We start from the raw sequence: 56008 nt of genomic DNA, 5'->3' as shown, positions 1-56008 counted from the left end.
TATTAGTAAATGTCCATTCTCATCATAGCATTTAAGGTGTGCGTGTCAATCTTGTTCCCTGTTTGCTGATGAGGCTTGTATGGGCGGATACTTTATACAGAAAAGGCCCTGCACTTATCGAATGCAGGGCCTTTGGCATTGAGTTTTGAGAACCTTTTACTTGTGATAACCGAGCCGGGTCGAAAGCTCTTCGGAAGCCTCCAGCACCAGTGGTACCAACTCCTTCTTGATGCGTTCTTCACCGAGGCGCATGTTCGGCCCGGAGATGCTGATCGAGCCGACGATCCGCCGGGTGTAGTCACGAATTGGTGCAGCAACACAGTGTACGCCGAGGTCGAGTTCTTCATTGTCGATAGCGTAGCCCTGCTCAGCAACCTCAACTAGTTCTTTTTTGAGTTGCGTACGGTTCTTGATGGTTGTGTCGGTATAGACCTGAAAGTCTTCCGTTGGCAGGATCTCGTTGATCTCATCATCGGACATGTGGGACAGATAGACTTTGCCTGCTGCGGTACAGTAGGCCGGCAGGCGCGATCCGACCCGGGAGACGACGCGAACCGTCATGTCTGTTTCTACCATGTCGAGGTAGACGACATGGCCTTCCTTGAAAATAGCGACATAGCAGGTTTCGTTACATTCGGACACCATTTTCTCAAGGATCGGTTTAGCCTGACGTAACAGACCCATCTGCTTGATGAAAGTTTGCCCGAGCTCCAGAGCCTTGAGCCCGAGGCGGTAATTTTCGGTCGCCTTGTTCTGCTCAATGTAACCGCGGGACTCGAGTGTGGCCAAGAGGCGGAAAACGTTATTTTTGTGCAGCTTTAAACGTTTGCTGAGCTCGGTAACGCCAAGCTCATCGACTTCGTCATGAAACTGCTCCAGTAAGTCCAGGGCATGGGAAACTGCCTGGATGATATATTCGGACTTTTCTTTCCTGGCCATTTTTTGAAAATCCTTGATGGGTGATGAGTTAGATGGTGCAAATTTTATGCAAACATATTTTCTAACGAAACAGCCTTAAGCTGTCAAGGTAGAATGGAAATTATTGTGATAAATGGTTGAGAAAAAAAACACTTAGGGGCCATGGTTTTTTACCTCTTAGATGATTTTAAAATAGTGTTTTATAGAAGTCAAACAGATAAGTCTTTTTTGTCAAATCTGTGTGACAGTTGACACAGTATAGGCCGACAGGTAAATTCAGCTTAATGAAATCGTGGGAGGGCTCGGCATGTTGAAACTCAGCAAGAAAATTATCGTTGCAATTGATGGTTCCCCGCAGTCGGACAAGGCCGCTGAAGAAGCTGTACGGCTGGCTTCTATCTCGGGGGCAAAGATTAAAAGCAACCTTTATGCTGTGCTGGTTCTTCCAAACATGAAAACACCATCATTTACCGATTTTTTCCCTGATAAACCCGCAACCGAAATGCCCGGCTGGCAGGAAAAGCGCGACCGTCTCTTCTATGTTGTTGAAAAGGTGGCTGCAGAAGCAGGCGTCGACCTTGAATCGATGGTTATGTATGGAGACCCCGCCGAAGAATTGATGATGCTGGCCGAGGAGAAGAACTGCGATGTAATCGTGGTGGGTTCATCCGGCAAAGGCCGCATGAAACGGACACTTCTTGGCAGTGTTTCAACGAAAATATCACTTCACGCACACTGTTCAGTGTATATCGTTCGCTAAATTTGACGGCGGGCGGAAGCCTGGTTGTCTAACTTGGTCCTGCAACCTTCCCCAGTCTGGTGGATGAGTGCCTGGTTTCCTGGCACAAGTAATCAAAAACTTCAATCAGGGTTTCCTTGATGAGCTCAAGGTCTTTCGGGAATTCGTGGGGGGAGAGCTCCAGCACCAGCGCGTGATCGTAGCGGGTTTCTCTCAAGTGATTGAGGAAACGGGTCAAGGGCAGGGCTCCGTGTCCTGGTATAAGGTGCTCACGACCATTGCCGTAGTCGGAGAAATGTATGTTGCGCATACGACCAGAATCATAGAATTGATGGAAATCGCCGAGAAAATCGGTATGCATGGAACCGCAGTGGGCAGTGTCAAATGTCAGGTACAGGTTCCTGTCTTCCATAAAACGGACCATGTTGTCTATTTTTGAAAGCAGGTACGGGTTGATCTTGAATTGTGGCAGGCAGGGCATGTTCTCTATGGTTACAAGAACACCGTCCTGGCCGATTTCAGACTGAAAATTCTTGATTTTTTTCAGCCATCTCCAGAATTTAAATTCGAAAAACAGCCAGTTGGGCGGGTGAAAATTGATCAGAGGGACACCGGCATTCAACGCCAGGTCCGCACATATTTTTAACTGGTCAATCTTGTTCCCCCAACCATCAATCTCAAAAAAGGGGGCGTGGATGGAAAGAACGGGAAGAATGCTTTGCAGGTCACGCAGGTGGTCGAGGTGTTTTGATCCTGAGAAGTCGTGGTTTACGATGACTTCCATACCATCAAAACCGACATCCCTGGCCATTTCAAAGACCTGGGTCGGTGGTAAAGTGTAGAGGCTTCCTGCGGATAAGATCAACTTCATTTTATAGAATCGTTGGCGTCACAATAAAACGACATTTTAGTTTTTCGGCACATTACAGCAAGCTTGGTGCTGAGGTCAATGCTGCACGATGTTGTTGCAGGGGCCTCTTCTAGGGGCTGTGAACCTTTTCTACCAGGAACCGTCTCAAGTGTTCAGGTGGTGGCGGAGTCAGGCGTGAGACGATAATCATTGTCAGAATAACGACAGGTGCGCCAACGAGGGCCGATGAGGTTGGCGGCAGAATTGTGCGGAGCATCGGTATCAGGTTGCCAAGCAGAATCGGTGCAAAGGTTATAATCGTACCAACCGTCATGCCGGCAATAGCTCCGTACTTGTTGGCTCTGTCCCACCAGATACCAAGCAGGAAAACAGGAAAGAGGGTGTTCCCGGCCAGGGCAAAAGCCACGGCGGTAATCTGGGCGATCAGGCCGGGAGGATTGACGGCAATCACCAACACCAGGAGTGCCAGAGCCAGGGTTGCTCCTTTGGCGACAATCAGCAGGTGACTTTCGGTGGCTTTGGGGTTGATCAGTCGATAATAGATATCGTAAGAGATTGCGCCGGCGCCGGTAACCAGCAGCCCGGTTATGGTGCTGATGGCTGCAAGGACGCCACCGATTGCCAGTACGCTGACGAAAATTTCATTCAGGCCAACCCACTCTGCGGTCTTGATGACAATAATGTCGGCAAGAGCCTGAGATTCAGCTGGAGTCAGAATCGTTCCCGAGTTGGTCAACCAGGTTCTTGCAAAGGCGCCAAATGCCGGTGCACTCCAGTAGAGAAGACCGATAAAGAAGAGCCCCCAGACGACACCCCAGCGGGCATCCCGGTTGTTTGGAACCGTGTAGAAGCGTGACAGGACATGGGGTAGCCCGGCAGTGCCGACCATCAGTGTGAAACAGAGGGCAATCCACTCGTAAGGTGATCCGAAGGTCCAGGGGAACAGGTAGGCATTGGAAGCCTGCTCAGGCAGATCACGCAGGGCTCTGCCGTAACTGAACTGTGGTACCAGCCAATTGTAGCCAAGCTTTTTAGCGATCAGCATCAGAGGTACGACGAAAGAGATGATTAACACCAGATAGTGCATCTGTGGATTGCGAGCGGCTTTCAACCCTCCAGCAACCACCAGGTAGACAAAGGTTATGAGGGTGCCGAAAACCAGAGCCTGAGTATAGTCAATGCCGAACATCCAGGCGAAAACCATGCCGATTCCCTTGTATTGGGCAACGCAGTAAATCAGGGAAATGACGATGGCAATGACTGCAGAAAAGACACGGGCTACTGAAGAATCATAACGGGCTTCGACAAAGTCAGGCGCAGTATATTTGCCGAAACGACGAATCTGGCTGCCCATCAGAACCAGCAGCAGGACGTAGCCGCCAGTCCAGCCCAGGATGTAGGCGAAGGCAAAATAGCCGTTGAGGAAAAAAACGCCCGCAATGCCGAGGAAAGATGCGGCACTCATCCAGTTAGAGGCGATGGCTGCGCCGATGCTGGCATGGCCAATTGATCTCACCTGCACGCCGTAGCCACCCCTGTCATGGCGTCGGCTCAAAAGGCCCACGATAAGAGAAACGATGAGCACCCCGCAAAGCAGGAAAAAAGGAGTATATTTAATCGATTGTTCCATAATCGCCATTCCCCTAACGCCGTCTTCGGTAGCTTGAACTCAGCCAGTCAATCAGAACATTGAAGATAAAACAGAGAAAGATAAACCAGAGGATCAGAAATTGACCGCTGAACCAGAAGTACGCGGGGATGCCGAAGATATAGGGAGCCTCGGCAAGAGTACTGGTTGGGTCTGTGTGAACGAACGCCAGGTGAATCGGCATGCCGAAGGTCATAATGGCCCAGGCGGCCAGGGTGACCCAGATAATCGTCACCTCTTTACGCATGAAGCCGGGTCGAGGGCGGAAAAAGTTAATGCGGAGATCTTCCCTTTTAGGGGAGTCTTGTTCGTTCGTTTGCGACATGCCTTGAGCTCCTCTACGAATTAAGCGGCAAATGAGCAACTGCAACGAAAAATCGAAGTGTTGTTTAAACTGTTTTTAATGCAAAGGGTTTGCCAATTCAAGGCAAAACCTCATGTTTTCATAATCTCACTGAGGACGGTCGTCGCGAAGCTGCCTTTCGGTAATGAAAAGGTCACCAGCAGCGAGTCTTTTTCACGAATACATTCCGGGGCCTGAATCGGTACCCGCAACGGCCGCCGTTCCCCTTCCATTGCCAGACCACCCGATAGACGGAACGCCTCAAGGTTGAGCTGCTCTTTGTCGAGCAGGCCTTGCTCAAGCAGGCCGGCCTGGCCTTTGGCAAGCTTGCTCTTGTAGCCGAATAGGGGGGCTGTGGGGCTGATCTCGAAGCTGTCAGCGCGCGGTTGCTCCAACTCAGGGTCAGTGACCAGAAAACAGGCGCCGTTAACATGTTTGTAGGCCAGATCTCCGGGCCAGAGGCGCTCCAGGGAAGCCATGCGCATGTCGACCAAGCGATCAAAGAGGCAAGATTGGTACGCAGAAAGGTAGAGTCGGAGCAGCTTTCTTGGCATAGCAAGGACCGCCTTGCGAGCACTCTTGCCTTCCTGAAGCATCTCCAGCAGACGGCGCTCCGGTCTGCAATGGCGAGGTAATTTCTCTACGGCAGTCTTCAAGTCACCTGCGTGAAAGGCTTCAACCGCTTGCTTCCAACCCTCATGGTTAATCTCTTTCGTGTCGCCGATGATTTCTCGAAGAGCGGCTTTAAAGTCGTTGCGCAGGATGGCCTTGCCAATACGGTGGGAGTTGCCCAGAGAGCCATAGCGTTGTTCGCCAAAACGATTGGGTACACCGATATCCTGCAGGACGCCAAGAATCGTCTCCGCGCGAGACAAACCTTCCTGGTCGGGTTGGTGAATGCGGATCTGGAAGCGATTCCCCGCCAGGTGGCCGGGACGCAGCTTATTGCCATGCAGGCGCGCTGAGAGGATCGTTACCCCCGGGATCTCCAGTTCTTTGACGTCTTCCGGTTTGCGTAATGGCACGGAGACCGTTTGCCGGGTAATCGCCCTGGCATCTTTGAGCCCGGCATAGCCGAGATCGCGTTCATTGCACTTAAGGGCGCTCGCAAGTTCCCGGAGCAAATCGTAGGTGGTCAATCCGCTCTTTTCTACACGGATGAAAAGATGGTCGCCTTCTCCACAGGGTTCGTAAAGGGGGATCTCCTCAACCTGGAAGTCTTCTGGCCTTTGGCGGATGATCCCTCCCGTTCCTGGCAGTTGAGTCGTAAGATACTCAGTCATTTCCGACCTTTTGCCAGTCAAAACGAAAACCTCGCCGTACCGGAGGGGATGACAGGAGATGGCGAGGCACGCCTGCATCACGTTTGTAGTGCAGGTAGTAGATCTGTTGACCTTTATCGAGGAACCTCTGCATGTATTTGGAGATCGGGTAGTCGGCCAAGCAGTGCGTCCACTCGTCTTGCAGCATATTGCGATAGCCGTTCAGGTCACGAATCTGCTCTGCGACGCTCTCCGCATAGTTGTCGAAATCGGTGCTGAAAAAGAAATCTCCTCCCGGTTCCAGATGCTGAGCCAGGTTGAGGAGAAAATCACGGTTGACCAGTCGTCTGCTCCAGTGGCGTTTTTTGGGCCAGGGATCCGGGCAGTTGATATAGACCGCAGAGAGGCTCTCAGGTTGCAGACCTTTGTCCAGCAGCCAGCGGGCTTCAACGCGCATGACACGAACGTTCTGCACGCCGGCTTCGTCAATCTTCTTACAGGTTTTAAGGCACCCTTTATTGTAGATATCAATAGCGAGGAAGTTTGTCCCGGGCTGTTTGCGAGCACGCTCAAGCACGAAATGGCCTGTGCCGCAGCCTATTTCCAGTGCCAAAGGATGATCGTTGCCGAAAATGGACGGCAGGTCCAGTGGCTGGTCGGGGGTTCTGCCGGCAATAAAGTTTGCTGAGGTGATCGGGATGATACGTTGCGTCATTTATCTTTTCCAGTTAGCGAAATGTTGACCGCCTTAAAGCTTTAAGGCTTTGGTTGTATGAAATTGACCAGAACGTCAATCTCATGTTCTGAGAGGTGACTGAAATCCGGAATCTTGTCATTGCCGTGTTTTCGCTCCGGGTTGACAAGTTGGGAGCGTACTTGAGCACGTGTCAGTTTGTCGCGCATTGCTTCGAAGCTGCCTGCGGTGACACCGCCATTGCCGTCCAATGTATGACAGGCCTTGCAGCCCTGGGCGTTGATCAGTTTATGAGCCTCTGTCTCGCTATCTGCGTAGGCAAAAGGAGATAATATAGCGTTCAGAATGATAGCGATTGCGACGACCGGGAGCTTAGGGGGCATGATGACCTCTTGAATTTCGTCCAACATAATATTAACGGCCGCGGGTGGGCATGAGTGCCCTTGGACAGCATAACGAAAATTGTGCGCTGCGCCAAGCGGTGATAACACAGGAGGGGAAAACTTGAAATCCTTATCGCGGAAATATTTGTGCCCTGGCGCGATGAGTCTTTGACAGTATTGGGCCGAGGCTTTGTCAAGACACTGAGGTGCCTTTACTCGAAGTAACCTCAGGTTCCATGATCTCCTTGAACCATAAGATCAGGTCCAGAATGGCAAAGGTCGTCATCTGCACAGTGTACCTGGTGGGCGCGTACAGGGGGGGCTTGCTCGGAACATGGGTTCCGTGGTCGCTGCCAATGGAATGAACCAGTCCCGAAGCGACTTCAATGATCTTGCCATGCTCGATCAGGTGCATGACCTTGAAGTGGCGGATAACATGTTTGAACAGTGACCCGCCTCCGATTCCAGCGCCGGGGGGGATATATTTCGGATCCTTTCGGTATAGAGCCAGGTAGATCCCTTCCTGCAACCTCCGTAGGCGGGCCAGGTTGTCTGCAATAACCACGGGGTCAGAACTGTCCATGAGCTTCAGGCAGGCAATCAACTCCTGCTCTTCACTGCTACCCAGAAACTGCTTTTCGAAAACCTCAAAAACTTCCGGGTACTGAGACGCCATACGGACATTCTCGAGTTTTTCACTTTCCTTGCAGAAGAAGGCAAACATCCGGTCCTGATCCTCGCCACCTTTGAGGTAGACCGAAAGGGTTCCTTCGTAGAGAGGTTTCAGCGTTTTGAAGTGGCCGGGCTCTGCGGTCAGGATGGCTTTAGGCAGGCTCGGGGCTTTTCGGTCGAAAACTTCCTTGGCTCTGACAAGGAAACTTTCATCGGCAACTTTTTGCTCTTTCTTTTTCAGGCAGATGACGTCGAGAATAATTCCGGCAAAGGCTTTTCCCCCCCTTTCATCCATAATCTCGATCGCTTCTTCCAGACTCATGGCATGATCCAGGATGATGCGATAAGGGTTTGCATCTCGCTGCAACTCCTCAACGAAGCTCTTGTCATCATCGATAATCAGCACCCTCAAAGGTCTGGGAAGTTTCTTGTTCAATGCACGCCTCCTTTTGGCAGGATGATCCGGAAGTGAACGTTGTAGTCAGGATTGTCGAGAATCTCAAAGGTTCCGTGATGAGCCTTGATCATTTTTCCAACATAGGCCATACCAAGCCCTCCGCCGGGGCTGTCCACGCTTTTTACCCCATATGAAAGCAGGTTGTTCTGGTTCATCTCCTCTGGCAATGGATCACCATTGTTTAAATAATCGACAATGATCCCGCCTCTTTTTTTTCTGATGACAAACTTGATGATATGCTGAAAACTCGGGTTGGTAAAGCCGTGCACTAGCGCATTGCGGATCAGGTTGTTCATAGACTCGACAAAGGAGTGTTTGTGGAGGACTGCCTTACATGTGGATTCCGTCTCTAACTCGATATGAAGATTTCCTTTTTCCTTGGCGAACAGGGGGATGATCTGTTCACGAAAAAGCTCCTCAAGATCAACTTTCTGGAAGTCATCTGTATTGATCTCTTCGGTAATAAGATCTCTGATGTTGATGATCTCTTCGTTGACCTGATTTAAAGCTCCCTGGGCTTTCTGAATAGCATCTGTAACAGTTTCGTCGGTCTGGCCCTCGTAGAATTGTTTCTGTAGCGGCGATTGATCAAGATTTTCCCTGTGAATAAAATCCTTAAGGTGACTCAAGACCGATTGGGCGGAGCTGAGCTTGGGCTTGATATTGTGAGCCATGTGGCTGACAACTTGAAATTCGGCATCCTTCTTTTCGGCGTCTATTTTGAGAATGCTCTTGCGCTCTGTGCAATAAAGATCGATGACACTTGCAACGAAAAACGGGATGCCGAAAGCTATCAGATAGTGGACCAGTCGTAATGCAAAAAGAAGAGACTTGTCATTGATATCAGCGCCTTGATTTACTGTGACAAAGGAGCGAAACCACTTGGAAACGAACAGGGACGTATCGAGTGCGTTTTCGGTGAAATACCGGGCAGAAATATTGATGAACAGGATAAGGAAGAAATAGAAGATAAGCTTTGGCGAAGGCATTCTGAACAGGCTGATCCCCCTGATCACACCGATCGCCATGACCATGAGCAACTGCACAAGACCAAGAATAATTATTTGATAAGTGCCCAGAGACTTCTGAAGGCCAACTACTGAAAAAACCAGACAGAAAAGCAAGGTGACAATCAGGACCTTGCTGTCCTCGTCGAAATTTCTTCTGCGGCGGCTTCTGTTCCGTTTGATTAATGACATGGTGATTGGATTGAAGAGTCAATCCCCCCGAGAATGAACAGTGAATCAATAAAGAGACAAAACTATCTAATTTGACTATATATTACCCTATTCCTGACAGCATTCAACAATCGTCCGAGGCTCTTTGTGCTCACGCTGACCGGGAAAGGGCAGGCTGACAGGCTCTTGATTTTCTCTGACCGTCTTATAGACTCCGTTGTGCACTGGGAGATTGCCGACTCATTGACGGTGAATAAGCTGAACGCTCCTCTTTGCAAGCAGAGGGAAAGAGCTTGAAATCCTGCCCTCGGCAAAGTACCCTGCGCTTTAGCATTAATCAGCTTTACCATGTTTATTCCTCCAACCGTTTAAGGAGCTTTTCTCATGTTGATCGTCATGCATCATTCTGCCACCGATGAACAGGTCCAGGCCGTTACAGACGCTGTTGCAGCTATGGGCCTGACCGCGGAGCCCATCCCCGGCAGCCTGCGTACCGCTATCGGTGTCCTCGGCAACCAGGGTTATGTGGATGATACGACGATTCGTGAACTCCCCGGTGTCCGCGAAGTTATTCATGTCAGTAAGCCCTATAAGCTGGTCTCCCGGGATTTTCATCCAGACGCCTCCATTGTTGAAGCCGGCGGCGTCAAGTTTGGTGACAACCAGCCACCCGTAATCATCGCCGGCCCCTGTACGGTGGAGAGCGAGGAACAGATGCTCGCTGCTGCCAGGCTTGTCAAAGAACATGGTGCACATATGCTACGTGGTGGTGCGTACAAACCGCGTACAGGACCTCACAGTTTTCAGGGCCTGGGTATTGAAGGGTTGAAGTACCTGCGCCAGGCGGGTGATGCTGAAGGTCTGCCGGTGATTACTGAGGTCATGCGCATTGAGCAGCTTGAAAACATCTGCCGCTATTCTGATGTTCTGCAGATCGGCGCCCGTAATATGCAGAATTTTGACCTGCTTAAGGAAGCGGGCAAGACCGGTCATCCGATCCTCCTTAAAAGAGGTATGAGTGCGACCATCGAGGAGTTTCTCTCCGCTGCCGAGTATATCCTCTCCGAAGGGAATCCGAACGTGATCCTCTGTGAGCGGGGTATTCGGACCTTTGAAAAAACCACACGTAACACGCTCGACTTAAGTGTCGTTCCTCTGATCCGTGAAATGAGTCATCTGCCGATCGTGGTTGATCCCAGCCATGCGACCGGGCGACGTGCTCTGGTTGGTCCGATGGCCAAAGCTGCAATAGTAGTCGGAGCTCACGGTATTATGGTCGAAGTTCATCCCGATCCGGACAAGGCCCTCTGTGATGGCGCCCAGAGCCTCGATGGTGATGGCTTTGGCGAATTGGTCGCAGAGCTCAACCGTCTGATGCATCTTCTGGAAGAGGTGTAGGTTTTATTCTTTTATGTCCACTTCAGCTCCGCAACTTTCTAACTACAAGTTGACCCTCGCCTACGACGGCCGAGCTTTCTTCGGCTGGCAGAGGCATGGTGACAAGCCAACTGTGCAGTTCGCCCTTGAACAGGCGGTGACGAAAGCTTTTGGTGTTCGTGTCGCGGTACAAGGGTCCGGTCGTACCGACCGCGGGACTCATGCTCACGGCCAGGTGGCGAGTCTCTCGCTTCCGGAAGACCTGCCGCCTGCACTTGTCCAGGAGAAGCTCAACCAGCTTTTGGCGCCCGAAGTTCGCATTCTTGATGTTCGGTGTGCTGTGAAAGATTTTCACGCCTGTGACTCAGCTATTGCCAAGCGCTATCGATATCTCATCTGGAATGATCGAAAACTGCCTGAACAGCACGATGGCAGGGTCTGGCACGTTAAAGAACCTCTTGATGTGCAGGCCATGATTGACGTCTGTTCCGTCTTTATCGGTGAACAGGATTTTGCCTCGTTCGCGACGCGGACAAACTTCAAGCAGAAGTCGACGCGGCGCACAGTTTTCGAGGCGGTGCTCAGCAACGATCTGCCCCTGCTCACTTTCGATATCTGTGCGGATGGATTTTTGTACAAGATGGTGCGCAACATTGTCCGTGCCGTCGTCAAGGTCGGCGAGGGACGCTACACGCGTGAGGATTTGTGTCGGATTCTCGATGCAGGCGATCGCCAGGCCGCTCCCGGGACAGCTCCGGCTTCTGGTCTTTACCTGGAACAGGTCTTTTATTCGCAGGATGAATTATCCGGTAACGTCAGTAAAAGAGTGCTTCTATGAACCAATTCGAACATCTGCGTCATAAGGAGGGCTCAGTTCTTAGCCGTCCTCGTGAACTGATCGTCGCCTGCGCCCCCATGCGCAGCAACGTCAACATCTCAAGCGTTGCCAGAACGGCAAGCGCCTGCGCCGTGGAGCGACTCGTCCTGACCGGCAATGCCAGCCTGATCTCAAAGATCGCCCGCGACGGCGCCGAAGAACTCGAGGTCTCGATTCATAGAAGCCTGGCCCCTGTACTGCAAAAATTGCGCAGCGACAGATACCGCCTGGTGGGCCTTGAACAGACCACCAACTCAACGAGCATACATAGCTATAACTTTTCGAGGCGTACTGTTCTGGTGGTTGGTAACGAGCGTACCGGCTTAACGCCGGAAATCCTGGAACTTCTGGATGATGTTGTCGAGATTCCGGTCTATGGCCTGCCTCACAGTTTTAATGCTGCTACCGCTGCCAGCATGGCTCTCTATGAGTACTGCCGTCAGTATCCCTCCGGATGATTTTCCTCGTTGCAACGCTGCCTGGACGTTGCCGGGTCTGAATCGAAACCTTAGCCGGTTAATTCAAAAAGCCCGATCTCCGGACGGCAGAAAAATCTTATCGGCAGGACGCTGGTGCCAACGCCGCGACTGACGTAGAGCGGTATGCGGTGCTGGCTGACCTGGTAGAATCCGGCGACAAAGCGGCCGGCGTAGCGTGGCAGGTAGAATGGTGGTAGGTAAGGCAGGCGAACCTGGCCGCCGTGAGTGTGACCACTTAGGATCAGGTTGATCTCCTTGTTGAGCTGTTCGTGGGCAAAGGCTGGCACATGGGACATGAGTAGATTAAAGCGTTTCGGGTCGACCTCTTTCTGAAGTTGTTCCAGATGATCCGTGGAAGACGGGTAGTCGAGGCCGAAGATCGACAGGGCATGGTCATTGATCTCCAGGTCCACTCGCTCATTGATCAATAATTTCACGCCGACCCCGGCAAAGTGCCTGCGCAGGTTCTCTCCTTCAAGCCGTGACCAGTATTCCCAGTTCCCTTGTACGGCGTAAATGCCATGGGTCGCTTTCAGACTTTTCATGAAACTGAGAACACCCCTGATGTTACGCTGTTCTTCAAGATAGTCTCCGGTGAGCACGATTACGTCAGGCTTCAGATCAGCCACCTGTTTGGTGACCTCTTCAAAGTAGCTGTTGAAATCGCTCAGGTGCAGATCGCTGATCTGCACGATGCGCACTTTTTCCCCCTGAGAAGAGGACTGCAGCAGGTGCCGTTCAATTTTCAGGGCTTGTGGCTCATACCAGAGGGAATCTGCCAGCAAAGCACCGCTGGCTCCGGCGAGCCCGAGGGAGAGGAACCGGCGCCTGCTCACTCCTTTTCGTTGGCGGGAAGAAAAGCTCATAAAAACCTGCCAGAAGTGCTTGGGCTATGGTTGCCAGAATAGCGCAGTTGTATTATCTTTAGAGTTCGCATTATTCAACATATCCCTATGATGGGTTTAGTTAATAATAAGGGATCATTTTTTAAAAAGAAAGGCGATAGACGTTATGGAGCATTACCAGGAGGTCACCAACAATGTTTTCTGGGTTGGTGTCAGGCACGCAGAGCTGCAGATTTTTGATGAGCTTTTCCCGACGCATAATGGCACGACCTACAATTCTTATGTTGTAAAAGGGAATGAGAAAACAGCCTTGATCGATACCGTCAAGGCCCCCTTTACGGAAGAATTTTTTGCCAAGATCGATGAGTGTGTCGGCCTCGACAATATCGACCTGGTGGTTGTCAACCATACAGAACCCGACCATTCCGGTGCCTTGACCAAGCTCCTTGAAAGGCGTCCGGATCTACCGGTTTACTGTTCGCGTCCTGCGCAGAATTTTCTCTCCCAATTGCTGAATGGGCCGTTCAACGCCCAGGTTGTCAGTGATGGCGATGAAATTGACCTTGGTGGGCGTACCCTGCGTTTTGTTCTGGCTCCTAATCTGCATTGGCCGGATACCATGTTCACCTACCTGGTTGAGGACGCCGTTCTGTTTCCTTGTGATGCCTTTGGTGCTCATTACTGCGCCAGCAAACTCTTTGATGATGAGATTCCGGACTTCTCCCAGGACTTTCATTTCTATTTCGACTGCATCATGCGCCCTTTCAAAGACAAGGTCCGGGCTGCCGTCAGCAAAGTCGACGAGCTGGAACTGAAAATGATCTGCCCCTCTCACGGCCCAATTCGCCGGATCGACCCGGCTGCTGTGGTCGATTCCTATCGCCGCTGGTCAGCCCTGCCGCCGGAACAACCCAATCCTCGCGCCCTAATGTTAACCATGTCCGCGCACGGTAATACTCACCGCATGGCTACAGAAATTCGTGAGGAGCTTGAGAAACAAAACTTCCATGTTGTTGAGCTGCGTATGTGTGAGCTGCGCGATAGTGACTTACGCGACGAACTGGAGTTGGCGGACCTCGTGCTGGTGGGGACTTCGACGATTAATCGCGACGCGCCACCACAGGCCTGGCACGCCATGTCACTATTCTCCCTGGTGACGCCCAAAGCAAAGATTGCTGCAGCTTTTGGCTCTTTCGGCTGGAGTGGTGAAGCGGTCAAGTTGGTTGAAGAGCGCTTGAAAGGGCTGCGCTTTAAAATGCCGGTGCCCGGCCTGACGCTGCGCTTCTCACCGACCGACGACAATCTCCGCGAATGCCGCGAGTTTGCCGGCCAGGTTGCCGCCCAGGTTGTGGGTGCGGAGTAGGAATATGTAACTCGCTTTAGCTTGGTGGGCAGGGTCAGATGGCCCTGCCCACTGTCTTTTTGCCTTCGGATATTCAGGCTTTTCGTGACTTCTATAACATCACTGGCACGAGCCGCAGAAATTGCAGTTGTTGCGCCTCTGGATAAAATTCTAAACTACGCAATCCCTGTCGGTTTGGCAGATGAGGTTGGTATTGGTAGTCGTGTTCGGGTTCCTCTTGGCCGCCGTCAAGTGGTTGGCTATGTCATGAACTGGGCAGAGCCAGGTGATGCAAAGTTGAAAGATATTCTCGAAGTCATCGATCCCCATCCCCTGTTTCACCAGAATCATGCTGCGTTTTACCTGCGTGCGGCGCGTTATTATGTTTATCCCCCCGGACAGGCGGTCAGAACTGCTCTGCCGGCTGGTCTCTCGGCTCTGGATAGCAAGCCGACTGTTTTGAGCGACAAGCTTTACCGGGCAACGGACCGGGATGAACAGCCGCAAGGTGCGCGACAGCGGGAAATTCTCGACTATGTCCGTACGAAGAACGAGTGCACTTTAAGCCAGCTGCGAGAAACTTTTTCTGCCCCTCATGCGGCTTTACAGCGTTTGGTGGAGCTGAAATTCCTGCAGTTCGAAGAGATTGAACGTTGCCGGGATCCGTTTGCTGAAATCGACGTTGTAGAACACTGCCCGGTTGAATTGAATGCGGCTCAACAGGTTGCTGTTACGGCAGTTCAGGCCGCCCTTGATGGGCCGTCGACGTTTGCCCCGTTTCTTCTTCACGGCGTCACAGGCAGCGGCAAAACCGAGGTTTACCTGAGGTCGATAGCCAAAGTCCTCGAAACAGGCCGACAGGCGTTGGTCCTGGTCCCTGAAATTGCCCTGACGCCGCAACTGGTGACTCGCTTTCGCAGCTGGTTTCAGAATCATGGAGTGCGTCTGGCCGTGCTCCACTCCGGCCTGTCTGATGGTGAACGCTATGATGCCTGGAGGCAGGTTGCAAGAGGTGATGTCGATGTTGTGATCGGTGCTCGTTCGGCGGTCTTTGCCCCGCTGCCTGAGTTGGGGCTGATCGTGGTCGATGAGGAGCATGATGGCAGCTACAAACAGTCGGAGGGCTTTCGTTACAATGCCCGAGACCTGGCATTGATGCGTGGCCAGATGGAGGAGGCCGTCGTCATCCTGGGTAGCGCCACGCCGGTTCTGACCTCCTATCAGCGCTCTCTGGGGGGGCACCTGACACACCTGGAGCTGCCCGAGAGGACTGCTGAAAGGCCCTTGCCGGAAGTCCATCTGGTCGATCTTTCGCAACATGAAGGAGAGAGCCAGCTGAGCGAGCCGTTGCAGAGTGCTATGGCGGAAGCTCTGGCTGCGGGTGAGCAGGTGCTCCTGCTGTTGAATCGTCGCGGTTATGCACCCTTTCTGCTTTGCCATGATTGCGGAGCAGTTCTGCGGTGCCCTAACTGTGATATCACCTTGACCTATTCACAGGTCCAGAGCTCTTTGCGTTGTCACTACTGTGATTTCCACATGAGACCGCCTGAGAGTTGTGACAGGTGCAGCGGAGTCCGCTTGCTCCCCGAAGGAATGGGCACGGAGCGTCTCGAAGAGGAGATCCGGGAGCTTTTCCCCGAGGCCAGGGTGGCGCGCATGGATCGTGACACCACCAGCCGCAAAGGAGCTCACCATCGGTTGATAGAGCAGATGTCGGCTAGAGAGATTGACGTTCTGATCGGTACTCAGATGATCGCCAAGGGCCATGATTTCCCGGCGGTCACCCTGGTTGGTGTCCTCAACGCCGACACCGCTCTGAACCTGCCAGATTTTCGCAGCGCCGAAAGGGTTTTCTCGCTCCTCAGCCAGGTTGCCGGGCGAGCCGGTCGCGGAGACCGTCCCGGGCGTGTCATGATCCAGACCTATGCCGTAGATAATTATGCGCTTGATTTTGTCGCCCGCCACGATTACCAGGGCTTTGCTGCCCTGGAGCTGTCGCAACGCCAGGTCCTGGCGTATCCACCCTTCGGATATCTGGTGAACCTGGTCTTGAGTGGCAATGACGAAACCAGGGTCAACCGTGCAGCGGAGCAGATTTCTGTTAACCTGACATCTGGTTCGAGTGACGCGGAAGTCCTTGGTCCAGCCCCATGTCTGTTGCCGCGTTTGCGCAACAAGCACCGGGTGCAGATTCTGCTCAAGGCAAAAGAGCGTGAGCCCTTGCGTCGTCAGATTGAGCAGTTACAGAGACTCAGAACACAACTCCCAGCCGGGGTTGTGTTGACCGTTGATGTCGATCCGGTCGATATGTTCTGATTGTGAGTTGCTGAACAAGAGTTTCAATGAGAGAAATATTTATGAATAAAATATATGTTCTGATTGTCTCCGGTCTATTGCTTCTTTCGTCCTGTGCGAAGCCACCGGAGCCGTCTCCGGTCGTTGAGGAACCGGTCATCGAAGAACCGGTCGTTGATAAAGGTGTACCCACTCTGCAGGTGGTCGACTGGACGGACGTTGTTGGCTGGCAGGAGGACAACCCGGGACTCGCTCTTGGTGCTTTGCTGGAAAGTTGTTCGGCGCTGCGCTGGCGTCCGCAGTGGCAGCCGGCCTGTGAGGAGGCCGCGGCTATGAAGCAGGCGTCCGAAGCGGAGGTCCGTGCCTTCTTTGAACGTAACTTTGAGCCTCATCAGGTCAGTAAACCGGACGGTACCACGGAAGGGTTGCTGACCGGCTACTATGTTCCGGATTTGCGGGGGAGTCGGGTGGCTTCAGCCGCTTACCCTTATCCGCTTTATCAACGTCCTAACGATCTGTTGACCATCGACTTGAGCGATGTCTACCCGGATTTAAGCAATTATCGCTTACGCGGCCGTCTTGATGGGCACAGGGTTGTCCCTTACTGGGATCGAAGCGAAATCGACAGCCAGAAACGACCTCTGGTCGATCAGGAACTTTTCTGGGTTGCTGACCCGGTCGAACTCTTCTTTCTGCAAATCCAGGGTTCAGGTCGGATTCTGTTTGATGATGGTGAACAGGTGATGGTCAATTATGCTGATCAGAACGGCCATCCTTACAAGTCGATCGGTAAATACCTGATCGATCGTGGTGCCATGCCTCGCAGCAAGATGTCGATGCAGAATATCAGGTTATGGGCAAGGAACAACCCGAGCGAAGTCGATAACCTCCTCAACCAGAATCCGAGCTATGTGTTCTTCAGGGCTTTGCCTGCTGATGTAAAGAGTCCGCCGGGAGCCCTTGGTGTGCCACTGACCCCTGGCCGGAGTCTTGCTGTTGATCGTCGTCACATACCCCTGGGAGCGCCGGTTTTCGTTGACACCTTCTGGCCGAACAGTGATAAGCCGCTGCGACGCCTGATGATGGCACAGGATACCGGGGGAGCTATAAAGGGCCAAGTCCGCGGAGATTTTTTCTGGGGTATGGGTTCACAGGCAGGCTCTCAGGCCGGTCGCATGAAACAAACAGTACGCTTCTGGGTTCTCTTGCCTCGAGAGGTGTCGGTTGATTAATGCTTCAATTTATAGGGGACAATACCATCGTGTTTAATAAAGGAAAGACTTCAATACTTTTGAAAAGATATTCCCTGCGCTGTTGTTGCTTGACGCTCCTTGTTCTGCTGGCAATGACCAATGTTTTGTATGCGACCACCCCGGAGAAGGGGATGTTTCTGGTTGCAGATGAGCAACTGAAGGACCCGCGTTTTCGTAACGGGGTCATCCTGTTGATCCAGCATAACCAGCAAGGTAGCGCAGGATTAGTCGTCAACAGGGGGAGTCGCCTGTCTCTGTCCACGATTCTTCCAAAAGATTCGAGTTTGACCGGGGATGGCGGAACACTCTCTTATGGTGGCCCGGTTGACCCGAATACCCTGCTTGCTTTGGTCAAGGTTCGCAAGCATCCACCGGAGCCTGCCGAAGAAGTTGTTGAAGGGCTTTATGTGACGGGGGTTGGAGTGCTTGATGAGTGGACGGATTTTTCAGCTGAGGTTGTCAGCTACCGGGCCTTTGTCGGTTACACCGGTTGGGCGGCGGGGCAGTTGGGCGCTGAAATTCAACGCGGTGACTGGTCTGTTCTGCAAGCCGATGCAGAGAGCGTTCTAACGGGTGATCAGGGGCAGCTCTGGAAACGTTTGCGAGAAGCTCTGCCGAAGTAAAGCCAGGCTTCAGCTCTCACCCTCTTCGCCGGTTTTGCCGAGTCGGTCCAGCAGTGCTTTTACCACTGTATCAATGCGTGCCTGGTCTTCTTCCAGAATGTTTAAAAAGCGCAGGCCAATCTGTTGCATATCGTTGGTATCGACATCGCAGATCCAAACGGCTTCGGCCAAAGCACAGATAATCCCTTTCTTGTCACCAATGGAGAGGTAGACCAGAACAAGATCTGATTGTTCGACAGGAGCCTTGAGGGGGAGCCTGATGCCGCCTCCGGCTAGGTTGATCAGGTTCTTTTTAAACTCGGTCAGCTCTGCAGCAGAGACCCCGTCCTTGATTTTCTTGAGATTCTCTTCCCAAAGTGAACGCATATCTGCCAGGTTGCCCGTATTCCTATGAATGCCTACCCAGGCATTCACATCCACGCGACGATAGATGCGTCTGGAGATGAATTCCAGGTTGCCCTCAAACTGCAGACGGATATCCTGACCACTGATGCGTTCAACAAAAGAGGCCACCAGTCGCAACCCCATGCCCATGTGGTCGGTCAGAACCTCAAACTGCATGCCCGGTTCAAAAGGGTAGGAGTCTGCGGCATCGCAGCCGTAGGGAAGGGCCAGGTCAAGCTGCATCGGTTTGCTGTGCATGGCGTAGCCGGTGATGGTATCCAGGGCGACTTGTCCCTCATCAGTGAAGATCCGCTTGATGAAGACTTTCTGCCCTTTATTAAAGTATTTTCCGTAAGACATAATTTAAATTCTGGTTCCTGGTTCCTCTATTCGTCTGTGCCGCCGCACACAGATGTCTCGATTTCAGCCGCGACTGCCTCTACCGTCATCCCGCCGCCGGGTATCGTCACCTCGGCGTACTTCTGGTAAAGAGGCAGGCGTTCCTTGTAAAGGTTCTCATAGGTTTCGTTCGGGCCGATGACCAGTCCCCGATTGTCCATGTCGTGGACCCTGCCGAGCAATTCTTCCAGAGGAATGTCGATAAATACCAGTTGACCGAGCGTCCTCAACCGGCCCATCGCCCGCTCACTGTACACCGCAGAACCGCCGGTAGCAACCACGCTGTGCGTTGTTGAGAGTTCTGTCAGGACCTGCTCTTCGATAGCTTTGAAGTTTTCCAGCCCCTCTCTGGCGATGAGTTGCTGCAAACGGCATTGTTGCTGACTCTGGAGCAGCAGGTCTGTGTCGACGAAGTTGTAGCCGAGCCGCTTGGCCAGCAGCACACCTACGGTGCTCTTGCCGGCTCCTGGCATGCCGATCAGAATGATGTTCAGTGCGCAATCAATTTGCATGCAACAAAAGTTGCCTGATTATTGACTCGGGGTCAACTGTAGAATGTTTGTTTGTTACTGAATTGGTCTCTTTAATGTGCCATGAGTCATTACTCGCGAATACCAAGAGACCGAAACAATCTAGAGAGCAGTTCAAGCCGAAGAGACGTTTTGGTGATGTGGCCAAGATCCAAGCCTCAAAAACAAAAGAGCGCCGCACCCTTGTTCAGGGTTGCGGCGCTCTTTTGTTTTGGCGTCTGATCTTGTCGTCTTTAGACGTTAGTCTTCTGCGATCTTCAGCACGATTTTGCCGAAATGTTTATCTTCTTCCATCATCCGGTGCGCTTCTACGACTTCATCGATGGTAAATACTTTTTCAATAATCGGTACGATGGTGCGGTCGGCGAACTTGGGCATCGCACGTCGGGTGAACTCGGCAACAATTTCGGCTTTCTCAGGGACTGGACGGGAGCGAAGGACCGAGCCAATAATCTGTTGGCGCTTGACCATCATCAAGGCGAGGTTGAGTTCAGCCTTGATGCCGCTGATCACACCGATGCTGACCATTTTCCCCTTGTAGCCGAGGGATTTCATGTTCGGACCGAGGTATTTGGCGCCGACGTGGTCGAGGATCAGGTCAACCCCCTTCTTATTGGTGTATTCCTTGACGATTCCTGTGAAGTCGGGATTCTCCAGGTAGTTGATGACCAGGTCTGCGCCGAGCTCACTGACCCGATCCATTTTCGATGGATGAGCGGTGACAATCAACTTGCTGCTCGGAGTGAGGGCTTTGCTGAGCTGGATGGCCGCAGTGTTGACGCCACCGCCACCGCCGTGGAGGATGGCGGTCTGGCCGTCCTGGAAGTCGCCGATCATAAAGACATTGAGGAATGCCGTGATGTAGGATTCGCAGACGCAGGCGGCTTCTTCGAAACTCATGCTTTCGGGGATACGCATCAGGTGACTGGCGTAGGCTACGGCATATTCTGCATAGCTGCCGCCGCCCACCAGGCTGATAACCCGCTCGCCTACTTGCCAGCCTTCTACGCCCGGACCAATTGCTTCGATTGTTCCAGAAACTTCGAGACCGAGGATTTCCGAATCGCCGGGAGGGGGTGGGTAGTTCCCTGCACGTTGGACCAGATCGGGGCGGTTTATTGATGTGGCAACGACCTTGACCAGAACTTCACCTTGTTTAGGTGAAGGTTTCTCGGTTTCGCCAACTTTGAGAACTTCAAGGCCACCGAATTCATCCATCAAAACAGCTTTCATTATAGTTTCCTCCTCAATTTAAAGGTTATGACTTGATCGATGGTTATGTCAGAAGCAGAGCAGAACTTTAACGCAAAGACGCGAAGGGTTCAAGCATGTCGCAAAGGGGAAATCTGACATGTCATTGAGGTCTAAGCCAGATCAGGGTTAAGCTTTAGCGCTTAAGTCTTTCTTTGCGTCTCGATATTATTCTTTGCGCCTTTGCGTTAAAAACTACCCGTGCTCAGGTTTTCGCACAAACCGATACCCTCGTCCGCGTACCGTGAGGAAATGCTTCGGATTGGCCGGGTCCTCTTCGAAGTACTTGCGGATGCGGACAATGAAATTGTCGAGCGTGCGGGTTTCCGTGTCTTCAGCCATGCCCCAGACTGATTTTAACAAGGTCGCCCGGGTCAGGGTTTCCCCTTCATTGCTGAAAAATATAGCCAACATGCGACCTTCGAGCTCGGTAATCCTGATCTTGCCTTTTGTGGTTTCTGCCGCCAGATTGTTCAGGTCGATGAGGTTGTTGCCGAACTGGTAGCCTTCTGTTTTTATCTGTGAGGGCTGATACCATGCTGAACGGCGTAACATGCCACGAATGCGCAAAAGGAATTCATCGAGGCTAAACGGCTTGGTGAGATAGTCGTCGGCCCCTTCTTTCAGCCCGCTGACTCGATCCTGCTCTTCACCCAGGGCTGTAAGCATAAGGATCGGCAGCTTTGGCTGGGTTTTGCGCATCTCTCTGCAGAGGTCAAAACCATGACTGTCCGGAAGCATCAAGTCGAGAACCACCAGGTCGAAAGACTGGCGACCGAAGGCGTCCATTGCAGCGGCGCCCGTTTCGGTATGAGTGATCAGAAAACCTTCAAGCTCAAGGTTGAAGATGATGCCCTGGGCGATGTGTTTTTCGTCTTCGACGAGGAGGATGTGTGGTTTTTTCATGAGGCCTCTGTTGTCGACGCTGATCCTGTGAGGGGGAGGGTGATCCTGAAGGTTGTCCCCTGGCCCTGGCCTTGACTTTCAACTTTGACCTGGCCGTGATGGCGCAGGATGTTGGCATGTACGATGAAAAGTCCGAGGCCGGTGCCGCGGATATTTTCGTTTTTGCGACGCACGCGATAGAAAATGTTGAAGATTTTCTTCTGGTCGTTAAGTTCGATACCGCGGCCGTGGTCGGTAAAGACAAGATAACAGTGATTCTGGTCGCTGCTCAAAGAGATCATGATTTCCGGAGACTGGTCGGAATAGAGGACCGCGTTTTCCAGGAGGTTGCGTAAAACGGTTTCCATCGCGTCCTGGTCTATTGCGGCGAAAATTCCAGGCTTGATGTCGAGCGATAACTTGCCGGCTTTGGGCAGGGTAAATTGACGATCCCGGAAATACTTCTCGACAAAGGCACTGAAGTCGATTGATTGGAGTTCGAGCCGCCAATGCTTCTGACCGACCCGGTTAGCCGACAGCAAGTTGTCGATCAGTCCGTTGAGTCGGTTCGCATCGCTCAGCATGGTCTCTACAAAGGGAGCCATCTGCTCAGGTGAGGGTTGGTGGCGACGCACTGTTTCCAGGTGCAGTTGCAGCGAGGCCAGCGGTGATTTGAGTTCGTGGGTCACCTGGGAGATAAACTGGCGTTGCTCGCGAACCAGGGAGGATTGTTTGCGCCAGTACAGGAAGATGACGTAAACGCCGACCAGTATGGAAACCAGCAGCAGCAACCCCTCTGTCAGGATCAACCAGTCAGGGCCACCAACCAGAAGCTCTGGGCTGTATTTTTCGGCCAGTGCTCTCAGCTTGCGGTGATTACCGAGAAACCAGTTAAGCCAGACAATCACTGCAAGCACCCAGGCGACCTGGATGCCGATGAAAGCCATGAGCGGATTAAATATACGTTTCAGCCAGTTCATAGGCCCATCTTTACCATTACAGGCGCTGTGCGACAAGTGGAAGTGCAGAAAGTTTTTACAGAATTATTACAAAGCGCCCAATGAACCTTTGTTAAATTGAGGAGTGATTAAGCCACTTATTACGGAGTTTAAGGAGCGAATATGCGCATCGGTAAACATGAAGTCACTTATCCCCTGATTCAGGGCGGCATGGCCGTGCGTGTTTCAGGGCACCGCCTGGCTGGCCATGTTGCTCGTTGTGGCGGCGTCGGTCTTGTGGCGTCTGCCGGTATCGCCCTGAACGATCCCCAGTACACCGGTGACAATTACTTCGCCATAGAGCCTCAGTCTCTCAAGGATGAGCTGGCAAAGGCTTACGCGATTGCCCCTGATGGTGTGATCGGTACCAACTGCATGGTCGCTGTAACCGACTATGCTGCACTGGTCAAGGCTTCTTGTGAAGGCGGTGCCAAGCTGATTGTCAGCGGTGCCGGATTACCGATGAACCTGCCGGAGTTAACCGCTGAATGGCCTGATGTTGCTCTGGTGCCGATTGTTTCTTCAATCAAGGCCGCCGAATTGATCGCCCGAAAATGGCACAAAGCTTACGGCCGCCTCCCCGATGCCGTGGTCGTAGAAGATCCCGATACGGCCGGTGGCCACCTTGGTGAAAAGCTGGAAAAAATTGGCACCGGCGGGTACGACCAGTACGCGACGGTTCGTGGAGTTAAAGAGTATTTCCGTAACAAGTGGAACCTCGATATCCCGATTATTGCTGCCGGCGGTGTCTGGGATCACGAAGATTTCCAGTATGCTATGGAGCAGGGCGCCGATGGCGTTCAGATGGGGACCCGCTTTGTCTGCACCGAAGAATGTGATGCCGATGATGCGTTCAAACAGGCGTACCTGGATTGCAGCAAGGAAGATATCGGCCTGCTCATGAGTCCGGCAGGCTTGCCGGGAAGAGCCCTGATTCGTAATGTCGAAGCGATTCGCGAACGTGACCTGGTGATGACACCTACCTGTCCGACCGGCTGCCTGCGTAAGTGCGCATATAAGTCTTCGGGGGAGCGCTTCTGCATCGTGCATGCTCTTGACCGCGCCCAGCGCGGGGACACAGAAACCGGGTTGGTCTTTTGTGGCACCAACGCCTGGAAGGCAACGAAGATCGAAACCGTGGCCGGAATCTTTGCTGAGTTTTTTCACGGAGAGGCGACACAGGCGGCGAGTCGTTAAGTATTGTCCCCATAATCCTTTCAGAGAGGCAGCCTTCGGGCTGCCTTTTTTATCGTTTTCGGTTGTTTGGCTTTAATCAATCGTTGAGTCCAGTCCCCCGCAGCTTGCTGTGGGGGCGTTCATTTTTAGAAAGTCCATAATCACTTGTCATCGCGGTTTGTCTTGTTGTAAAATGTCTTCTTGTGGTTCGGGGTAGCCCCGAACCGCATTCTTTTCTCTGAAAAAACAAGTATCTTTAAGGAGTTGCCGATATGGCGCCAAAAGAAGAGTATATCCCTAAATGGATTGCCTGGGAGTCGACCCAGCGATGCAATTTAAACTGTGTACACTGCCGCTGTTCCTCCGATATGGATGCGGCTGTTGGCGATTTTAATACCGAAGAGGCCTTCAAGCTGATTGACGACATCTGTGAGGTCAGCCAGCCGGTCATGGTCCTCTCTGGCGGAGAGCCTTTGTTGCGTAAGGATATCTTTGAAATTGCCCGTTATGGTACCAGCAAAGGTCTGCGAATGTGCATGGCCACCAACGGCACCCTGATCACGGATGAAGTCTGCCAGCAGATGATTGAAGCCGACATCAAGATGGTCTCCTTGTCTCTTGATGGCTCAACCGCTGAAATTCATGATGACTTCCGTGCCTGCCCGGGAGCCTTTGACGGTGTGGTGCGAGCTGCAGAAATCCTTAATCGAAACGGCATCAAGTTCCTGATCAACTCTTCGTTTACCAAGCGTAATCAGAAGGACATCGGTGCCACTTTCAAGGTGGCTAAAGAGCTTGGCGCAACAGCCTGGTATATGTTCATGATTGTACCGACCGGGCGTGGCGAAGATATTATGAACGAACTGGTTTCCAAGGAAGATTACGAGGAGATCCTGTCCTGGCACTATCAACAGGAGAAGGGGGAGGATGAGATCCTGATGCGCCCGACCTGCGCCCCGCATTACTATCGCGTTGTGCCGCAGATGGCCAAAGCCGAAGGCGTTGATTTCAAGCGGCGCAGCCTGACCTTCTCCACCGGCGGCGGCAAAGGCTGTATCGCTGCCCAGACCATCTGCCTGATAGATTGCTTCGGTAATCTCAAGCCCTGTTCCTACTTCCATTCCTCGGTCGGCAATGTTAAACAGGTGCCGTTCAAGGATCTCTGGTTCAACAGCAAGACTTTCAACGACCTTCGCAATTTCAAAAAGTACAAGGGCAAATGCGGGGAGTGCGAGTTCATCAACGTCTGTGGTGGTTGCCGCGCACGTGCCGATGCTGTTTACGGCGATTACATGGCAGAGGAGCCTTTCTGCAATTACCTGCCGCCGCGTACTTTGAAGCGTATGGAAAAAGAAGCGGCTGAAAATGCTGCAAAAGAAAAATCTTAAGAGACCAAAACGTATAACGTGAAAAGTGACTGGTCGTAATCTTTCACGTTTCACATTTCACTTTTCACGATAATTTCAGGAGGATTTTCATGTCTCAAGAATACACGTTCATCAAGGCTTGCTGGGGCCAGCCAACTGACTATGTTCCCGTATGGCTGATGCGCCAGGCTGGTCGCTACCTGCAATGCTACAAGGATGTCCGCGCCAAGGGCGGCGGCACCTTTCTCGATCTCTGCAAAGACCCCGCCCGCGCTGCGGAAGTCACCATCCAGCCGATCGATATCCTCGATGCTGATGCAGCGATCCTTTTCTCAGATATCCTGACACCGATTGAGCCGATGGGGATGAAACTTGATTTCGTTCCGGGGCCTGTCTTTGAAGACCCGATTCGCACCGCTGCTGATGTTGATGCTCTAGTGGTACCTGAGGATATGAGCCAGGCGGTCTCTTATGTGCCGGCCATTATCAAGCGTCTGCGGGTTGCCTTTGAAGGCCGCGTACCTCTGATCGGTTTTGGCGGCGCGCCTTTTACTCTCGCCTGTTACATGGTCGAAGGTAAAGGCAGCAAGGACTTTGCATCTCTCAAGCAGATGATGTATTCGGACTTCCCGCTTTACGATGCCCTGATGAAGAAGATCACCGAGATGGATCGGCGCTACCTCAACATGCAGATCGAAGCCGGTGCCCAGGCCATCCAGATTTTCGATACCTGGGGTGGTCTGCTGGCACCTCACGATTACGAGCGCTATATCCTTCCTTACGTCAAGGAGCTGATCAACGGCCTCAACCGTGACGGTATCCCGGTCATTTACTTCGTCAAAAATGGCGGTACCATGCTCGAATTGGTTAAGGAAGCTGGCGCCGATGTGCTTGGTCTCGACTGGCACGTCAACCTCGGTAAGGCTCGTGACATCATCGGCCCCGATGTTGCCGTACAGGGCAACCTCGACCCGACCGTGCTCTATGCTCCGAAGGATCACATTGAGCGTGAGGTGCAGCGCATTCTCGATGAGAACGCTGGTCGTCCTGGCTTCATCTTCAATCTTGGCCATGGCATCCTGCCGACGGTTCCACCTGAGAACGCCATCCATATGGTTGAATGTGTTCACCGCTTGAGTGGTAAATAAACGCACGGAAAGAGGGACGTGGAACGTGGAAAACCAGCCCCCAGCCGCCAATCCCCAACCCCGGGTTTCTCTTGAGAAACCCGCGGGTTTAGTTCTTCTGAATATGGGCGGACCCGACTCGTTAAGAGCGGTCCGCCCGTTTCTCTATAACCTCTTCTCTGATCGGGATCTGATCCAGTTGCCGGCAGGCGCACTGCTGCAAAAGCCCTTTGCTTTCATGATCAGTGCGCTGCGTGCACCGAAGGTCAAGGTCAACTATGCGTCAATCGGTGGCAAATCTCCACTGCTGGAGTGGACTGAAAAACAGGCTGCGGGGGTTGCTCGTGAACTTGGTGATCAGGTCAAGCCGTTCGTAGCTATGCGCTACTGGCAACCTCGTGCCGAGGAGAGTCTGCGGCGCATGAAACAGGAGGGCATTACGCAGGCCATTGTCCTTTCCATGTACCCGCACTATACCAGCGCCACCACGGGTAGCAGTATCAAGGATTTTGAAGCCGCCGCATCACGGGTTTACCCGGAACTTGAATATACGATCATTCGTGAATGGTACGATTGGCCCGCTTATCTTGATGCCCTGGCTAGCCGGATACGAGAAGGGCTGGAAAAGTTCCACGAACTTTCCCGTGATGAAATCCCGATTCTTTTCTCTGCACATGCCTTGCCGCAGAAGTTTATTGATGAAGGAGATCCCTACCTCGACCATGTAACCTCTACGGTGCGAGGGGTGATGGAGCGTTTCCCCGATCATCCCTGGAGGCTCGGCTTTCAGAGTCGTAGCGGGCCGGTGCAGTGGATGGAGCCCGACACCCTGGAAGTTCTCGACCAACTTGGTGCAGAACAAGCTCCCGGCGCCTTGATCGTGCCGATCTCTTTCGTGTCGGATCATATCGAAACACTGCAGGAGATTGATTTCGAGTTTCGCATGCACGCAGAGGAGGTTGGTTTGCCGCGCTTTGAAAGAACCCCTTCACTCAATGATAACCAGGACTTTATAGAGTCTCTGGCGGCATTGGTGCGTAATCATCTGGAGCAAAAATGATGATAACCTGTCGACATTGTGGCACAGAGTTTGATCCCGACAATCTGCCGGACGACGCGTCGGTTCAGGCGGGCCTGATCCTGGCTGAAGAGCAATACGGTGATGCAGGCGAAGTCTGTGCAAACTGTTTGTCCAGCCGTGGGCGATTATCGATGATGTACGATCCAAGTTGCCATTAAAAACTGCAGCGCATTGCGAGTTGCGTGTGGCGAAAAAAACTAACGACCAGGGCATTTCTGCCCTGGCCGTTTTTATTTGTATTTCTCGCCACATAATATTCGCGTTTTAGACCCCTTGATCTCTAAGCTTCTCTATCAACACCTTCTGCTCCTCGCTCAGCAACTGTGGTACCTCAATGTCAATGACAGCATAGAGGTCACCGTTTGTATCCCCTGCCCGGCCAGGCACACCGAAGCCTTTGAGCCTGATCTTGCTGCCATTCTGTGTGCCTGGCTTCACTTTGATGCGCTTACTATCCTCAAGCGTTTCTACGGTGACCGTGGTGCCGAGACATGCCCCGGTGAATGGGATTTTGACGGTTGTATAAAGGTTTTTGTCCTCGCGGCGAAAACGGGTGTCTTTGCTGACGTTGATCTCCAACATCAGGTCGCCGTTCTGCCCGCCGTTCGGGCTGGCCGCTCCTTTGCCGGAGATACGCAGCTTCTGCCCTGGTTCTACACCGGGCGGAATGCGCACCTGTAACTGCTCGCTCTGACCGTTGCGCTCGAGATCGACCCGTCTTTCTCCGCCGAGGATTGCCTGGCGAAACGGGATCGTGATTCGCATCAGGTAGTCCTGGCCCTTTCTGGGTCGTGGGCGGTGATGTCCCCCTCTGCCACCGAATATTTGGCTGAAGACGTCGTCTCCACCACCACCGAAGCCGAACTCACGAAAGATGTCTCCGAAGTCTGCATTGCGGAAAATATCTTCCTGAGAAAAGCGCTGATGGAAGGCCGCGTCGCCATACTGGTCGTATTGCTGCTTCTTCTCAGCATCAGAGAGGACCGCATAGGCTTCGGAAATTTCCTTGAAGCGTTCTTCGGCCTTTTTGTCATCCGGGTTTTTGTCGGGATGATATTTCAGTGCCAGTTTACGGTAGGCTTTTTTAATCTGGTCGGCCGTTGCGTTTTTCTCGATACCGAGCACAGCATAGTAATCTGAGGCCATGATTCTTCCTTAGTGAATGTTCTTTGGCTGGTCAATATAGTGACGGCTAGGCGGAACGTCAAGAGCGTCACAAAAGGATTGGCCCTGAATAGGTGCTGTCCCGGTTTTGAACGTGAGAAGATCTGTCGCCTGTGGCTTTAAGCCTCTGCTCGCCATCTCTTGAGATGGCTTTGAATGAAGTCAACAATACGCTGCTGTTCCTCTTGCCCTTTGCCCGTTATTTCCATCGGCTCACCAAAGGCAAAGTGAATGGTTCGGGAAGGAATGATCGGCCCGAAATCCTTGACCATTTTGCCCGCTGACCAGGCCCATGTCAGAAGCGCGACGGGAATAACAATGGCCCCGGTTCTTTGAGCAAGCTTGACACCGATGCTGTTAAATTTCTTCGGGTCGAAGTCAACCGTTCGCGTGTGCTGGGGAAAGATTATCAGATTGCGACCCTGATCCAGGCGTTTCGCCCCTTCTTCCATGACAACCTTGAGGTCATCGCGAGGATTGACCCGGTCAACGACGACAGGATCCCTGGTTTTTACAATATTGCCGAAGATCGGATAATCAACCAGGCTGCGCTTGATAACATAGTCGAGATCACGGCTCTGCGGCATGATCAGCGATGGCAGCACAAAGGTTTCGAGGGTGCTCATGTGGTTGCCGATAAAAATGATGGGGCGATCGATGCCCTGGATATGTTCAATACCGGTCACTTCAAAGTGGCAGCCGGTTTTCTCCAGAGCTTCAACGGTGGCTGCGCTGCTGTTATGCCAGTCAACAGAGTCGTAATTGCCACGTTTGGCTGCTGAGCTTGCCTTGTATACGATTGAAATCGCCCTGATGTAGAAAGAGAGCGTTGGCAGCAATTTGCTCAGAAAGCCTATCTTGCGTTCGGGGGAGCGATATTCTGTTCCTTGGTAAAATCCCTTGATCTTGTCCATGACACCTTCTTTTTCAGTTGCAAGAGTCCGGTCTGTGAAATCGGAAAATGATCAGTGCGATCGTCATGCTTAATCCGGCACAGAGAAAGAGGACGTTGAGTCCAAACCACTCGCCAATATAGCCCAATATCAATGATCCTGCAAAGATTCCCGAATCAATTCCGCCGGTAAAGATTCCAGTTGCTTTGCCGCGGATTGAAGATCTCTCGTCACGTACAGCCATGGTGTTCAGAAGGGGGAAAAGCAGGCCATGACCGATTCCGGAGAGGATTCCTGCGACGCAGAGTACCGCCTGGTTGTAGGCCAAGGGTAACAGGAAGAGCCCGGCCATGTAGAGCACAATACTGCATGGAAGAATACGGTTTTCACCGAACCTTACAGAGAGCCAGCCGTTGACGAAGCGTATTGTGATTGCTCCACCCGAATAACAGAAAAAGTAAACCGAAATAAAGCCGAGGTTGCGTTCTTCTGCCAGGGGTGCAACGAAGTTTCCTGATCCCGCAAGGCCGACTCCGAACAGCAGAGAGATGAGGCCTACGACGATAAACTTCTCCCGCCTGAAGAGTCCGAAGAAGGTGGTGGGGTCGCTTTCTTTCTCTCCTGTAGGGGCACTCTCTTTAAGCGGTTGATGAATGATCAGGGAAATGCCAGACAGGATGCCTGCCACAATAAAGAGGCCGGCAAAACCGAAATGTTCAAGCATGATTTCCGCTAAGATCGGACCTATGGCTATGCCGATCAAACCGGAGATGCCGAACATGCCGATGCCCTCGTTAAGTCGATCTCGAGGCAGGATGTCAGCCATAAAGGTGAACACGGATGTAAAGCAGATTGCCAAACCGACACCATGCAAGGCTCTCAAGAGTAAAAAAGGCGGGTAGGCCGTGCCAAGAGGGTCTTGAATGCCGAGATACAAGAAGGGCGAGGCGAGCATGAGGATGCTGCCCAGGGTGTAACTGCGCTTGCGGCCGATGCGGTCGATCATCTCCGCAACCCAGGGGCGACTGATTGCCGAGGCCAGGGCAAAAATACCCATGACCACGCCAATGTCACCCTGGTTGCCACCGTGCTCGAGAATGTAGAGCGGTAAGAGAAAGAAAGCGCTGAAGCTGGCTGTATGGCAGAGGTTGGCCAGTGCCATGGCCCAGAATGCGGGAGTGTAGAGCATCGTAGTCTATTCGTTTCCTGTTGATTTGGCGGTCATTCTGACTTGCCGCCCTAGGAGAGTCAAGGGCAATCAAGGGGAACGCTGTGGTCTTCTTTTCTCCTGTTGATAGATGCGGAAAACACGCTAGGATTATTGATAATCAAAACATGCTCAATCAATTGCAAATTTTAGGAGTTGCTATGAAAGAGACGCTGCAAAAGGGCCTGACCTTTACCCATAGTTATAAGGTTCCCAATGACAAAACCGTACCCTACGTCTTTCAGGAGTCAGATCTTTTCCAGTCCATGCCGCCGGTTTTCGCTACCGCGTTTATGGTCGGCCTTATGGAGTGGGCGTGTATGGAAGCATTGCGACCCTACATGAATGAAGGTGAGATCAGTCTTGGTACAAATGTCTGTGTGACTCATGCTGCAGCAACACCGCCCGGGATGGAGGTCAAGGTTGAAGTGACCTTGCTCGAAGTCAATGGCGCAAGGACCAAGTGGTCGATCGTTGCCAGGGATGAGCAAGACCTGATCGGGGAGGGCACGCATGAGAGATTTTCTATTGATGGCAAGAAGTTTGGGGAGATTGTCGCAAAGAAGGCTGGTGGTTCTTTATGACGCTTGAAGAACTCTTTGTGTAGACATAGGTCCTTGATCTGGCAGGCAGTGTCAGGTTTTGTCCCTTGCAATCCGCATGCTGAATATCCCCAGGTAATGTAAGAAGGAGTTGCCGCCGGATTTAAAGTAAGACGATAGGCAAGACAAATCCCTGACAGTCGAATGCAAAGGTTGAGGGCTTTTCTGCTTACTAATAACTAACGACTTCAATTTGAGGTTGATATGTAAAGCTTAATCCCGGGTTTCTGAAAAAACCTTCCTCGACAGTGTCTACTGTATAGCCTTCTCCTGTTTCTGTTACATTAATAACTTCGGCATTAATATCGATCACATCGGCATTGTTGTCATTCTGTGATACAGAAAATCTAATTAATTCCTGGTTATCTTTTTCAAGTTTTTTTGCATTGTCAAAGTCAAGGGTGATCCACTTGTTAGAGCCTGCGGGCTGACTTTCGAACTCGATACAGACTTTGTTCAAAAGGTTTGATTGGTCATAATAGACGTTTCGCATGTTGCGGTTATAATAATCTTCTTCACCTCTGAATATGTTAGTTCTTTGGTATTTTACACATACGTCTTCATCTGCCATTATCGCAAAACCTAACTGTATCTTACTAGGGGTTTCAATTGTTCGACGAAGTATAATCTGATTATGTGCATATTTTCCTTCTTCTTGCCGTAAGAATTCTTCGAGATACACTTTTTTCTTGTCAAGATTTACAGATTTAAGCGGCATTTCATACGCTAACACGCTGGTACTTGTCAAAATCAAACAAAGAGTTATTAGATATTTCATGGCCTGTTCCGTGTCAAAAGCAAAGCCTGGCTTCAACTCGTCAAAGCAACTGCAACTATTGGTAAGACGTGTTTAAAATAACTTTGCAAGCTTGCCCTTTAATTTAAGGAATTAAGAAGCATCGCCATCAAGGCATTGTGCTTAGTTTCAAAGCGACGACTAAATTGTTGTTGAATTGAACGTCTTGCTGATTTATCTGTACCTACAAAAAAAGCCTATCTCCGATAGTGAAGATAGACGTTTAGGTGTTGTTGCCCCTAACTCCTCTTCGGTAGCTGGGCTGTCACGGTGTGACCCCTAGCTTTGCGTCACTAGGTCGCCCTAGCTTTGCTATTATCGGAGAGTTAACGGTAGCTAAGATATACTATTTCGAAAATCAGGTCAAGTTGGCACAGGATTTATCTTTTTTGCCCTCTCACGCTGATTTGAAGCGTTATGGATTGGACGAAGCACAAAATTCTCACTGTTCCTGACAAATGATAAAAGTTGTAAAATAGGGCAACTTTGAACATGGCTAAACCTTACACTGTGTGTAAGATCAGATATGAGTTAGTAAACTTTATGCGCAGGGGCCAAGAGGCACATTCCCAACCAGAAATTCCTTGTCAATAACCTCTTTCAGATAATTCTTCTGATCAATGACCCTGGTCACTACATTGCCTTCGCCAAGAACAATCAGCGATCTTTCAAACCCTTGTCCCCAGTTGCTGTCTGCAAGGTCGGGTTCGAAGCAGACAATTGTGCTGATTCCTGCTTGTACGATGGCTTTGGCACATTCGATACAGGGATACCAGGGGATGTAGAGGGTGCAGCTTTTGGTTGAAACGCCAAGCATCGCCGCGTTGTAGATAGCATTGCGCTCCGCATGAGAGACCCACAGGTACTTCTCGCCGTTGCTGGCTTCATGGCGTTCTTCAACATCGTCGTTAACGCCGCGGGGAATCCCGTTGTAGCCGGTTGAGCGGATCTCATTGTCGGGGCCGACAATGACGGCGCCCACCTTGCGACCCCGGTCTTTGCTCCAGGTCGCGATAAATTGAGCCAGGGCCATCCAGCGAACGTCCCAGTTAGAACTCGTCATGATCTTCTCCTCAAGCAAAGGCAAAGACCTTCTCTCAACGCAGAGACGCGGAGGCGCAGAGGCGCAGAGAATAGAAGCGTTCTCTGCGCCCGTTGCTTCTTTGCGTTAAAATGTTTTTTGCTTCAGGGCCTTTGCTTTTAACCACACTTGGAGTCGCCGCAGTTCAGGCAGGTCAGGCAGCCGTCCATGATGATGACAGCCTTGGCGACGCACTTGGCGCACAGTTTGGCGTCTGCAGGGAAGTTGCCGTTATCTTCACCTTTGGCTTTCCCCTTGAGATTGTCGTATTCGGCACGCTTGGCCAGAATCATCTCTCTCTGGGCTGCGGGCATTTTCTCTTCTTTGATCAGGCCGATCATCTTCATGTGGCTTTCCAGGGCGTGACCAATCTCCGCTACGATTGATGGCATAAAGCCACCGCCGCCTGGTTTGAAGTAGCCGCCTTGAGGGTCGAAGACCGCTTTCATCTCATCGACCAGGAAGGTGACGTCACCTCCTTTGCGAAAGACCGCAGAGATAACCCGGGTCAGGGCAACCACCCACTGGAAGTGATCCATGTTTTTCGAGTTGATGAAAATCTCGAAAGGCTGGCGAACTTCGTGCTTCGTGCCATGGTTCAATACCATGTCATTGATGGTGACATAGAGAGCATGCTCACTCTGCGGGGTCTTGATTTTGTAAGTGGCCCCCACCAGCATTTCAGGGCGTTTAACGTTCTCGTGCATGTCCTCAATCTGATTTTTCTCATCCTGGGCGGCCTTCTTGCGCTGCTCATCGAGATTAACGACGTCGTAGCCAACAATCTTCTGTTCAATTTTTTTAGCCATCTTTTTTCTTCCTTAAAATTTACAGCTTACCGTAATAGCCTTCTTTGAGCGCGTCGTACAGGTTCGCCGCTGAATGGGTCTCATTGTCGTATTCGATGTTTTCGTTGCCACGGACTTCGAGCACTGTGCCGTCGTCCAGCGTGAACTGGTAGATCGTGTCCGCCAGATCCTTATCCTTGACCAATACGCCCTGGAAGGCTTCCGGGTTGTAGCGGAAGGTCGTGCAGCCCTTCAAGCCCTGTTCGTAGGCATACATGTAGATGTCCTGAAAATCCTCGTAGGGGTAATCACTGGGGACATTAGCGGTCTTGGAAATGGAAGAGTCAATCCATTTCTGCGCGGCGGCCTGAATGTCGACGTGCTGCTTCGGCGTGACATCTTCCGAGGTGATGAAGTTGTCCGGAAGACGCTCTTCCGGTTTTTTGCTGTCAGGCATCGCATTGGGGTTGATCAGTTCACGATACGCCAGCAGTTCATAGGAAAAGACATCGATCTTCTCTTTGCTCTTCTTGCCCTGGCGGATCAGGTTGCGCGAATAGTGGTGGGCGAAGCTGGGTTCAATACCGTTGGAGGCATTGTTGGCAATGGACAGGGAAATCGTGCCGGTTGGTGCAATGGAGCTGTGATGGGTGAAGCGTGCGCCGACTTCGGCCAGTTCGTCGACAATTGCCGGCGCTACTTTGGCTAGCTGTTGCATGTAACGGCTATAGCGGGCGTGCAAAATCCGTCCAGGTACACGTTGTCCCAGTTTAATACCGTCCGCTGCCATTTCGGGGCGTTTGCGCAACATCTCGGCAGTGACTTCGTACTCTTCCTCGAGAGCCGGTGCGGTACCTTTTTCTTTTGCCAGGGCCACCGCCTGCTGCCAACCGGCCAGGGCCATCTGCAGGGTAACCTCTTCTGTGAAGGCTACGGCGTCGGCATCACCATACTTCATGCCGAGCAGGGTGATTGTCGAGCCAAGCCCCAAATAACCGAGACCGTGACGACGCTTGCCAAAGATTTCGTCCTGTTGCTGTTGCAGTGGCAGACCGTTGATCTCGACGACGTTGTCCAGCATGCGGGTGAAGACAGCGACAACCTCGCGGAAGTGCTCCCAGTTAAAGCTCGCTTCAGGAGTAAAGGGCTGGTCAACAAAACGGGTCAGGTTAATCGAACCGAGCAGGCAGGAGCCGTAGGGAGGCAAGGGTTGTTCGCCACAGGGGTTGGTCGCACGAATTTCTTCGCAGAACCAGTTGTTGTTCATCTCATTGACCTTGTCGATGAGGATGAAACCAGGCTCGGCGAAATCGTAGGTGGATGCCATAATCACATTCCACAGCTGCTTGGCGCGGATAGTACGATAAATCTTGCAGGCAACTTCGCCGACATCGTTCTGCACATAGTCCTTCTTGACGGGCCAGTCTTTCCAGAGAACTTGTGATGGATCCTTCAGGTCCAGTCCGTCGCGTGCCAGTTCCTTGGCCGTCAGAGGAAAACAGAGCGGCCATTCCTGGTCCTGCTTTACCGCTTCCACGAATTCGTTGGTAATCAGAAGAGAAAGGTTGAACTGGCGCAGGCGGCCATCTTCTCGCTTGGCCTTGATAAAATCAACAACATCGGGATGAGAGATATCGAAGGTCGCCATCTGGGCGCCACGCCGGCCGCCGGCTGAAGCGACGGTACGACACATGCTGTCGTAGATATCCATGAAAGACAGCGGCCCGGAGGTGTTGGCTCCGGCGCCGTTGACAAAGGCGTTGCGAGGGCGCAGCGTAGAGAAATCGTAGCCGATGCCGCAACCCGCTTTGAGCGTCAGGCCAGCTTCATGAACCTTGCCCAGAATCTGATCCATCGAGTCCTCAACTGTTGCCGACACAGTACAGTTGATGGTCGATGTGGCAGGCTTGTGTTCGAGAGCCCCTGCGTTAGACGTGATGCGTCCGGCAGGGATAGCGCCGTTCTCCAATGCCCACAGAAATCGTTCGTACCAGTGGGCTTGTTTTGTCTCGTCTTCTTCAACGAGAGACAACGCTTTGGCAACACGCACAAAAGTTGCGTGCAGATCCGCGTCGACAGGTTTGCCTGTTGCATCTTTGAGCCGGTACTTGCTGTCCCAGATGTCCAGCGAAGCTTCCTGCCAGGAGATTTCTGTCGTTTCAATCGGTTTTTTAATCACATTGCCTGCCATTTTTGGTTCCCTCGTTTGTCCCCCGTCGCCCCTCAGGTCGGCTGGAAGCCCTTAGTTTAAGCAGTTTGGACGATAGTCCGGTACTGCGCATAAAGCACTATATGTTGTAGCGGAAGACATTCTACTCTACTACATAATGTTTGGCAAACTGAAATTGATTAGAATTCGAGAAAGTTTCTGCAGAGACCTTCGCTTGAAATTTATGTGCTTATTGTCAGGTGAGTCAGGTGTCTTTTCTGCCCTTTTTAAATATTAGAAATCATTAGGGAAAGTGCGTTGCAGATCAGCCTTTGGCTGGCTTGGGAGGCGTTTTTACCAAGTCTTCCAAGGTAGATTTTATCGCTGGCGGGGCAGGAAGGTCCCTTGATTTCATTAAAGTCAAAATCTTCCGGCGGCTATCAAGCGTTTCTGCCAGTAAGGATTTGCCATGCTGGCATAGCTGACCCCTTTGCCCGAAGAAGGTGAATGGATGAAACGGCTCTGACCCGCGTAGATGCCGACACGGGAAATCTTGTTTGCTGAGAGGGCAAAAAAGACCAGATCGCCGGGTTCGATCTTTTGTGGGTCAATCCTCTGGCTGGCGCGAAAAATTTCCCTCGAGGTGCGTGGTAGCTCTACCCCACTCTGATTGAATGCATATCGTACCAGGCCGCTGCAGTCGAAGCCTCTCGGGTCAGTTCCGCCGTAACGATAGGGGGTGCCGAGCAATTTGCGGGCGACGTCAAGTGCATGTGCGCCTGGACTTTCAATTGCTTTTTCCGGGGAGGGCGACGGTTTCTGGTTGGTCGTAATAGAAGACTCTTGTCCTGTTGGTTGCTGTTTCCCCGTGCAAGCGACAACCAATGTGAACAGTATGAAGAGCAGTGGCCATTTCACTACGTTTTGCATTGCAGGAGACATAAATAGTCCTCGTCTGGCGTTGGCAAAAGCGATTGAAAGGTGAATACGTCATTTCAAGCAAGCATTGTTCCAAGATAATGCTTCTGTGCCAGTGTTTTCAGGGGATTGCCCTTTGCCTGAAGTCTGAAATTGAGGTATCTTCAGAAGACTCTCTGAAAGAAAGCACAGGACTTGAATGAAATCGAAACTGCAAACAATTTATCTTAAAGATTATCGGCCACCGTCATACCTGGTTGAAACGGTCGATCTTCATGTAGAACTCTCACCTGCACAAACCAGAGTTTGCGCGACTATTCAATTTAAAGCCAACCCGGATTGCTCAGAAAAAAGGCCTGATCTGCATCTCCATGGCCGGCAGCTTGAGCTGCTGTCCATAAAGCTCGATGGTCGGGAGTTGACTGCCGGTGAGTACCGGGTTGATAGCGAAGGCCTGACGATTCGGGTTGTGCCGGAACGTTTTGTCCTGGAGACACTGGTCGAGATTAACCCCGAGGGCAATACCGCGTTGGAGGGTCTGTATCGCGCCAGCGAGATTTTCTGTACCCAGTGCGAGGCCCAGGGCTTTCGCAAAATCACCTTCTATCCGGATCGTCCTGATGTCATGGCGCGCTTTACCACGACCCTGGTTGGTGATCTGGAAACCAACCCTGTGCTGCTTGCCAACGGTAACCTGATTGAGTCGGGACAGCTTGATGACGGGCGCCACTATGCAAGATTCGAAGACCCTTTCCCGAAACCGAGTTACCTGTTTGCCCTGGTGGCAGGCAAACTCACCGCTATAGATGATAGCTTCGTCACTATGTCGGGGCGCAAGGTCAGCCTGCAGATCTTTGTCGAGGAGCGGAATCGCTATAAGTGCGAGCATGCCATGCTTTCGTTGAAAAACGCCATGCGCTGGGACGAAGAGGTCTTCGGCCTGGAATACGACCTCGATGAGTACAAGGTGGTCGCGGTTGATGACTTCAACATGGGGGCGATGGAGAACAAGGGGCTGAATGTTTTTAACTCCAAGTACGTTCTGGCCAAAGCTGAGACAGCAACAGATGTTGATTTCCAGGGCATTGAAGGTGTAATCGGTCACGAGTATTTCCATAACTGGACCGGCAACCGGGTCACCTGCCGCGACTGGTTCCAGCTCAGCCTCAAGGAGGGCTTGACGGTCTTCCGTGATCAGGAGTTTTCTGCCGACATGGGGTCGCGGGCGGTCAAGCGGATCGGCGAAGTTCGGCTGTTGCGCAATTTTCAATTCCCCGAAGACGCCGGGCCGATGTCTCATCCCGTGCGTCCCGAATCGTATATCGAGATCAACAATTTCTATACGGCGACGGTCTATAATAAAGGCGCCGAAGTGATTCGCATGTACCAGACCCTGCTTGGTAAAGAAGGCTTTCAGCGGGGCATGAAACTCTACTTTGAACGGCATGACGGACAGGCGGTGACCACTGATGATTTCCTCGCGGCGATGGCGGATGCGACCGGCACTGACTTGAATCAATTCAAGCGTTGGTACAGCCAGGCCGGCACGCCGGTTCTCGATATCGAGGGTCGCTACGATGACGAAGCCAAGACCTTCTGCCTTACGGTACGCCAGTCTTGTCCCGAGACCCCCGAACAGTCTGCAAAGCAGCCTTTACTGATTCCTTTACGGGTCGGTCTGCTGGGACCCGATGGCCAGGACCTGCCTCTGCAACTTGACCATGAGAAAAAAGCACAAATTGGCTCACGAACCCTTAAAGTTTGCGAGGCTGAACAGACCTTCACCTTTGTCAACCTCTCTGTTGCGCCCGTGCCTTCACTGCTGCGTGATTTCTCTGCCCCCGTTAAGGTTCATTATGCTTACGACAGAGAGGCTCTGACTTTCCTCTTTGCCAATGACAGCGACGCTTTCAATCGCTGGGAGGCTGGACAGCGACTGGCGACGGACCTTCTTCTGGAGATGGTCGGTGATATCAGGGCAAAACGGACAGCTGAGGTTCCCGGAGATTTTCTTGCAGCGTTCCGTTCTGCTCTGCAGGACCGGGAGGCGGATCCTGCACTCTTGTCTCTCGCCTTGACCCTGCCGGGCGAAGTGGAGCTTGCCGAAGCCATGGGCGTGGCTGACCCGGGTGCGATTCATGCTGCCCGTCAAACTTTGCGTAAAACTCTGGCGTTGGAGTTACAAGAGGAATTTACCGCGGTTCTCGGAGAAATGCAGGATAATGGCCTCTATTCCTTGACCTCGCAGGCGATCGGTCGCCGCAGCCTGAAGAATCTCTGCCTCGGTTATCTGGCCTTGCTCGATACCCCCTCTATCCAGCAGAACTGCTTCGATCGTTTTGTTGATGCGGACAATATGACGGACCGCATGGCGGCGCTGACCTGCCTGGTCCATAATCGATTGCTCCGTTGGGAAGAAGCTCTTGCTGCTTTCTACCATCAATTTGAGACCGATCCCCTGGTGGTCGATAAATGGTTCACCTTGCAGGCAACCTCGCCGCAAGCGGAGACTCTCACTGAAATAGAGACGTTGATGGCACATCCGGACTTTACCATGCGCAACCCGAACCGGGTGCGTTCCCTGGTTGGTGCTTTTGCCCAGGGTAACCCGGTTCGATTCCATGACCTGTCCGGTGCCGGGTACGCCTTTTTAGCTGACCGGGTGATTGAGCTCGACACACTCAACCCCCAAGTTGCCGCCAGGCTGGTCTCTCCTTTAAGTCGTTGGCGGCGTTACGACAGTGAGCGTCAGGGCATGATGAAAGTTCAGTTGGAGCGTATTCAGCGTCAGGAGAATCTCTCCACGGATGTAGGAGAGATTGTAGGAAAATCGCTTTGACCCTGGTGCAGGGTTAAGGGCACAGAATCTAAGGAAAAAAGCCTAGGACCCAGAACCCTTAACGAATAAGTGACTATGAAAAACACAAACTCATTACCTGATATCCTGATTGTTGGTTGCGGTGATATCGGCGTTCGAGTCGCCCAGTTGGAGAAGCAGGCGGGGCGAAAAGTCTCCGGGCTGGTTCGTTCCGAAGAGGGCGCTGAGCGCTTGCGGAGCTATGGCATCGTGCCGGTCATGGGGACTCTGGATGATTTAACCTCACTCAGTGATCTGCCGACAGGCGGAAAGCTGGTTTACTATTTTGCCCCTCCGACCGGCGGCGGTCCTTTCGACAGCCGCATGCGCAGCTTTTGCCAGGCTGTCGGTGCCGGGCCGTTGCCAGACAAAGTGGTTTATATGAGCACCAGCGGCGTGTATGGTGATTGTGGTGGTGAATGGGTCACCGAGGAGACGCCCCTGAATCCTCAGACCAGCCGCGCGCAACGTCGCGTTGATGCCGAAACCACCTTGCAGGAGTGGGGGCAGGAGCACTCGGTCCCGGTTGTTATCCTCCGGGTGACCGGTATCTATGGCCCTGGTCGGCTCCCACTGGCGAGGATTCAGCAGGGGCACCCGGTGCTGCGAGAGGAAGAATCGCCACCGACCAATCGCATCCATGCCGATGATCTGGCTGTCGTCAGCGTGAAAGCCGCTGAAACAGCCGCTGCTGGTGATGTTTTTAATGTCAGTGACGGCCAGCCGGGAACCATGACACAATATTTCAACCTTGTCTCTGAGTTGCTTGACCTGCCGCCTTTGCCGCAGGTTGATATGGAAGAAGCGAAACGTGTCATGAATCCGATGATGCTTTCTTACCTTACAGAGACCCGGCGCATGGATAACCGTAAGATGATCGATCAGCTTGGCGTCACCTTGAGATATCCGAACCTGGCGGCCGGGTTGAAGAATGTTATTGCGCAACTGGATAAACCGAATATGGGATACTTTGGCTCGATAGGACATTAACGGGAGGTTCAGGGATAAGGGCTCAGGGTGAATGGTTTCCGTTTACCTTAGCCCTGTACCCTTAACCCTATTTCCGGAGTTAATCATGAAAAAAATTGCAATCATTGGTGCCGGCATCTCCGGCTTGAGTACTGCCTTTACCATCGAGCGTCTTGCCAGTGAAGCCGGTCTGGATGTCGAGGTCACGGTTTTCGAGCGAGAGGAGAGAACCGGTGGCAAAATCTGGAGTATCAAGGAAGAGGGTTATCTCTGCGAATGGGGGCCGAACGGCTTTCTTGATAGCAAACCGATGACTCTGGAGCTGTGTGATCAGCTTGGTATTCGGGATCAGCTTGAGCGTTCCAATGATAACGCCCGCAAGCGCTTCATCTACAGTGGCGGAATCCTCAACCGCCTGCCGGAAAACGGACCGATGTTTTTGCAGTCGAAACTGATCAGCTGGCCTGGCAAGATTCGTCTGGCCCAGGAGTTCATCAAGCCCAAGCGCACCGATGGCGTTGATGAAACCCTGGCTGATTTTGCCCGTCGTCGCCTTGGCGCGGAAGCCCTCGACAAATTGATCGGGCCAATGGTTTCGGGGATCTTTGCCGGCAACCCGGAGACTATGAGCCTGAAGAGTTGCTTCCCACGCATTCACGAGCTGGAGCAGGAGTATGGTGGCCTGCTCAGAGCCATGATGCTGCTGGCCAAGAAAAAGAGGGCCGAAGTCAAGGCCGGCAAGCAGGTCGCAAGTGCCGCTGGACCGGGCGGCGTACTGACCTCTTTTGTCGGTGGTATCCAGGAGCTGACTGACGGCACGGTCAGGGGTCTTAAAGGTGAGGTCCGGACCGGTCAGGCTGTTGCCGGTTTGAAAAAGATCGATGGTGGCTGGGAGCTGCGCCTGTCTGACGGTTCTAACTATGATGCCGATGTTGTTGTTTCTGCAGCACCGGCCCATGTCCTCAAAGAGCTGACCTGGTCGGTCGACGGTGAATTGTCTGAACTTCTTGGCGCCATTCCCTACGCACCGATGAACGTGATCTGTTTCGGTTATGAGCAGGAAAAAGTGGCTCGTGACCTGGATGGTTTTGGTTACCTGATCCCGAAGAAAGAGGGCTGTAATATCCTTGGTACGCTGTGGGATTCGAGCATCTTCCCGCAACGTGCACCGGAAGGCCACGTCATGCTGCGTTCCATGATGGGGGGCGCCACGACTCCTGAGGCGATCGATCTGAGCGATGCCGAGGTTAAAGAAAGAACCATGGCTGAGCTCAAGAAGATCATGGGAATAGAGGCAGAACCTGATTTTGTGCGAATCTTTCGTCACCAGCGCGCTATCCCCCAGTATGTTGTCGGCCATGCGGAGCGACTGCTTGCGATAGAGGCGCGCCTGAAGAATCATCCCGGTTTGATCCTGACGGGCAATTCTTTCTTTGGCATCGGTCTCAATGATTGTGTCAATGCGGCATACAAGGCCGGTGACCAGGTTCTCTCCTGTTTGCAGGGTGCGGATTAAACCTGGTTGCAATCGTGCTGCCAGGAAACTTGTTGCGACTTGAGTGTTCTTCTGATACCTGTTGCTTCTTTTAGTGACGCAGTTTTACTAATTACGCTACATACTCTTTAGTTGGAGAAACTTGCATGAGATTGTTGACTCGCTCCGATTTTGACGGCATCTGCTGTGCGGTTCTCTTAAAAGAACTCGGCATGATGGATGAGATGGTCTATGCCCATCCAAAAGACCTTCAAGACGGCAAAATTTCTGTCACAGGGAATGATATCCTGGCCAATGTCCCTTATGTCCCTGGGTGTGGCCTCTGGTTCGATCATCATTCCAGTGAAATTGAACGAAATGACCTTGATGGCCGCTACAAAGGCTCAAGCCAGATGGCACCAAGCGCTGCCCGTGTGATCTGCAATTACTACGGTGCTGAAAAGTTTGAACGGTTTGAAGAGCTTCTCGAGTATGCCGACAAGCTTGACTCCGCGCAGTTGAGCGAAGAGGAGATTCTCAACCCCACCGGCTGGGTTCTCCTCGGTTTCCTCTGTGACCCGCGAACCGGGCTCGGTTATAGCAAGACTTACACTATCAGTAATCTGGCTTATTGCCGTAACCTGGTTGATATGATCGGGGACATGTCGATCGATGAAATCCTGGCTCATCCGGATACGAAGGAACGCACCGACGTCTACTTTGAGAGCACCGAAAAAGCCAAGAGATTTTACAAGACTTGTACCTGGTTAGACGGATCGATCGTTATCTCAGATTTCCGTATTGCCGGCATGGCTCCCCCGTCAAACCGTTTTCTCATCTATTCTCTCTATCCGGAAGCGAACATCTCTATCCGCGTTCTTGATGGTAAAGATGGCAAATTCGTCTCTTTTTCGGTGGGATACAGTGTTCTCAACCGGACGGCAACCGTGGACGTCGGCTCCCTGATGCTTAAATACGGTGGTGGCGGTCACAAGGTGGTGGGAACCTGCCAGGTCCCCTATGAAGAGGCGGAAGACATTCTTCACGAGATGGTTGAGTTTATCAAGTCGACGAGTTGATCGCTCACTAGAAAAAGGTCTCTGTATATCATTGGCTCGCCAACCATACCATGGCTTCTTTTTCATCAGTGAAGCCCATAAATTGCAATCCTCTGTTCATGGAAACATCCTCCCAAAACTTCCAGTGGGAATCGTATTTACTTGGTTCATAAAGAAAAGCGACCTTCACGGCTCGGAGAATAGACGTTCCAAGCAGCGATGACAGTTTTGTTGAAAAGTCATGCGCAGGCATGATGCTCTCAGGCACGCGCAGCTTGCGAGCATCATAGAAGACGTTAAAGTTTAATTGTGCGGCCTTCTCACGGAGGCTTATTGCTAATGCGACAGCCTCTTCAATATTTGGATCACCCTCCAAGCGACAGAAGACAATTTTTCTCTCATTGATTATCTGAGTATTATATTTCATCAACACCCTCTATCTTTCTCCGGAAGCTACCCAAATAAGGGACAGATGTTTTGCATTGTCAGTAAGTTGAGGGGAAAGGAACCTCAACCCTTTAGTGCTTTTTATCCTTGCGACTGACGATAATAAAGGTCAGCATCACTGCCAGGATTAGAGCGGCACCCATCCCCCACATGCTGATCTGTTCAACCTGGCCGCCAACATCCTGCCCCAAGGCGTCGATCTTTGAGCGGGTTTCATCGACCTGCGCTTGTGTTTCAGACAGTGCTTTGTTTGTCTTCTCCTGTACAGAAGAGAATTCAGCCTGCATCTTCTGCAACTGCCCTTGCAGAGCTCTGATTTTGTCAGACTGCTCCACAATCGTGTTGTTTTGAAGAATGAACTGGTCCGTGAGTGAACCTAGTGATTTCGTCATGGGTTCGAGCTCAGCGAGCGCTTGCTTGATTCTCTCTGTTTGAGTTTCAACCACTTGGAGTTGACTTGCAAACTTTTCATTTATGTCAGTTTGCGAGGCTTGCGTTTTGTTGACGAGAAGTTTTAGCTGTTTTTGCTGTTCTTTGAGGGAGGTCTTCTGTTCAACCAGGTCTTTTTGCAGATACCAGATTTTTTCCTGGATGCGTTCAATCTCTGACAGCACAAGTGCCTGCTCGGCGTATAGAGGGGCTGCGAAGAGCAGCAGAAGGAAGAAGAGTTGCAGAGCTTTCAAGATGACCTCCAGTCTTAGGCTTGCTTGTCAATCCAGAATCGTTCCCCGGTCGTTGGCCGAATGGAACAGTAAAAATGTAACCCAAATAGAACAGTAGGTCAAAGGTGAGTTCTATCAATGGACGTGGAAGGTTCAGCCATCAGGAGACGATTCTTGGGTGTGATGTCAGCCGGTATCTGCTGTGTGAAAATCGTGTAACCATGGTTGCGCAAATGCTGAGCCCTGACAACATCTGCGGCCAGTGGACCTTCGAGCCAACCGCTAAGTCCGCCCTGGTCAGCATCTTTCAGGTTGTGGCAACATGGTAGCAGGGCCAGTCGTGCCTGTGCTTTTACGGCCTGCTGTAGAACCAGGTCAGACAAACTCCCGCAAGCGTGAACGGAAACGACAAGGTCCGTGGATTCCAGGACAACTTTCTCCAATGACATTTCGATAAATTCGATCCGACCTTCAAGCCTTGGCCAGCTTTCGAGCAGAGCCTGATAAAGTTTATTGGCCGAGGCGGGGAGAGTGCGATCTACGGCGAGAGCAACCGGTGAGCTATCATCGAGGAGCAGAAGAAGAGCTGCGGCCAAACCATGACCGCACGCCAGGTCAACCACGCGTCCGCTTCGGAAGCGTCGTCTGACTCGTCGGGCAACCTCCCATGCTTCGAATAATTCTTTGCGTGGCAAGCAGCCCGCCTTGCAAACGGCGCGGCCAACTTTGTCGAACAGCGAGTCGCTCGGGAAGAGAAAGGTCTCCTTTTCTGTCAGGCGGTTTCTTGAAGAACGTTTCATAGGATCCGTGGCGGGTGGCGCGGGGCGTGGGGAAGGATTTTAATCTCGCTACCTGCTGCGCGTCTCCTTGTTACTCTGACAATCAATGCAAAATGGAGTTTCCGGCTGTGCTTTCAGACGGGCGTAGCCGATTTCTTCTTCGCAGCTCGCACACAAACCATAGTCATCATCGGCGCATCGACGCAGGGCTGTTTCTATACGCGTCAGTCGCGTTTGTGCGGTGCGTCGGTTCGCCTGCACCATGCTTTGCTGCTGCATGGCGTCCATTCGGGAAAGACGGCCAATGGGCTCATCGAGGCTGACCGGTTGTGCGCCATCTGACGAGTCTGCAAGCAACGTCTGCAACTCGTCGCGAAGATTGAGCAGTTCCTTGTTGAGCTCCTGCTTCTGTTGTTCGCTCAGTTCATTCATGGCACGTCCGTTAACTCTGAAATAAAGTTACTGATTATTTGAGCACCGGTTTCCGGATGAGCCAGAAGGGTTATGTGAGGGCCAGGTCGTTGCTCTATCTGCAATTGCGGCAGCAACTGTTGCAGGGGAACTGTCGCACGTTCAGGAATCAGGCGGTCGTTTTTTGCCTGCAGATAAAGGCAGGGTCCAGAGAAACTTATCTCTGGCGGGGGGGGCAGCTCAGCAAGGATCTTCAAGCGATTTGAAAGGACACTCAGCTTAACAGACTTGAGCGCGTTCTGAAAAATGTTAACGGCCTCAGAGGGCGCGCCGCCAAGGCAGAAAAACCGACCCAGAAATGTTTTGGTGAAGAGGTTGAGGATCAGTTTCTGCGGCAGGTAAAGTCCCGCATCAAGAAAAAAAGGAGTCGGGTGACGCGCAAAGGTTGCAACGAGAAGGACACCCTTCAGATTATCCGGTGGCTCAGAGAGGATTTGCAGGCCGATCGGTCCGGAGAATGATTCTGCCAATAACACGAAGGGTTTCTTACGGGGTAATTGTTTGCGGGCAAAATCGACATGCTCCTGGAAAGACATGACGCGATCGGCTGGATAGCGCACGACCTGAACCTCGATATCCTCAGGGAGGTGTTTCAGCAGGGGATCAAAAACCAGCCCTGTGCCGTCGAGACCGGGAAGGAGTAATAACTTCGTCATAAGTGCCTAGATTCCTCTGTCGAGAGGTGAACGATAAGTGCGTCGAGCATGTCTTGTTCTTTTGCTCTCCTCGTACCACGTACAACGTTCCTGATCTACTTCGATTTCCTGCGGTAAAGATCGGTTTTCAGACTGGAAACGCGATCGAGGAAGAGCATCCCGTCGAGGTGATCCAGTTCATGCTGGATGGCGACAGATTCAAAGCCACACGCTTCAATGACGCGCAGCTGCCCTGCACGGTCGGTGAATTCCACGACAATAAGTTCGGCCCTGGTGACATTGCCGGTGTAATCGGGAACGCTCATGCAGCCTTCACGCATTATCTTGCTGCCGGACTTTTCGATGATCTCGGGGTTGACCATTTCGAGCAGGCCGTGATTGTTGTCTTTGCCGAGTTTGCTCTTCGAGACATCGACGACGACGACGCGCACCAGCTCGCCTATCTGTGGAGCAGCAACGCCGACGGAATGGCCGGAGTCGAGCATGGTGTCGACCAGGTCCTGAATGACGGCGACAGTGGGCTCATCAACAGTTTCAACCTGTCTTGCGACCTGCTTAAGTATCGGGTCAGGATAGAGGAGTATGGGGCGAACGGCCATGGTCAGAGTTCCACCGTCGGGATGGTGCGCACGGTGATATCAACCTGAAGATCCTCGCGTATCGGGGTGAGCCAGCCGTCGACATCTTCTTCCGCAACGTTCTCAGGGAGGACCGCCTCGATAACCATGACATAGACAGGTCGTTCATCGCTGCCGACCAGCTTGGTGTTGAGGTCGGTAATATTAATATTCTTTTCGCCCAGGACTTGAGCGACCCGGTAAACAATCCCGGGCTTGTCGGAACCGTAGACTGAGATCATGCAGATATCGCCGAATATGTTGGAGCGAATTTCACCGCCCGGTTTAAGAACACGCAGGGCGACAGACAGGTCAGAATCCTCCAGGGGCTTGAACGCATCGCCAAAGCTGTCGCGATCCGTGAGCTCCGGATGGCCAAGGATCAAAATCATGGCAAATTGACCGCCCAGAATAGAACAGCTCGAATCGGCGATGTTGCAACCGAGATCGAAAAGAATCTTGGTGACCTGAGAGACGATTCCGGCACGGTCGCGGCCCACGATGGTTAAGGCGAAATGATTCATGGTAGACTCCCTCTTTGACAGTTCAGTAAATAGACTTTATCTTGTAGCACGGCAGAACAAGAAGGGTAAAGGGAGAAGGGTGCCGGGATAAGGGCCTCCCTGTACCTTCCTGTACCTTTAACCCTGTACCCAGACCACGTAATATTGATGAACCCAAAAGATATCCGCATAGACTACTTTCGTGGCTCCGGTCCCGGAGGGCAGCACCGCAACACCAGCGAGACCGGGGTGCGCATTATCCACCTGCCTACAGGTATGGTTGTAACCGCGACCGAGTCTCGTTCCCGCCATCAGAACCTGCAGAAAGCCATGTTGCGACTGGAAGAGAAGCTGGCTGCAAAATTACGCAAGAAGAAGCGGCGCATTGCGACTCGTCCCGGTCGGGGAGCCATCGCCCGACGCCTTGATGCCAAAAGAAAACAGGGCGAAAAGAAGCGCGATCGGCAGAGGTCGGATGATTGATTGCGCGTGATGACCTTTCTGCTCCTGTTGATGATCAATGATTGCCCTTTCTCTTCTTTGCGACAAGCTTCCCCCGTGCGTTACACTTTTGTGACATGAAAGTGTAGCAAGCCTTCTAAGAAGTACCACTTCACCAATTATAATCATGACAGATTTAGTTTCTTTTCTTGTGTTATTTCAGAAGTTTATGGTCTCTCTCTCTCTGGCATATCAAGTTTGGCATTACGATTGCTCTAATTTCTCCTGTCACACGATTACTAAGAGGTCTGACATTGATCATATGATGAATGTTGCACACTGATCTTCATATCAACCAAATCAGAAGACAAGTCATAAGGAGAATAACGATGAAGCGTATTACGACCACCCTTATCAGCCTGGTAGTTCTTACCATCCTGACCGCAGGTTTTGCCACTGCCGCTACGATTACCGTCCGCGCCGATAGCTGGGCCCCCTACAATGAAGAGCCGAACAGCGCGCAGCCCGGCTACATGATTGAATTGGCTAAACTGATTTTTGAAGCCAAAGGTCATGAGATCGACTACCAACTGATGCCATGGACACGCAGCCTTGATGCCGTTGGCAAAGGGACCTACGATGCCGTTGTTGGTACTGACCCCGAGGAATCACCAGATTTCGTGTTTCCTGCAGAGCCCTTAGGTGTCAACAAGAATGGTTTTTATGTCAAAAAAGGCAGCAGTTGGAAGTATCAAGGGGTTGACTCATTCAAGCAGATTCGTCTCGGCGTCATCGATGGCTACGGCTATTATACGGAGTTGGACAGCTATATTGAAGAGGATAAGAAAAGTGGCAAGCTTTTCGCGGCCACCGGCGATGATGCCCTGCCGAAGTTGATCAAGATGCTGAAAGCTGGCCGATTGGATGCGGTCATTGAGAATACCAATGTGATGACTCACGAACTGAACCAGGAGAATCTTTCTGGTGTGATTGTTCTAGCCGGAGGCCCTAATGAGGAGACTCCTCTCTACATGGCTTTCAGCCCGGCGAAGGAAAGCTCAAAGGAGTACGCGAAAATTCTTGAAGACGGAATTGTTGAGTTACGCAGCAGCGGAAAGCTGCAGGAAATATTGGCAAAATACGGTCTCAAAGACTGGAAATAAATCAATTGAAGACTCCCACGGCATAGCCGTGGGAGTCTTCATTGTTGGTGATAATGACTTAAAGTGAGAATGAAGTTATGAGAAGTCTGCGCATAAAGCTATTAGTCTGGTTTGTTGGCATCATTACTCTAGCCTTGGCTGGTTTAGGTGCTTTCAACTACCAGCAGCGTCAAGCCGAGATGCTGGACAACCTGGCACAACAAAGACAAGCTGTTTTGAAACGTGCCGTTTTAACATTACCAGATGCTTTGTATGGCTTTGATGATCGCCAGATTGAGAATTTTCTTGCCGCCGAGATGAACAACCGTGACATTGCTACGGTCTTGGTTCTCGATGCTTCAGGTGCCCTGGCCTACGCACAGGGGCGCAATGAAGAGGGCGAGAGTGTTGTCCTGAGTGAAATTCCTGCGGGCTATGAAGCTGAGGCTGGTCAGGACATGATGTATGACAACGAATCCCTTGGCCGTTTCGAAGTGGTGATGTCTTACCAGGGGCTTAATGATGCCTTGATGGACGAAATTGTTTCGACCATTCAGAAAATTGTTGTGTTGGCCCTGGTGATGATCATTGCAGTCTGGATCTTGTTGCAACGGATTATTATTGGTCCTCTGATGGCCCTGGTGGGTACCATGCGCGAAATGGAATCGACCAACGACTTGTCTCTGCGCACCAGTAAGGTCAGTAATGACGAAATCGGTATCGTTATCGAAAGTGTCAATGCTTTCCTCGATGCAATGGCTGAGAAGATGCGTCAATTGGAGAAGATGGCTGATGCAGATCTGACTGTAGACTTGCCGCTGGTGTCTGATCGGGACACCATGGGCAAATCGCTGCGCGGCCTGAAGGCGAAGATGGCCAGCCTGATTGGTGAAATCGTGCGTTCAGCACACCAGGTTCGCTCAGGAGCCATGCAACTGACAGATACCAGCGCCACCCTGAACCAGGGCGCAACCGAGCAGGCGGCCTCGGCAGAGGAAGCCTCCTCTTCAATTGAAGAGATGGTGGCCAATATCAGGCAGAATGCTGACAACGCCATGCAGACGGAAAAGATCGCTATCCTATCGGCGGAAAAAGGTGGTGAAGGCGGCCAGGCGGTTCGGGCGACCGTTGTCGCGATGAAAGAGATCGCTGGCAAGATCCAGATCATTGAGGAGATCGCCAGGCAAACCAATCTTCTGGCCCTGAATGCCGCGATCGAGGCCGCGCGAGCCGGTGAGCATGGTAAAGGTTTTGCTGTTGTTGCTGCTGAAGTTCGCAAACTTGCAGAACGGAGTCAGCAGGCCGCCGGTGAAATCAGTGAACTTTCTGGCAACAGCGTTGATATCGCTGAAGAGGCCGGAAATATGCTGGAAGTCATTGTCCCTGATATCCAGAAGACCGCCGAACTGGTTCAGGAAATAAGCGCTGCCAGCAAGGAGCAGGATGCCGGAGCTGAGCAGATTAACAAATCGATCCAACAGCTTGACCAGGTCATTCAGAAAAATGCTGCGGCGACTGAAGAGATGGCGTCAACTTCGGAAGAGCTTTCAGCCCAGGCAGAACACCTTCAGCAGATGGTTGCGGTTTTCAAGCTCGGTGAAACCTTTGAGTTCGAGGACAAACAGACTAAGCAAGAATTGTCGTCGCCCCAACAGCGTCAAATACCCCGTAATGATTATCAGGCGGATTTTGGAGCAACTCGTGATACAGTCGATGATGAATTCGAGCAGTATTGAGGAAGTTGTTTGCCTCGATGGTGCAGGTCGGAGATTAAGGCCTCTTCCAACAGGCTGACGCAATAATAAAAAAGCGCCCTTAAACGGGGCGCTTTTTTAATTTTTTCGTAGTTTCTCGGCACTGATTTTGATGGCTGGACCGGCGACCATGGCTCTTAATACGCAGCTCCCAGGGCCACGGTGGCCTCCCCCATAATTTCTACAGAGCTCACCGACATCGATCGTGCAGGAACGGTCAAAAATGCTGTGTCCTCTGTGACGAAAAGGATTTTGGTCAGGTTTTGTCTTGTCTTGTCATTAGCTGTTGCCTGATAGTTTGCTGCGGGGGGGGCTATCCTGGGGGCGGCATTTGACAAAAACAGCTAGAGTCAGAGATTAAAGTGCCAATCTGAGCAGGAGACCGTTGAGGAGGATGCAGCCCAGTATCAGGCCGAGGTAGATGTGTAAGCCGATGCGTAGTTTGGCAGCGGTTTTTTCAATAAAGAAGGTCTTTTTCTGAACACCTGTTGTCCAGATCGCAAAAAAGATGGCCAGACCGGCAATCACCCCCTGCAGTATTGGCAGTTGTACCAGCTGCATCGGCAGCAGTAACAAGGTGGCCGTCACCATGCCGAGAATCCAGAAATGGCTGATGCTCAAGAGTTGATGGCTGCTCAGCTTTTGCGGCAGGACTTTGAAACCAACCCTTTTCAACTCTTCACGATCGGGTAGCGCCAGGAGCCAGTAGTGAGGAACCTGCCAGAGGACCATGAGCAGGACCAGCGCGAGGGGGCGTGGGTCGAGTGGGTCTCCTCCTGCGGCCAGCCAACCAATCAGTGGCGGCAGAGCTCCGCAAGGGGTTCCGGCAATTACGGCCAACGATGAGCGCCGTTTCAACGGTGTATAGGTGAGTAGATACCAGGCTGTTGCAGCCAGCCCCAACAGGGCTGTGTTCGGGCCGGTGGTTGCAAAAAGAATGACGAGTCCACCACTGCCGAAAAGAAGGCCGATCAACATCCCCGATCCTGGCGAGAGAGCACCGCTGGCCAGGGGGCGGCGGCAGGTGCGGTGCATCAGGGCGTCAGTCGAGCGTTCCTGAACCTGGTTGAGCACCGAGCAGGATGCGCTGAGCAGGAAGATACCCCAGGCCAGCGCCCAGAGGACGAGCCCGGAAACATGTTGATCTGCTGCCAGGGCAGCGGTGAGAGCAGAGATTGCCACCATCACCGACAGGGGCAGTCTGATCAGACGACTTAACGCCGCCAGGTTTGTCATGGTTCCGGAATGGCTCTGCATGTCACTTCAATGTCTCCAGCCAGGCACGCAGGTCCTGAATCTCTTCATCGCTGAGGCCCGGGTAGGGTGGCATCGCCGGGGGATAGCCCTGAAGCACGTCTGCACCCGGTTCGCGAAGCGCTTTGATCAGGTAGCTGTCATCAGCGACAAGGGTTATCTCCTGGCCATCCCGGGTGACGATACGCTCACTGCCCCAGAAGCCTTTTAATGTGGGGCCAACGCGTTTGCTGCCATCAACGCTGTGGCAGCCGAGACAGCCGTTCTTGGCTGCCAGCGCTTCGCCTCGTTCCGCAGGGCTTGCTGGCTCTTCAGAGGTAGCGGGTGCTGTTGCTTCTTCAGCGGGAGCCTTCTCTTCTGTTTGTTCAGCTTCTTCTAACTGGTTCTCTGTGGTCTCTTCGCCAGACTGTCCACCAGCTTTGAGGTTGAGCAGGTAATCAAGGATTCCTGTCATGTCTTCTTCGGGAATTTTTCCTGCGTAAGAAGGCATGGCCGGTGGGAAGCCTTCGACAATCTCAATATTCGGGTCGATAATCGCCTTTTCCAGATAATCACGATCGCTGGTCAGGGTTCGACTCTCGCCATTGGCGATCACTGTGACCTGGCGTCCTCCGATGCCTTGGAAGCTTGGTCCTACCGATGGTGAGCCATCAAGAGAGTGGCAGCCCAGGCATCCATGTTTTTGCAGTAAACCCTTGCCAGCAGCAGTCGCTGAGGGTTTCTCTGCCAGCCAGCCGGCAAATTCTGCGGCGGGAATGGCTTCGACCGTGGTGATCATGTCAGCGTGGGCGACCCCGCAATATTCTGCACAGAAGAGATCATAGCTGCCCGGCTCTTCAGCGACGAACCAGGCGTAAGTCTCCATGCCCGGGACGCAATCACGTTTCACCCGGAAAGCTGGCACATAGAAGCTGTGTAGCACATCTTCGGAATTCAGTCTTACGTTGACCGGTTGTCCGACCGGAACATAAAGCTTGTCAGAGGTTTTGCCGTTCTCATAGGTGAAGAGCCACGACCACATGCGGGCATTGCCCTGAACCGGGATAGCGTTGTCCGGAACGCGACGCAGGGAAAGGTAGCCTTCCCAGCCGTACCAGAACATCACCATGACCAGAATCGACGGGATGACCGTCCAGGTGATTTCAAGCCAGACGTTGTGATCTTTCTGGCTGAGTGGCACAGGATATCTTTTGCGATTATATCGCCAGACCAGGTAAACCATGGCCACCGTGATGCCGAGCAGGGCGACGCCACTGATGCCGAAGATAATATAAAAAGCCTTGTCGACTGCCTCAGTGGTAGTAATCAGAGGTTGGGTGTTCACAGTCTCTCCTTAGCGATATAGAACATCAAAAAAGTTAAGGCCGATAAAGATTGCCAGAATCGCCAACGCTGCAAACAACGATAGCTTGAAAAGACGATTTTCGTACTTCATGTGCATGAAGACTGCAACCACCAAGCCTGATTTGAGTGTCGCAATGCCAAGGGCAACCCAAATGTTCATCGCACCCAGGTTGTATTGCGCTACGGCTACGGTGACCCCGGTGAGGATCAGTAGTGCGATCCAGATAATGGCGAAAGTTTTGTAAGGAACTATATGAGTGTGTTCTTCGGACATAAATACCTCTTTTGGACTTAAGGGCGAAAAACTTTTAACGCCCGTTCGCTTTACTCACTCAAGGCGCAAAGGTTAAAACCAAGACGCAAAGAAAATCGGTTTTATGGGTTTTAAAACAAAGAAGTTCTCTCTGCGTCTTTCCTTACCCCTTGGCGTCTTTGCGTTAAGTCTTCTCCGTATTGGTTAGTGCAAAATCAGATAGTACAGCGGGAAAACAAAAATCCAGATCAGGTCAACCAGGTGCCAGTAAAGCCCGGCATTTTCGAGAATAACCCAATCATCGGCATTGACCCGGTCTTTTTTAATCAGGATCATGGCCCAGGCGATAACCAGGGCTCCGATGATAACGTGGAGACCGTGCAGTCCCGTGGTTAGATAATAAAGGTTGAAGAAGATCATCTCACCGGGCTGCATCTCTTTCAGGTGCTCCGAGCCGGGATAGATGCCGTGATTGATTTTGGCGCTCCACTCAAAGTATTTGTTGACCATAAAGATGACGGCGCAAGCGATGGTACTGCCGAGCAGCCGGAGGCAGAGCGTCTTGGCACCACGGCGCAAGGCGGTGATCGAGATCGCGACGAACAGGCTGCTGGTCAGCAGGACTAAGGTGTTGCCGCCACCGAACCAGACATTGAGCTCTTTGCCGGCGGAAATAAACTCTTGTGGATAGCGCGCCAGGTAGACGGCATAGAGGAGAAAAAGTCCGCCAAAGAGGAGTACCTCGGTAAAGAGGAAGAGCCACATGCCGAACTTGGCGCCCGTATAATCCTTGTGAACATGGCCGCTCATAGGATCCCCGCTTTCGTGAAATCATAAGGGCCGTGAGTGACCACCGGATCCTCCTCGCCAAAATTCTCCATCGGCGGGGGTGAGGGGACCTGCCATTCGAGAGAGGCTCCGCCCCAGGGGTTGGCTTCTACAGGGTCGCCTTTGAAAATGCCACGAAAAATGTTGGCGAACATCAGCACCAGCCCAACAGCCAGAATCCAGGAGCCGACGGTTGCCAATTGATTCAGGCCGGTAAATTCAGGGACATAGTCGTAGTAGCGGCGCGGCATCCCCTGCATGCCGACGATCTTCATCGAGATGTAGAGAATCAGGAAGCCGATGACCATGATAGCCCAGGCAACGGTTGCGATGGTTTTGTCGTACATGCGGCCGTAGATCTTTGGAAGCCAATAGTGCATGGCGGCGAAGAAGGCCATACCGGTACCGCCGAACATGACGAAATGGAAGTGGCCAACAACGAAGTATGTGTCGTGCACGTGAACATCTGCTGCTGCCGCGCCGAGAACCAGACCGGTTAAGCCGCCGATGGTAAAGAGCAGGATGAATGACAGCGCGTAAAGGAGCGGCGGGTCGAGCAGAATCGAGCCTTCATAGAGGGTCGCCAGCCAGTTGAAAACCTTGATAGCCGAGGGAATGGCAACGATGAAAGTCAAAAACGAGAAGACCAGGACAGCCATGTCTGACATGCCGCTGGTGTACATGTGGTGTGCCCAGACCAGGGAACCGGCAAAGGCGATGGCGAGGCTTGAAACGACGATGGCTTTGTAGCCGAAGCAGGGCTTGCGGGAAAAAACCGGGATAATATCGGAGACCACGCCCATGCCGGGAAGAATCATGATGTAAACCGCCGGATGTGAGTAGATCCAGAACAGGTGCTGGAACATGATCGGATCTCCACCCTGGGCCGGATCGAAGAGGCCGGTGCCGATAACCCGTTCAGCAAAGAGCAGGGCAACGGTAATGCCGATGACCGGCGTGGCGAGGATCTGGATCCAGGCGGTGGCGTAGAGTGACCAGGTGAAAAGCGGGATGCGCATCCAGGTCATGCCCTCGGTCCGCAAGCGGTGAACCGTGGTGACGAAGTTAAGGCCGGTGAGTATCGACGAGAAACCGAGAATAAAGACCGCCACGGCAGCTAAGGAAACGTTGGTGCTGGTCTGGGCCGAGAAGGGTACGTAGAAGGTCCAGCCGGTGTCCGGTGGCCCGCCGCCGGTAAAGAGTGAGGTCACCGCAAGCATAGCGCCTGTGATGTAAAGATACCAGGAGAAGAGGTTGAGTTTCGGAAAGGCCACATCACGGGCGCCAATCTGGATCGGCATGATCAGGTTGCCAAAGGCCGCCGGTATGCCAGGAATGATAAAGAGAAAAATCATGATAACGCCGTGCAGAGTAAAGACGGCGTTGTAGGTTTGAGCGCCCATGATTGTTTCACCCGGGGCAAAAAGTTCCAGACGAATCAGCAGGC

The 56008-nt window shown here is 52.2% G+C and carries 56 protein-coding genes and 1 riboswitch (1 of these 57 only partly in view); of the genes, 21 read left to right on the top strand and 35 right to left on the bottom strand.

The window, feature by feature from the left end; translation table 11 throughout:
• Window positions 1-156 precede the first annotated feature (156 nt).
• Entirely contained in the window at window positions 157-939 is a 783-nt protein-coding gene (locus P9J64_11300) for an IclR family transcriptional regulator (protein MDG5468905.1), read from the bottom strand.
• A 286-nt stretch (window positions 940-1225) separates the two neighbouring features.
• On the opposite strand from P9J64_11300, the gene P9J64_11295 reads away from it, so the two are divergent.
• Complete coding sequence (locus P9J64_11295; GenBank protein ID MDG5468904.1) at window positions 1226-1678, top strand: universal stress protein; 453 nt, start codon at window positions 1226-1228, stop codon at window positions 1676-1678.
• 28 nt (window positions 1679-1706) lie between these two features.
• Here P9J64_11295 and P9J64_11290 read toward each other — a convergent pair whose 3' ends face one another.
• The 8 genes from P9J64_11290 to P9J64_11255 form a co-directional block, all read right to left on the bottom strand.
• Window positions 1707-2528, bottom strand: a complete 822-nt coding sequence (locus P9J64_11290) for a sugar phosphate isomerase/epimerase (GenBank protein ID MDG5468903.1) — start codon at window positions 2526-2528, stop codon at window positions 1707-1709.
• A gap of 109 nt (window positions 2529-2637) precedes the next feature.
• Complete coding sequence (locus P9J64_11285; GenBank protein ID MDG5468902.1) at window positions 2638-4158, bottom strand: cation acetate symporter; 1521 nt, start codon at window positions 4156-4158, stop codon at window positions 2638-2640.
• A 13-nt stretch (window positions 4159-4171) separates the two neighbouring features.
• Window positions 4172-4501, bottom strand: a complete 330-nt coding sequence (locus P9J64_11280) for a DUF4212 domain-containing protein (protein ID MDG5468901.1) — start codon at window positions 4499-4501, stop codon at window positions 4172-4174.
• A gap of 110 nt (window positions 4502-4611) precedes the next feature.
• On the bottom strand, window positions 4612-5802 hold the full coding sequence (gene truD / locus P9J64_11275; protein ID MDG5468900.1) for a tRNA pseudouridine(13) synthase TruD: 1191 nt from the start codon (window positions 5800-5802) through the stop codon (window positions 4612-4614).
• Window positions 5795-6496 carry a tRNA (guanosine(46)-N7)-methyltransferase TrmB gene (gene trmB / locus P9J64_11270; GenBank protein MDG5468899.1) on the bottom strand — a complete coding sequence of 234 codons (702 nt, stop codon included), beginning with the start codon at window positions 6494-6496 and terminating at the stop codon, window positions 5795-5797. Before trmB ends, truD begins: the two co-directional genes overlap by 8 nt.
• 41 nt (window positions 6497-6537) lie before the next feature.
• Complete coding sequence (locus tag P9J64_11265) at window positions 6538-6858, bottom strand: c-type cytochrome (protein ID MDG5468898.1); 321 nt, start codon at window positions 6856-6858, stop codon at window positions 6538-6540.
• 193 nt (window positions 6859-7051) lie between these two features.
• Window positions 7052-7966 carry a hypothetical protein gene (locus P9J64_11260; protein MDG5468897.1) on the bottom strand — a complete coding sequence of 305 codons (915 nt, stop codon included), beginning with the start codon at window positions 7964-7966 and terminating at the stop codon, window positions 7052-7054.
• On the bottom strand, window positions 7963-9186 hold the full coding sequence (locus tag P9J64_11255) for a hypothetical protein (protein ID MDG5468896.1): 1224 nt from the start codon (window positions 9184-9186) through the stop codon (window positions 7963-7965). The genes P9J64_11260 and P9J64_11255 overlap by 4 nt, the downstream gene beginning before the upstream one ends.
• Window positions 9187-9549: 363 nt before the next feature.
• Here P9J64_11255 and aroF point away from each other — a divergent pair, with 363 nt between their 5' ends.
• From aroF to P9J64_11240, 3 genes are read left to right on the top strand one after another with little or no spacing between them, the layout of a single operon-like run.
• Window positions 9550-10563 (top strand): 3-deoxy-7-phosphoheptulonate synthase, encoded by a 1014-nt coding sequence (gene aroF, locus P9J64_11250; protein ID MDG5468895.1) that lies wholly within the window; start codon window positions 9550-9552, stop codon window positions 10561-10563.
• 13 nt (window positions 10564-10576) lie between these two features.
• The gene (gene truA / locus P9J64_11245) at window positions 10577-11380 is read left to right on the top strand and encodes a tRNA pseudouridine(38-40) synthase TruA (GenBank protein ID MDG5468894.1); all 804 of its coding nucleotides are present in this window, start codon (window positions 10577-10579) and stop codon (window positions 11378-11380) included.
• Window positions 11377-11877, top strand: a complete 501-nt coding sequence (locus P9J64_11240; protein ID MDG5468893.1) for an RNA methyltransferase — start codon at window positions 11377-11379, stop codon at window positions 11875-11877. The genes truA and P9J64_11240 overlap by 4 nt, the downstream gene beginning before the upstream one ends.
• A gap of 50 nt (window positions 11878-11927) precedes the next feature.
• Here P9J64_11240 and P9J64_11235 read toward each other — a convergent pair whose 3' ends face one another.
• Window positions 11928-12764 carry a metallophosphoesterase gene (locus P9J64_11235; protein ID MDG5468892.1) on the bottom strand — a complete coding sequence of 279 codons (837 nt, stop codon included), beginning with the start codon at window positions 12762-12764 and terminating at the stop codon, window positions 11928-11930.
• Between the two features lie 145 nt (window positions 12765-12909).
• On the opposite strand from P9J64_11235, the gene P9J64_11230 reads away from it, so the two are divergent.
• From P9J64_11230 to P9J64_11215, 4 genes are all read left to right on the top strand, one after another.
• Window positions 12910-14106 (top strand): FprA family A-type flavoprotein, encoded by a 1197-nt coding sequence (locus P9J64_11230; protein MDG5468891.1) that lies wholly within the window; start codon window positions 12910-12912, stop codon window positions 14104-14106.
• An 84-nt stretch (window positions 14107-14190) separates the two neighbouring features.
• On the top strand, window positions 14191-16401 hold the full coding sequence (gene priA / locus P9J64_11225; GenBank protein MDG5468890.1) for a primosomal protein N': 2211 nt from the start codon (window positions 14191-14193) through the stop codon (window positions 16399-16401).
• 41 nt (window positions 16402-16442) lie between these two features.
• Window positions 16443-17612 carry a murein transglycosylase A gene (locus tag P9J64_11220; GenBank protein MDG5468889.1) on the top strand — a complete coding sequence of 390 codons (1170 nt, stop codon included), beginning with the start codon at window positions 16443-16445 and terminating at the stop codon, window positions 17610-17612.
• A gap of 89 nt (window positions 17613-17701) precedes the next feature.
• Window positions 17702-18256 (top strand): YqgE/AlgH family protein, encoded by a 555-nt coding sequence (locus P9J64_11215; GenBank protein ID MDG5468888.1) that lies wholly within the window; start codon window positions 17702-17704, stop codon window positions 18254-18256.
• A gap of 9 nt (window positions 18257-18265) precedes the next feature.
• On the opposite strand, the gene P9J64_11210 is transcribed toward P9J64_11215, so the two are convergent.
• The 5 genes from P9J64_11210 to P9J64_11190 form a co-directional block, all read right to left on the bottom strand.
• A complete protein-coding gene (locus tag P9J64_11210) occupies window positions 18266-19000 on the bottom strand; it encodes a PilZ domain-containing protein (GenBank protein MDG5468887.1) in 735 nt (244 codons plus the stop codon).
• 26 nt (window positions 19001-19026) lie between these two features.
• Window positions 19027-19551, bottom strand: coding sequence for a shikimate kinase (locus P9J64_11205; protein ID MDG5468886.1), 525 nt, complete (start codon window positions 19549-19551; stop codon window positions 19027-19029).
• A gap of 258 nt (window positions 19552-19809) precedes the next feature.
• On the bottom strand, window positions 19810-20802 hold the full coding sequence (locus P9J64_11200) for an NAD(P)H-quinone oxidoreductase (protein MDG5468885.1): 993 nt from the start codon (window positions 20800-20802) through the stop codon (window positions 19810-19812).
• 213 nt (window positions 20803-21015) lie between these two features.
• Window positions 21016-21726 carry a response regulator transcription factor gene (locus P9J64_11195; GenBank protein MDG5468884.1) on the bottom strand — a complete coding sequence of 237 codons (711 nt, stop codon included), beginning with the start codon at window positions 21724-21726 and terminating at the stop codon, window positions 21016-21018.
• Window positions 21723-22685, bottom strand: a complete 963-nt coding sequence (locus P9J64_11190) for a HAMP domain-containing sensor histidine kinase (GenBank protein MDG5468883.1) — start codon at window positions 22683-22685, stop codon at window positions 21723-21725. Before P9J64_11190 ends, P9J64_11195 begins: the two co-directional genes overlap by 4 nt.
• A 141-nt stretch (window positions 22686-22826) precedes the next feature.
• On the opposite strand from P9J64_11190, the gene P9J64_11185 reads away from it, so the two are divergent.
• The 5 genes from P9J64_11185 to P9J64_11165 all read left to right on the top strand — a co-directional run bounded on the left by P9J64_11185 (window position 22827) and on the right by P9J64_11165 (window position 27612).
• Window positions 22827-23900, top strand: a complete 1074-nt coding sequence (locus tag P9J64_11185; protein ID MDG5468882.1) for a nitronate monooxygenase family protein — start codon at window positions 22827-22829, stop codon at window positions 23898-23900.
• Window positions 23901-24151: 251 nt separating this feature from the next.
• Entirely contained in the window at window positions 24152-25267 is a 1116-nt protein-coding gene (locus P9J64_11180; protein MDG5468881.1) for a radical SAM protein, read from the top strand.
• Window positions 25268-25356: 89 nt separating this feature from the next.
• The gene (gene hemE / locus P9J64_11175; GenBank protein MDG5468880.1) at window positions 25357-26394 is read left to right on the top strand and encodes a uroporphyrinogen decarboxylase; all 1038 of its coding nucleotides are present in this window, start codon (window positions 25357-25359) and stop codon (window positions 26392-26394) included.
• A 25-nt stretch (window positions 26395-26419) separates the two neighbouring features.
• The gene (gene hemH, locus P9J64_11170; protein ID MDG5468879.1) at window positions 26420-27433 is read left to right on the top strand and encodes a ferrochelatase; all 1014 of its coding nucleotides are present in this window, start codon (window positions 26420-26422) and stop codon (window positions 27431-27433) included.
• Complete coding sequence (locus P9J64_11165) at window positions 27430-27612, top strand: hypothetical protein (protein MDG5468878.1); 183 nt, start codon at window positions 27430-27432, stop codon at window positions 27610-27612. Before hemH ends, P9J64_11165 begins: the two co-directional genes overlap by 4 nt.
• A 106-nt stretch (window positions 27613-27718) precedes the next feature.
• Here the strand turns inward: P9J64_11165 and P9J64_11160 are convergent, their stop codons facing one another.
• The 3 genes from P9J64_11160 to P9J64_11150 form a co-directional block, all read right to left on the bottom strand.
• The gene (locus P9J64_11160; GenBank protein MDG5468877.1) at window positions 27719-28600 is read right to left on the bottom strand and encodes a DnaJ C-terminal domain-containing protein; all 882 of its coding nucleotides are present in this window, start codon (window positions 28598-28600) and stop codon (window positions 27719-27721) included.
• 137 nt (window positions 28601-28737) lie between these two features.
• A complete protein-coding gene (locus P9J64_11155) occupies window positions 28738-29532 on the bottom strand; it encodes a lysophospholipid acyltransferase family protein (GenBank protein ID MDG5468876.1) in 795 nt (264 codons plus the stop codon).
• Window positions 29533-29545: 13 nt separating this feature from the next.
• A complete protein-coding gene (locus P9J64_11150) occupies window positions 29546-30700 on the bottom strand; it encodes an MFS transporter (protein MDG5468875.1) in 1155 nt (384 codons plus the stop codon).
• Window positions 30701-30879: 179 nt separating this feature from the next.
• Here P9J64_11150 and P9J64_11145 point away from each other — a divergent pair, with 179 nt between their 5' ends.
• A complete protein-coding gene (locus P9J64_11145; protein MDG5468874.1) occupies window positions 30880-31302 on the top strand; it encodes a thioesterase family protein in 423 nt (140 codons plus the stop codon).
• Window positions 31303-31492: 190 nt separating this feature from the next.
• Here the strand turns inward: P9J64_11145 and P9J64_11140 are convergent, their stop codons facing one another.
• The 5 genes from P9J64_11140 to P9J64_11120 all read right to left on the bottom strand — a co-directional run bounded on the left by P9J64_11140 (window position 31493) and on the right by P9J64_11120 (window position 37076).
• Complete coding sequence (locus P9J64_11140) at window positions 31493-32098, bottom strand: hypothetical protein (protein ID MDG5468873.1); 606 nt, start codon at window positions 32096-32098, stop codon at window positions 31493-31495.
• 267 nt (window positions 32099-32365) lie between these two features.
• Window positions 32366-32440: riboswitch (cyclic di-GMP riboswitch) on the bottom strand.
• A 217-nt stretch (window positions 32441-32657) separates the two neighbouring features.
• Entirely contained in the window at window positions 32658-33179 is a 522-nt protein-coding gene (locus P9J64_11135; GenBank protein MDG5468872.1) for a dCMP deaminase family protein, read from the bottom strand.
• 137 nt (window positions 33180-33316) lie between these two features.
• A complete protein-coding gene (locus P9J64_11130) occupies window positions 33317-34006 on the bottom strand; it encodes an NrdJb (GenBank protein MDG5468871.1) in 690 nt (229 codons plus the stop codon).
• A 19-nt stretch (window positions 34007-34025) separates the two neighbouring features.
• Window positions 34026-36176, bottom strand: coding sequence for an adenosylcobalamin-dependent ribonucleoside-diphosphate reductase (locus tag P9J64_11125; protein MDG5468870.1), 2151 nt, complete (start codon window positions 36174-36176; stop codon window positions 34026-34028).
• 378 nt (window positions 36177-36554) lie between these two features.
• Window positions 36555-37076: a C40 family peptidase gene (locus tag P9J64_11120; protein ID MDG5468869.1), complete on the bottom strand. Its 522-nt coding sequence runs from the start codon at window positions 37074-37076 to the stop codon at window positions 36555-36557.
• A 175-nt stretch (window positions 37077-37251) separates the two neighbouring features.
• Here P9J64_11120 and pepN point away from each other — a divergent pair, with 175 nt between their 5' ends.
• The 4 genes from pepN to P9J64_11100 all read left to right on the top strand — a co-directional run bounded on the left by pepN (window position 37252) and on the right by P9J64_11100 (window position 43431).
• Window positions 37252-39891, top strand: coding sequence for an aminopeptidase N (gene pepN, locus P9J64_11115; GenBank protein ID MDG5468868.1), 2640 nt, complete (start codon window positions 37252-37254; stop codon window positions 39889-39891).
• 75 nt (window positions 39892-39966) lie between these two features.
• On the top strand, window positions 39967-40899 hold the full coding sequence (locus P9J64_11110; GenBank protein MDG5468867.1) for an SDR family oxidoreductase: 933 nt from the start codon (window positions 39967-39969) through the stop codon (window positions 40897-40899).
• An 85-nt stretch (window positions 40900-40984) separates the two neighbouring features.
• Window positions 40985-42394, top strand: coding sequence for a protoporphyrinogen oxidase (gene hemG, locus P9J64_11105; protein ID MDG5468866.1), 1410 nt, complete (start codon window positions 40985-40987; stop codon window positions 42392-42394).
• 125 nt (window positions 42395-42519) lie between these two features.
• A complete protein-coding gene (locus P9J64_11100) occupies window positions 42520-43431 on the top strand; it encodes an exopolyphosphatase (protein MDG5468865.1) in 912 nt (303 codons plus the stop codon).
• 28 nt (window positions 43432-43459) lie between these two features.
• Here the strand turns inward: P9J64_11100 and P9J64_11095 are convergent, their stop codons facing one another.
• From P9J64_11095 to P9J64_11065, 7 genes are all read right to left on the bottom strand, one after another.
• Window positions 43460-43837 (bottom strand): hypothetical protein, encoded by a 378-nt coding sequence (locus P9J64_11095; GenBank protein ID MDG5468864.1) that lies wholly within the window; start codon window positions 43835-43837, stop codon window positions 43460-43462.
• A 91-nt stretch (window positions 43838-43928) separates the two neighbouring features.
• Complete coding sequence (locus P9J64_11090; protein ID MDG5468863.1) at window positions 43929-44540, bottom strand: hypothetical protein; 612 nt, start codon at window positions 44538-44540, stop codon at window positions 43929-43931.
• 98 nt (window positions 44541-44638) lie between these two features.
• Window positions 44639-45319 carry a methyltransferase gene (locus P9J64_11085; GenBank protein ID MDG5468862.1) on the bottom strand — a complete coding sequence of 227 codons (681 nt, stop codon included), beginning with the start codon at window positions 45317-45319 and terminating at the stop codon, window positions 44639-44641.
• Between the two features lie 48 nt (window positions 45320-45367).
• Window positions 45368-45730, bottom strand: coding sequence for a TraR/DksA C4-type zinc finger protein (locus P9J64_11080; protein ID MDG5468861.1), 363 nt, complete (start codon window positions 45728-45730; stop codon window positions 45368-45370).
• Window positions 45727-46425 (bottom strand): hypothetical protein, encoded by a 699-nt coding sequence (locus P9J64_11075; protein MDG5468860.1) that lies wholly within the window; start codon window positions 46423-46425, stop codon window positions 45727-45729. Before P9J64_11075 ends, P9J64_11080 begins: the two co-directional genes overlap by 4 nt.
• A gap of 95 nt (window positions 46426-46520) precedes the next feature.
• Window positions 46521-47024, bottom strand: a complete 504-nt coding sequence (gene def / locus P9J64_11070) for a peptide deformylase (GenBank protein MDG5468859.1) — start codon at window positions 47022-47024, stop codon at window positions 46521-46523.
• Between the two features lie 2 nt (window positions 47025-47026).
• Window positions 47027-47566: an ACT domain-containing protein gene (locus P9J64_11065; protein ID MDG5468858.1), complete on the bottom strand. Its 540-nt coding sequence runs from the start codon at window positions 47564-47566 to the stop codon at window positions 47027-47029.
• A 147-nt stretch (window positions 47567-47713) separates the two neighbouring features.
• Between P9J64_11065 and P9J64_11060 the strand changes: the two genes are divergently transcribed.
• From P9J64_11060 to P9J64_11050, 3 genes are all read left to right on the top strand, one after another.
• Window positions 47714-48028: a peptide chain release factor-like protein gene (locus tag P9J64_11060; GenBank protein ID MDG5468857.1), complete on the top strand. Its 315-nt coding sequence runs from the start codon at window positions 47714-47716 to the stop codon at window positions 48026-48028.
• Window positions 48029-48375: 347 nt separating this feature from the next.
• Window positions 48376-49149, top strand: coding sequence for a transporter substrate-binding domain-containing protein (locus tag P9J64_11055; GenBank protein ID MDG5468856.1), 774 nt, complete (start codon window positions 48376-48378; stop codon window positions 49147-49149).
• 77 nt (window positions 49150-49226) lie between these two features.
• Window positions 49227-50864 carry a methyl-accepting chemotaxis protein gene (locus P9J64_11050; protein MDG5468855.1) on the top strand — a complete coding sequence of 546 codons (1638 nt, stop codon included), beginning with the start codon at window positions 49227-49229 and terminating at the stop codon, window positions 50862-50864.
• 375 nt (window positions 50865-51239) lie between these two features.
• Here the strand turns inward: P9J64_11050 and P9J64_11045 are convergent, their stop codons facing one another.
• From P9J64_11045 to ctaD, 5 genes are all read right to left on the bottom strand, one after another.
• Entirely contained in the window at window positions 51240-52139 is a 900-nt protein-coding gene (locus P9J64_11045; GenBank protein MDG5468854.1) for a protoheme IX farnesyltransferase, read from the bottom strand.
• Between the two features lies 1 nt (window position 52140).
• Window positions 52141-53460: a cytochrome c oxidase subunit II gene (gene coxB, locus P9J64_11040; protein ID MDG5468853.1), complete on the bottom strand. Its 1320-nt coding sequence runs from the start codon at window positions 53458-53460 to the stop codon at window positions 52141-52143.
• A 9-nt stretch (window positions 53461-53469) separates the two neighbouring features.
• Window positions 53470-53754: a cytochrome C oxidase subunit IV family protein gene (locus tag P9J64_11035; protein ID MDG5468852.1), complete on the bottom strand. Its 285-nt coding sequence runs from the start codon at window positions 53752-53754 to the stop codon at window positions 53470-53472.
• 183 nt (window positions 53755-53937) lie between these two features.
• Window positions 53938-54543, bottom strand: coding sequence for a cytochrome c oxidase subunit 3 family protein (locus tag P9J64_11030; GenBank protein MDG5468851.1), 606 nt, complete (start codon window positions 54541-54543; stop codon window positions 53938-53940).
• Window positions 54540-56008 carry the 3' portion of a cytochrome c oxidase subunit I gene (gene ctaD, locus P9J64_11025; protein ID MDG5468850.1) on the bottom strand. The gene runs 160 nt beyond the window's last position, so 1469 of the gene's 1629 nt are visible here — the last part of the coding sequence; its start codon lies beyond the right edge, outside the window — the gene reads right to left on this strand; its stop codon occupies window positions 54540-54542. Before ctaD ends, P9J64_11030 begins: the two co-directional genes overlap by 4 nt.

This window comes from Deltaproteobacteria bacterium IMCC39524 (assembly GCA_029667085.1).
Classification (GTDB): domain Bacteria; phylum Desulfobacterota; class Desulfuromonadia; order Desulfuromonadales; family BM103; genus M0040.
Note: the sequence above shows the minus strand (reverse complement) of the source record. Positions and strands in the feature narration are given on the sequence as shown.

What these genes read in the sequence shown, in the direction of transcription:
- P9J64_11080 (MDG5468861.1), bottom strand. Translation starts at nt 45,730, where the DNA reads ATGAATGAACTGAGCGAACAACAGAAGCAGGAGCTCAACAAGGAACTG.
- P9J64_11155 (MDG5468876.1), bottom strand. Translation starts at nt 29,532, where the DNA reads ATGGACAAGATCAAGGGATTTTACCAAGGAACAGAATATCGCTCCCCC.
- P9J64_11295 (MDG5468904.1), top strand. Translation starts at nt 1,226, where the DNA reads ATGTTGAAACTCAGCAAGAAAATTATCGTTGCAATTGATGGTTCCCCG.
- P9J64_11145 (MDG5468874.1), top strand. Translation starts at nt 30,880, where the DNA reads ATGAAAGAGACGCTGCAAAAGGGCCTGACCTTTACCCATAGTTATAAG.
- P9J64_11220 (MDG5468889.1), top strand. Translation starts at nt 16,443, where the DNA reads ATGAATAAAATATATGTTCTGATTGTCTCCGGTCTATTGCTTCTTTCG.
- P9J64_11125 (MDG5468870.1), bottom strand. Translation starts at nt 36,176, where the DNA reads ATGGCAGGCAATGTGATTAAAAAACCGATTGAAACGACAGAAATCTCC.
- P9J64_11165 (MDG5468878.1), top strand. Translation starts at nt 27,430, where the DNA reads ATGATGATAACCTGTCGACATTGTGGCACAGAGTTTGATCCCGACAAT.
- P9J64_11235 (MDG5468892.1), bottom strand. Translation starts at nt 12,764, where the DNA reads ATGAGCTTTTCTTCCCGCCAACGAAAAGGAGTGAGCAGGCGCCGGTTC.
- aroF (MDG5468895.1), top strand. Translation starts at nt 9,550, where the DNA reads ATGTTGATCGTCATGCATCATTCTGCCACCGATGAACAGGTCCAGGCC.
- P9J64_11065 (MDG5468858.1), bottom strand. Translation starts at nt 47,566, where the DNA reads ATGAATCATTTCGCCTTAACCATCGTGGGCCGCGACCGTGCCGGAATC.
- P9J64_11140 (MDG5468873.1), bottom strand. Translation starts at nt 32,098, where the DNA reads ATGAAATATCTAATAACTCTTTGTTTGATTTTGACAAGTACCAGCGTG.
- P9J64_11195 (MDG5468884.1), bottom strand. Translation starts at nt 21,726, where the DNA reads ATGAAAAAACCACACATCCTCCTCGTCGAAGACGAAAAACACATCGCC.
- truA (MDG5468894.1), top strand. Translation starts at nt 10,577, where the DNA reads ATGTCCACTTCAGCTCCGCAACTTTCTAACTACAAGTTGACCCTCGCC.
- P9J64_11120 (MDG5468869.1), bottom strand. Translation starts at nt 37,076, where the DNA reads ATGTCTCCTGCAATGCAAAACGTAGTGAAATGGCCACTGCTCTTCATA.
- P9J64_11130 (MDG5468871.1), bottom strand. Translation starts at nt 34,006, where the DNA reads ATGGCTAAAAAAATTGAACAGAAGATTGTTGGCTACGACGTCGTTAAT.
- P9J64_11290 (MDG5468903.1), bottom strand. Translation starts at nt 2,528, where the DNA reads ATGAAGTTGATCTTATCCGCAGGAAGCCTCTACACTTTACCACCGACC.
- P9J64_11200 (MDG5468885.1), bottom strand. Translation starts at nt 20,802, where the DNA reads ATGAAAGCTGTTTTGATGGATGAATTCGGTGGCCTTGAAGTTCTCAAA.
- P9J64_11185 (MDG5468882.1), top strand. Translation starts at nt 22,827, where the DNA reads ATGCGCATCGGTAAACATGAAGTCACTTATCCCCTGATTCAGGGCGGC.
- pepN (MDG5468868.1), top strand. Translation starts at nt 37,252, where the DNA reads ATGAAATCGAAACTGCAAACAATTTATCTTAAAGATTATCGGCCACCG.
- P9J64_11230 (MDG5468891.1), top strand. Translation starts at nt 12,910, where the DNA reads ATGGAGCATTACCAGGAGGTCACCAACAATGTTTTCTGGGTTGGTGTC.
- P9J64_11285 (MDG5468902.1), bottom strand. Translation starts at nt 4,158, where the DNA reads ATGGAACAATCGATTAAATATACTCCTTTTTTCCTGCTTTGCGGGGTG.
- P9J64_11240 (MDG5468893.1), top strand. Translation starts at nt 11,377, where the DNA reads ATGAACCAATTCGAACATCTGCGTCATAAGGAGGGCTCAGTTCTTAGC.
- P9J64_11045 (MDG5468854.1), bottom strand. Translation starts at nt 52,139, where the DNA reads ATGCAGAGCCATTCCGGAACCATGACAAACCTGGCGGCGTTAAGTCGT.
- hemG (MDG5468866.1), top strand. Translation starts at nt 40,985, where the DNA reads ATGAAAAAAATTGCAATCATTGGTGCCGGCATCTCCGGCTTGAGTACT.
- P9J64_11135 (MDG5468872.1), bottom strand. Translation starts at nt 33,179, where the DNA reads ATGACGAGTTCTAACTGGGACGTTCGCTGGATGGCCCTGGCTCAATTT.
- P9J64_11190 (MDG5468883.1), bottom strand. Translation starts at nt 22,685, where the DNA reads ATGAACTGGCTGAAACGTATATTTAATCCGCTCATGGCTTTCATCGGC.
- P9J64_11265 (MDG5468898.1), bottom strand. Translation starts at nt 6,858, where the DNA reads ATGCCCCCTAAGCTCCCGGTCGTCGCAATCGCTATCATTCTGAACGCT.
- P9J64_11150 (MDG5468875.1), bottom strand. Translation starts at nt 30,700, where the DNA reads ATGCTCTACACTCCCGCATTCTGGGCCATGGCACTGGCCAACCTCTGC.
- P9J64_11205 (MDG5468886.1), bottom strand. Translation starts at nt 19,551, where the DNA reads ATGCAAATTGATTGCGCACTGAACATCATTCTGATCGGCATGCCAGGA.
- P9J64_11060 (MDG5468857.1), top strand. Translation starts at nt 47,714, where the DNA reads ATGAACCCAAAAGATATCCGCATAGACTACTTTCGTGGCTCCGGTCCC.
- P9J64_11050 (MDG5468855.1), top strand. Translation starts at nt 49,227, where the DNA reads ATGAGAAGTCTGCGCATAAAGCTATTAGTCTGGTTTGTTGGCATCATT.
- def (MDG5468859.1), bottom strand. Translation starts at nt 47,024, where the DNA reads ATGGCCGTTCGCCCCATACTCCTCTATCCTGACCCGATACTTAAGCAG.
- P9J64_11300 (MDG5468905.1), bottom strand. Translation starts at nt 939, where the DNA reads ATGGCCAGGAAAGAAAAGTCCGAATATATCATCCAGGCAGTTTCCCAT.
- truD (MDG5468900.1), bottom strand. Translation starts at nt 5,802, where the DNA reads ATGACTGAGTATCTTACGACTCAACTGCCAGGAACGGGAGGGATCATC.
- P9J64_11085 (MDG5468862.1), bottom strand. Translation starts at nt 45,319, where the DNA reads ATGAAACGTTCTTCAAGAAACCGCCTGACAGAAAAGGAGACCTTTCTC.
- P9J64_11110 (MDG5468867.1), top strand. Translation starts at nt 39,967, where the DNA reads ATGAAAAACACAAACTCATTACCTGATATCCTGATTGTTGGTTGCGGT.
- trmB (MDG5468899.1), bottom strand. Translation starts at nt 6,496, where the DNA reads ATGACGCAACGTATCATCCCGATCACCTCAGCAAACTTTATTGCCGGC.
- P9J64_11055 (MDG5468856.1), top strand. Translation starts at nt 48,376, where the DNA reads ATGAAGCGTATTACGACCACCCTTATCAGCCTGGTAGTTCTTACCATC.
- P9J64_11255 (MDG5468896.1), bottom strand. Translation starts at nt 9,186, where the DNA reads ATGTCATTAATCAAACGGAACAGAAGCCGCCGCAGAAGAAATTTCGAC.
- P9J64_11095 (MDG5468864.1), bottom strand. Translation starts at nt 43,837, where the DNA reads ATGAAATATAATACTCAGATAATCAATGAGAGAAAAATTGTCTTCTGT.
- hemE (MDG5468880.1), top strand. Translation starts at nt 25,357, where the DNA reads ATGTCTCAAGAATACACGTTCATCAAGGCTTGCTGGGGCCAGCCAACT.
- P9J64_11180 (MDG5468881.1), top strand. Translation starts at nt 24,152, where the DNA reads ATGGCGCCAAAAGAAGAGTATATCCCTAAATGGATTGCCTGGGAGTCG.
- P9J64_11160 (MDG5468877.1), bottom strand. Translation starts at nt 28,600, where the DNA reads ATGGCCTCAGATTACTATGCTGTGCTCGGTATCGAGAAAAACGCAACG.
- P9J64_11075 (MDG5468860.1), bottom strand. Translation starts at nt 46,425, where the DNA reads ATGACGAAGTTATTACTCCTTCCCGGTCTCGACGGCACAGGGCTGGTT.
- P9J64_11280 (MDG5468901.1), bottom strand. Translation starts at nt 4,501, where the DNA reads ATGTCGCAAACGAACGAACAAGACTCCCCTAAAAGGGAAGATCTCCGC.
- P9J64_11030 (MDG5468851.1), bottom strand. Translation starts at nt 54,543, where the DNA reads ATGAGCGGCCATGTTCACAAGGATTATACGGGCGCCAAGTTCGGCATG.
- P9J64_11035 (MDG5468852.1), bottom strand. Translation starts at nt 53,754, where the DNA reads ATGTCCGAAGAACACACTCATATAGTTCCTTACAAAACTTTCGCCATT.
- P9J64_11210 (MDG5468887.1), bottom strand. Translation starts at nt 19,000, where the DNA reads ATGTCTTACGGAAAATACTTTAATAAAGGGCAGAAAGTCTTCATCAAG.
- P9J64_11100 (MDG5468865.1), top strand. Translation starts at nt 42,520, where the DNA reads ATGAGATTGTTGACTCGCTCCGATTTTGACGGCATCTGCTGTGCGGTT.